Source organism: Clostridium gelidum (assembly GCF_019977655.1).
GTDB classification, from domain to species: domain Bacteria; phylum Bacillota; class Clostridia; order Clostridiales; family Clostridiaceae; genus Clostridium; species Clostridium gelidum.
This window is the reverse complement of sequence record NZ_AP024849.1, coordinates 1450344-1508014: the sequence shown is the minus strand read 5'-3', so window position 1 is coordinate 1508014 and position 57671 is coordinate 1450344. Positions and strand designations below refer to the sequence as shown.

The window sequence follows — 57671 nt, the reverse complement described above, 5'->3', positions numbered from 1 at the left end:
AACTAAAACTAATCCATCTTTTAATTCTGTAAAAGCTTTTAAAGCAGGAGCAGTTGATAAATCTTTAAGTTTTGGTATTCCTTCTTTAATTACCCTCATACATATAGAATAACTTTCTCTACATTTATAAGCATTAACTCTAAAATTACAAATTCCTTTTCTATTATACTTAAAATCTATCTCCCCTTTTTCTAAGAATTCTTCAAACTTTTCTGGTACTAAGTCCTTAATGTATTCCCCAACTACTTCATGATCAATAACATCATCGTTTGCTCTTATTAGTCTTCCATCAATTCTTACCATTGGAGTTAGTCCTGAAGTTATGTGAATATCTGATGCACGTTGTATATCCATATTATCTAATAATTTATCTATCTTTGCCATAATTTCTCCCCTTTTAATTTCTAAAAATAATTGAAAGTATATTTCATGAAAATATGCAATCTATATTTAAAGTATCACCCATTTTCTAAATATGTCAATATTATTTAATTCTACGTTTAAATTTTTATTTATTAAAACCTTAAAAATCGCCTTATCTAGTGGTATCACACATATACCTATGAATTTAATAAGATATATTAAAAATTAAAAGTTAATTCACTAGCACTTCTAAACACTAGTAATAGAGCTACTTGAGAAGATTTTAGTTGTTTCTGAATTACACTTTCTTTTTATATTAATTTATTAAACTTTTTAGAGCATTCATGAATATTTTATGCTTATAAGCCATTATTATAAGTATTTTCTTAGTGCGAAATTAGTTTTATTGGGTTCAATTTATTATCTGATTTTTTCAAACCTAGTAAATAAGCCATTTTATGAAATTCTAATCCTTTTTATTTCTATTAATTTATTAAAAAGCGAAAAAAATAGGATAGGAGTTTTTATTTTGCTCCCTAGCCTAACTAAATTATTTATAATTTCTTAAGATTAAGTTAATAAATTTGCCACAACACTGACATACTATAATCTTATAATAGTAATTGTAAAGTAGTTAAACATTATTATTTCCCCTAATAATAATAAAATATTAACCAGTATTCAGGATAACTTGTTACATTGTAATGAGTTATCCTTTTTTATGCTATTAAAAAATATAATCCACGGAATCTGTGTCAGTAATCAACATTACTTGCAATATTATGTCACCAAACAATACTATTTGTATTACGATTCATTTTGCTAAATACTACTTGTATGTATTATAATTTGCTTACATATAATCATAATTAAGTAAAAAAGAGGTGCTATTATAAATAATTTCAAATTATTAAGACTAAAACGTAAAATATTTCTAAGAAAATCTTTATTAAATCTCTTATTATTTAGTTTTTGTCCTACTAATAAGTTCATAGTTGCCTTATCTCAAAATTTGGACAACCATATTGTCATTTATCAAAAAGAATTATTTATATAATATTGTTTAAAAACACTTAACAACATATCTTCAAATAGTGATTTTATTTTTAATTATTTTATATAACATAAAAGAAGACTAAGTTCCTAATACTTAGTCTTCTTTCGTTATTTATAAAACCATCTCCTATCTTTTAAGATAGAAAATGGTTCTCAAAATATTACATACATCAATCTATTTTACTAAAATGACGCATATCATAATCAATATTCATTTTTACAATTATCCCCATCAAATTAAATCCAGTTATATCAACGGTTCCAGTCCTATTCATACCATCCTTCAGGAAATTCAGCATTATGATAAACGTCTTGAACATCATCATCATCCTCAAGTAAATCTAGCATCTTTTGGAATTTCTTAGCATCATCTTGACCAATTTCAGTATATGTATCTGGAATCATTTTTACAGATGCTTCTAAAAATTCAATTCCTGCTGCTTCCAACGCTTCTCTCACCTGTCCGAAGTCTTCTGGAGTTGTAGTTACTACAAATACTTCTTCTTCATCTGATGAGAAATCTTCTGCACCAGCATCTAAGGCTATCATCATTATTTCGTCTTCATCTTTATCTTCTTTTAAAATGATGATTTCTCCTTTTTCTTGGAACATGAATCCTACACATCCGGCAGTTCCCATATTCCCTCCACCTTTAGTAAAGGCACTTCTTACATTTCCTGCTGATCTATTTTTATTATCAGTAAGAGTATCAACTATTACAGCCACTCCACTAGGACCATAACCTTCATAAACTATATTTTCATAATTAACTGATGATAACTCACCAGAAGCTTTTTTAATTGCTTTTGCTATAGTATCATTCGGCATATTTTCAGCCTTTGCTTTAGCGATTGCATCTCTAAGTCTTGCATTTGTATCGGGGCTAGGTCCACCATTTTTAGCAGCTACAATGATTTCTTTACCTAGTTTAGTAAAAATTTTACCTCTTTTTGCATCTGTCTTACCTTTTTTTGCTTGAATGTTATGCCATTTTGAGTGTCCTGACATTTGTTTTTCCTCCTTACTTTAATTTAAAATTCATAATTTTGTAATAATAAATCCGCTTGAGTATAAATTAAAGAATATGTATTTATGCAGATTTTTATTACAACATATATTTTATTTGATTTATTTTAAATACAAAATTCAACAAAAATTATACCATACTTTGCATAAATTCACAATTATTAATAAAACTCCTTTATACTATTAATTCCTATGTTAACTGTTGATAAAGTCTATTTCCTTCTTTAAAGTAAATTCCCTCTTCACTTTTACGAACTATTACTTTACCACTAGTCGCCTCTACAATTTCATTTTCTATGTTTTCTGCAATTGCTTTTTCTGATAATATATGGACTATTACCTTATCACTATATTCTGAGTCTTCTATATGATAAAAATTTTGACCACATATATATTGAATCTTTCCAAGTAAATCATATTCTATTTCAAAGCTTAATTTTAATCCCTCAACTTTTTCTATAATCCCAGCAGCTTTTATAGCAATACTTGCCCCTTTTGTATATGCTCTAGTTAATCCCCCAGTCCCTAAAAGTATTCCACCAAAATATCTAGTAACAACAACTGCACAATCTGTTATTCTACTTTTTTTCATTACTTCAAGAATAGGAATTCCTGCTGTTCCTTGTGGCTCACCATCATCAGAATATCTTTGAATATTCATATTACTTCCGATAATATAAGCTGAGCAATTATGTCTAGCTTGTTTATGCATGCTTTTTATTTCAGTTATAAAAGCTTTAGCTTCATCTTCATTTTCAACTCTTTTTGCATATCCAATAAATTCTGATTTTTTTTCTTCAAATCTATCTTCACCAAAATTTCTTATTGTAATGTAAGACATATATATCTAACCCCTTTCCAATTTGCAATGTACAGTCACAATACAAAATTTTAAGTTCTTGGTTGTGCTTAATAAGTTCCTAATTGTGCTTCGCACTCTTTTTATATGTGAAATGATCTTGGTTGTGCTTCGCACCTTTTATATATGTGTGTATATTAAATAATATTGGATTAACCATCAGTTTATTCATTAATTATCTAATTTAGATTCATTATAAAGCTTTGCAGAAATTAGTTCTTCTTTAAGTATTTTCATGCCCTTTTTAATTTTTTTCTTATCTGTTTGATAAAAAGCTAGTCTAAATGAATCTTGTCCATCGTTTTGTGATGTGAAAAACATAGCACCAGGAGTAATATATACATCTTTTTTCCTAAGTCGTATAAAAAGCTCCCTTGTATTAACCCTAAAATCTTCGTTTAAAGTCAAATAAAAATTTAACCCTCCCTTTGGATCTATATATGTTAATATATCTTTAAATTCTTTGTCTAACAGGCTTTTCATAAGTGTATATCTTTTTATATATTCATCATTCAAATTTTTTATATTTTTCTTCCACTTATTATCTGAAATATATAATTCCAGTGCTCTTTGCATTAAACTAGAAGTTGTTATGTCTGTGTTATGTTTTGAATTTTGAAGTGTTTCTCTAAATATTGTTGGAGCTATTAAATATCCCAATCTTATTCCTGGAAGAAATATTTTCGAGAAACTTTTTATATAAATAACTCTATCATTTTTATCAAGCAATTTAAATGGTATATATTCTAAGGAACTTTCGTATATAAGTTCTGATAAATAATCATCTTCAATTATGTAAAAATCATAAATTTCTGCAAGGTCTAAAATTCTTTTTTTCTTTTCTAGACTATAGCTTATTCCTGTTGGATTTTGAAAATAGCTCATTGTATAAAAGCATTTTATTTCATTTTTTTGAAGTATTTTTTCAAATTTATCTAAATTTATTCCATCGTCTTCAATTGGCATTTCAAATAAATTAACCTTCCTCCATTTAAAAACTGATAATGCTCCAACATAAGTTGGCTTTTCAACTATTATATTATCATTTATATTTAATATCCCCTTTGAAACTATGTCAATTCCTTGTTGAGCTCCTGATACAATTAGTATATCTTCATTATTTAATTTATAATCCCAAAATGCTTTGTTTATTGTATCTATGAGATTTGTGTATCCATTCCTATTATCCGAAAACAATGCATTGGCACCATCTCTTTCTAAAACTTCATTTATTATATGTTTTAAATCATTTATAGGAAATAATACTTCTTTAGAAGTCTCTCCTGTAAAATCCACTACATCTGTTAAATCTTCCATAGACAATTTCTTTAAAGTATTTGAATATTCTCGCCTAAAGTTTGAGGCCACCTCTTTTCTCTTAGCATAACTTCCGCTTCCAACCTTTTGATATGCATATCCTTCTGCTTTAAGCTTATTATAAGCACTAACTATTGTAACATTATTTACCCCTAATTTTTTCGACAATTCTCTTATGGTTTCAAGCTTATCGCCCTCTTTTATTTTTCTTTTATCAATTAAATCTTTTATAAAATTAGCTATTTGAACATACTTTGGTGTTTCATCATCTTTGAATTTAAAATCTTTGTAGATATCCATAAGCCCCCTATCCTCTCACACGGCACAGTTAATAATATGATTTTTACGAATTTTTTATTTATATTAATTTATGAGTAAGTATAAATTTATTAAATTGAAAATGCTTTTCTTCTAATATGGTGAAATTCTAAACCCTATATTTTCTAAAGAATATTACCATATATATTCTTCAGAATATGCTTATAAAATGCGGGTTAAGATATCATTGTATAAAAAAAATTACTTTCCAACAATCTATAATATATTCCCAGTTTTTAAATTATACTTGATATTATTTTCAACATTTACTCTACTTATGCATATATCCAAACTTAGAAATTGGATATATATTTGTAACCACAAGGGTCATAATATGGAATAGGCATTGAAAATGAGCTGTCGATGTTTCTTAATGGCAGGTTGTTCCATTTTTGCTTGTCCTGAGCTTGCCTCAGGAGCATGCAGAAATGGGTGCAACCTGCCATTTAGAAACTTCCAGCGAAATTTTCTTAGTCCTATGGAATATTATGCCCCCTGAGGGTACAAATATGTATTCAATTTCGGCTGGTTCTACGTATAAGTATTGTTCATAATATTATGCATTACTTATAAACCTTATATGAGTATACATTCTCACTTATAAAGTCCTCATTAAATGGTAAATCTAACTTTTTAGTGTCTTTTATTATTAATTTTCTTTTATATAATTCTTTTAATATATCCTCTATTTTTATATTAAATTCCTTAAATAATTCACCATTTCTTATTTCATATGAACTTAAAAAATTGCTTTCTTCGTATAAATAATCTAATAGCAATTTAGATGCTTCATTTATGTTCTCATCTAAAATGTTTTCTATATAGTCTACAGTATTTTGAATATTTTCTTTTGTACATTTATTATTAAATAAATTTTCAACTACTGCATTAAACTTATTATTTAAATTAGTAACCATTTTTATAGCATCTTTGTTTACCGTATATCCATTTAAATTTAAATATAGCTTAGCAAAACTATCCAATGCTCTGATTAACACTTCATATGATGTAAATTCACTATAATTTTGTATATATTTTTTAGTTATTCTAATATCCTTTATAAGGTCACCTAAATATACCAAATTCCATGTTTCTCTATATTTATCTAAACTATATTTAGCTTTATTAAAAATTCTTTCTATTTCATCATCTCTTGAAAATATTATCTTTGAAGATATGAGTAAATTTCTTATACTCCCCTTCTTTCCATCACTTTCATACAATTCTAAAAATTTTTCTTTATTTAATACTTTCATATGTACTGGTATATCTAATATTTCTGAATATATATCTCTAACATCCTCAAACACATCTTTATATATAACAAATAAGTCTATGTCAGATTCTTCCCAAAGATCTCCACTAACTATACTTCCAAATGCAAATATAGCTAATACTTTTTTATTAACCTTTAATATATTAATTAGCTTCTCAGAGGACTTTTGATAATCCACTATAGATTTTGACACCGTATATTCCACCTTCTTTTGTCTAAATAAAACTCATTAACATTATAACTGAAAGAAGTCTTTATTTAAAGGGAATGCATTTTTTAATTCTTATTAAATTTTATATTATCTTCTAATTTTACATTTTAAAATATATAAAAAAGATTCTTAAATAATTAAATCTAAGAATCTTTTCCCGAATCAAATGGTGGACAGTTTTTATCCATACAATCTATTTGCTTAAGAAAAATTGTTAATCTTCTTCCTAAGGCAGTTATAATATCATCAACTTCATTATTCATTTTATAACTTAATTTTAATGCATCCTTAATTTCTTTTCTATCTCCAAATGCATTTAATTGAAATGCTGTTGCAGTACTAGACATATTATAAGATGAAAAAGCAATAATATTTAATGCATCTAAAAGTGGTCTTACTTGCCTTGTAAAATAAAGTTCAGTTAATGTATCAACTCTAATAGAATTAACGTTATCTCTTATTAATGTTATATCAGTAAATGCTTCACTTATATTTTTTAATTTATCAAAAAGTTCTTGTTGTTTTGCTTTTATTTCCTCACAAGAATCATTTATATCAGTAGTAGTAGTTGGTGGTGGCGGCGACGGAGTTTCTGAGCCAGTATCTAGTGAAGTTTTAGATGCACTTGAATCATTTTGTATTTCATTACCATCCTCTACACTATCTTGTGATGTAGTTTCATAAATACCTTCATATTTTAGCTGTTCTGGATTTTCTTCTTTACTTTGTGATGGGTTAACTTGACTACTATTATCTCTAGATTTATTTTTTTTAGAATGCCTCTTAGAATTTCGTTTTCCCATAATTATACAGTCCTTAATTAGTGCTCATATCTAGTATATTAACTAAAATTTTTAATTATTCTTTTATAACATAATCTTGAGTTTTGTTATATACCTCATCATCTACTTCAACCAACATATACGTGCCATTATCTTTATAATCTTCTTCAATTATTCTAGCATTTCTATGTAAAAATGATTGAATATCACCTTTTTCATAAGGTATCAAGTACTCTACTGTTCTATAATTATAAGGTATCTTTTCTTCTATTAAATTTAAAAATTCTTCTAAATTAGTTCCTTCTTTAGCTGAAACTTCTATTACTTGCGTTTCATCTATAGCTTCTTTTATTATTGCTATTTGCTCTTCACTTGCTTTATCTATTTTATTTAAAACTAATATCATTTCTTTATTTACTACACCAAGCTCATTTAAAACTTCATTTACAGCTGTATACTGTTCCACTGCAGTATCTGAAGATGTATCTATTACATGGCATAAAAGATCTGAAAATATCACTTCTTCTAATGTTGATTTAAATGCTTCTACTAGCTCATGAGGTAATTTTCTTACAAATCCAACTGTATCTGTAAGAGTTATTAACCCCTTCTTCCTTAAAGTTATTGCTCTTGTTGTTGTATCTAATGTTGCAAAAAGCATATCTGCTTCAAATACTTTTTCCTTTATTTTATTTTCTTTTTTTGCAGCCAAATCACAAAGTGCATTTCTCAAAGTAGATTTTCCTGCATTGGTATATCCAACTAAAGATACTTGTGGAATATTTTCTTTATTTCTTTTTTCTCTTTGAACTTCTCTGGTCTTTTTAATTTTTTTAAGTTCATCTTTTAAATCATATACAGTCTCCATTATATGTCTTCTATCTGTTTCAAGTTTCTTTTCTCCAGGACCTCTAGTTCCTATTCCGCCACCAGTTCTAGATAATACTGTCCCCAGTCCTTTTAATCTACTTAATCTATATTTAAGTTGAGCTAGTTCTACTTGTATTTTAGCTTCCTTTGTCTTAGCTCTAGTTGCGAATATTTCTAGTATTAAAGTAGTTCTATCAATTACTTTTGCACCTATTGCTGCTTCTAAATTTCTAACTTGAGATCCTGAAAGCTCATCATCAAATATTATTACATTTGCTCTTTCTGTTTGTCTCATAGCTGCAATTTCTAGAACCTTACCTTTACCTATAAAAAATGCCGCATCAATTTTATGTCTACTTTGAAATACTGTTCTTAAAACAGGCACATTACATGCTTCTGAAAGTTCTTGTAATTCCTCTAAACTTTCTTTTGTATCAGAACCAACTAATATTGCTTTTTCTTCTGTTTCCTCTATAACATCATTGTTTTTAATTAAATTTTCTATAAATCTTATTTTATCTAATATATTTATAGAACTTATTTCTTCTAATGAAAGATTGCTTTTTTCCTCAGATTCTAATTTGTTATTATATAAAGTAAGTATTCCTAAAGAAAAATCTATTATTTTTCCTTCTATTATCGCTACCGACACAATTGCATCTAATTTTAGTTTTAAAAGTGCTGTTAAGTCTAATGCAGAAAGATTACAATAGCCATTTGGATGAGTATGAATTACTCTAATTCCTGATAATCTTTTTTCCGCTATCTCTATTATTGGAACTTCAACTGATGTAGAATCCCCAATTGCAACAGAAGTAACATTACCCTTTCTATTTATTCCTACACTCACTTCTCTTTCAATAAAACTTGAAACTCTAGAAATTATATTTAAAATTTCTACGTCACATACTTCATCTTTTAAATTTTTAATAGCATAAATACTTTCTAATTCATCTATTATAGATTTTCTTATTCCTTCAATATTTCCATATATCATATAAACACCTCACATAAGTTATCTTGACAACTTTCATATAATTTTATACTATTAATTCATTAATTACAACTTTATCAATTAACATTGCACAATTAACAATATCCAATGAAGGATGAAATTCCACTAGAGTTCTATCCTTCATTGTAAATTATTCATCGTACATTTTTAATTGTTCAAATAAAAATAAAAGGAGTTTTATAAACAATGGAAGATAAAAAACGTAACATTCTTTTTTCTAAAGAACAAATCAATTCTAGAATAGAGGAACTTGGAAAAACTATTACTGAAGATTACAAAGGCAAAAATCTCTATGTATTATCTCTGCTTCGCGGAAGTTTTGTATATGCTGCTGATTTAGTTAGATGTATCGATTTAAATGTAAAGATAGGATTTATGACTACATCAAGTTATGATAATTGTGAAATATCTTCTGGATGCGTTAAAGTAGTTAATGATATTTCTGATGATATTGAAGGATGGGATGTTCTTATAGTTGATGATATTGTTGATACTGGATTCACCATGAATTTTGTTGTTAATCATGTAAAAAAAGCAAATCCAGCGTCTGTTAAGTCTTGCGTTCTTCTTGACAAACCCTCACGAAGAAAAATTGAGATAAATCCAGATTATTGTTGCTTTGAAATTGAAGATTTATTTGTAGTTGGATACGGATTAAATTATGGTGATTTTTATAGAAATGTGCCTTATGTATTTAATTGGGAGTAGAAAAGAAACCTTTTAGCTAAAAATATATATCGAGACTTTTATCCTACTTAAAGCAAAGCCTATATCTTAAATTACTATGTAAAATAAGATATAGGCTAATTATATTTTTCACGTTATGAATAACTTGTTGATAGCATTTTTTATAATTTTTTGTTCACAAAATAAGAAATATACTTATTAATTGTTTATTTTTCAACTAATCTCTTGGATAATTCATTAGCATTAGTAATATTTTTCAGTTTTTCAGTTGCCTCATCAGAAGTTATCCTTATATTTTATATTCACTATTTACTACATTTAGCCATATATATAAACAAAGAAATTGGATACATATTTGTGGAATAGGCATTGAAAATGAACTGTTGATGTTTCTTAATGGTAGGTTGTTCCATTTCTGCTTGTCCTGAGCTTGCCTCAGGAACATGCAGGAATGGGTGCAACCTACCATTTAGAAACTTCCAGCGAAATTTTCTTAGTCCTATGGAACAAATATGTATTCAATTTCGGTAGGATATCACATAAGTTTAGTTTCCACTTTTGTTATCTACATTTTGATTATTTGTTGGAAATCCAAAGGTTGTATTTGGTATTTTCCCAACTATAATTGTATCTGAAACTGGCATTTGTGTGTTAACTTCGATATCTTGATTTTTCAGTGGTAGTTTCAATCTTATTTTAGCATTAACATTTAGATATATTTTATGTCTAGTTTGATTAATTCCAGCACTTTCAAATTTCGATTCATAATTTGTACTAATATTCCCCATAGGCTCTATCTGCATAGTTATTGTAGGTCCTAAATTATAAAAAGCACTTTTATCGCCCAACCATCCAAAAGGAACTTTTATGGTAGTATTATTCATATCACTTAATTCTTTATTACATTCTGTAGATAATTTAGCCGCTATATAATTTAATTTTATAGTATCTGATTGAACTAAAATTATATTTCCTTCCTTATCTTTTTCTATTTTTATCATTTCATCATATTTAAATTCCTGTGATAAAATCTCTACACTTTTTTTGTTTATTATATCTAATGTTTGAGATTTTGCCATCATTATTGCTATTTCTGTTATTGGCGGCATGACTCTTTTATCAAAAAATCCTATCATTATATTAAAAATGACAATTATAAAAATAATAGCAACTATAAATGATATATATTTATGGGGTTTTCGTTTGGTATAATATTGCATTATCAACACCTTTATATTGTGTTATTTATTTACTCATATTATAATTATGCTATAATGGTATAAAATATTATTAAATTAAACCTTATAATTTTAGGAGGATAAAATGGCAGTTGATAATAAAGCTAAAAGAACAAGTAGTATTCCACAAAAGAAAAAGCCAACCAAACAAAAAAAAGTCAGAAAAATATTTAAAGGCATAACTTTTGGTTTACTATTTTGTTTTCTAGCAATTTTTGTAATAGGTGCAGGTTATGCTTTTGCTATTATAAAAACTACACCTCCTCTAAATGTTGATGCAGTATTATCATTAAATCAACCTTCAAGCTTATATGATAGCAATAAGGAATTTATGGATAATCTTCATACAGATGAGGAACGTTATGTTATAGATTCAAAAAAAATACCTACAAACTTAAAAAATGCTTTTGTATCCATTGAAGATGAAAGATTCTATTCACACAAAGGAGTAGATATTCAAAGAATTTTAGGTGCAGCATTTCTAGATGCAAAAAAAATAGCAACAGGGCAAAAGGGGTTACACGGAGCTTCTACATTAACCCAACAATTACTTAAAAACACAATTTTAACTAATGATTTTTCTATGGAAAGAAAAATTAAAGAAGCGTATTTAGCAATTAATTTAGAAGACAGATTAACTAAAGATCAAATTTTAACAGCATATTTAAATACAATTCCTTTAGGTGGGCATGCATATGGAGTAGAAGCTGCTTCTTTATTATACTTCAGTAAAAGTACTTCTGATTTATCTTTAATTGAGTGCGCATATCTTGCAGGTATAACTCAAGCTCCAACTACCTACAGTGCTTATAATAAAGATAATTTAAAAGATCCAACGCCATATATTAATAGAACTATTACAGTTTTAAGCCAAATGCACAAACTTCAATATATTGATGATGTTACATACGATAAAGCTGTTAGTGATGTAAAAAATGGTGCATTAGTATTTAAATCAAGTAAAAAAGATTATAGATTGAACTATGAATGGTTTGTATACCCTGCTGTATCTGCTGTAAAAGAAGATTTAAAAGAAAAATATAAATATACTGATGAAGAAGTATCACAATTAATAGTAAATGGTGGTCTTAAGATTTACACAACAATGAACAGATCTCTACAAGATTTTACTCAAACTACTTTAGATAATTACAGTAATCTAGGAATTGGCAATAAAGAAACCTATGATAAGGATGGTGTTCCTTTATTACAAGCATCTGCTACTATTATGGATTACAGAACTGGTAATGTTCTTGCAATGGTTGGAGGACGCGGAAAACAGCAGCCACAATCAACCAATAGAGCTTATAACGATTTAAGACCTATTGGTTCTTCAACTAAGCCCTTAACAGTATATGGTCCTGGAATTGATCAAAAGATTATAACAGCTGCTACACCTATAGATGATGCTCCATTACTTGAAAACAAATTAGATAATGGTAACTCTTATAATCCTTCAAATTCTCCAAATGAATATTTAGGACTCATTAGTTCAAGAGATGCTCTTACTCATTCTAAAAATGTTGGTGCCGTTATAACTGAATCTAAAATTGGATTAAAAACCGGTATCTCTTATGGAGAAAAATTAGGTCTAAAATATAATGCTGCATCTAAATCGTCAATTGCGTCTCTTGCTTTAGGTCAATTTAATAATGATCCTAACGATAGAGATGGTGGTAATTCTTATATTTTAGCTGGAGCTTTTGGTGCTTTTGGTAACAATGGTATATATACAAAACCTGTATTATATACAAGAGTTGTTGATTCAACAGGAAAAACTATACTTGATAATACTAAAACTAAGCAAACTCAAGTATTTTCACCTCAAGCTGCCTATATCCTATACGATATGTTAAAAGGACCAGTAAATGAGTATAATGCCACTGGTGCCAAATGGGGAGATATGCCCGTTGCTGGTAAAACTGGTACTACTACTAATTCTACTGATTTATGGTTTGCAGGGCTTTCACCATACCTTTCTGCCTCTGTTTGGGTTGGTTATGATAAACCCGAAAAACTTATTGGTAGTTCAAGTGGATGTGCTAGTATTTGGGGAATATTAATGGCTAAAGCACATGAAGGTCTTGCCATTAAAGATATAGAAGAACCAAGTGGTATAGCAAAAGTTAGTGTTTGTAAAGATTCTGGTTTACTTCCTAGTTCTATATGTAGTCAAGATCCTAGAGGAAATAGAGTATCTGAAGAATTATTTATTGAAGGAACAGAACCGACAACAACATGCACTACTCACGTTGTTGCTAATGTAAATAGATTTACTAACAAACTTGCATCACCGATGACTCCTTCTTTATTGAGCAAAAGTGCAGTCTTTATAATAAAGGATAAGCCTAATCCTATTACAGCGGATTATTCTATGATTTTGCCATCAACTTATGACCCTGCAACTGAAAGTCCTGTGACGAATGCAACAAATGATGCATCTTCACCGACTGTTAATCTTAGTCCTCCTATTGTAACTAATTCTAATACACCTAACACTAGTAATAATGCTAATGATAATAAAAATAAAAGTAATAATAGCACACATAATCAATTAGGTCCTGGTGATACTAATCCTGGAAGTCCAGGGCAAACTCCAAATACAAATTAATTGTAGTAATCTACTTATTCATAAAATAAGGGATGTGAAAGAAAATAACAAGTCAAAGATGCGATGTATATTTTGTGTCAGACAAGGAGCAAAGGTTTGCTCATAGTTGGCTATTAGCGATCCTTTGCGACAAAGTATGACGCAAAATAGACTAGCATACTGACTTGTTATTAGATGCGATGTATATTTTGTGTCAGACAAGGAGCAAAGGTTTGCTCATAGTTGGCTATTAGCGATCCTTTGCGACAAAGTATGACGCAAAATAGACTAGCATACTGACTTGTTATTTCTTTGAACATCCCTAAATAAGAAAGAGATGATAATCTAAAACTAAATTATCATCTCTTTTTCTAATTTATTATTGCTTCTTTTTCGGCTCCATCTTTTAATATATTCTGTATATTTCCATTTTCAGAACTTATAAATATTTTCCAACTAATATTTACGTCTTTATCATTTTTACCATCTATATTTACAATATAACACACTTCATATATTTTGCTTGCTTTAGTATCTATCTTATTATCTGCATAAACTAGCTTTGTTTCATTTTTAACGCTTCCTTCTTTGTTAAACTTTTGAAACTCTTCTAATGCTATAGTTTTAGCTTCTTGCTCTGAAATATTTATTACAGATTCTTTATATTCTCTTTGCATTGTTGAATTGGAATATCCATCTAAAAAACCGTTTTCTTTATCAATGTTTAATTTTATTTCATCAAAATAAAATGGATATCCATTTTTCTGTTTAGTATATATAAATGAATAGTATGGTAAATATTTTGAGTCCTCATTGCTATTAATTGTTTTTAGCACTACTTCCCCATCATAGATGTTCTTCAAATATCCTTCTGCCAAAATTCTAGCTTCTTTCAAATTTAATTTAGTTGTATTATTAGGTATTTCCTTTTTAGTAAAACCAATTACATTATTGTTTTTATCTAAATCTATACCAAAACCTTTCGTTGCTATACTTCTATGAACTAAATCATTTTTACTATTTAATATTTTAATTCTCTCATATTTTATAGCATCTAAATTTTGTTCATTACTTATTGCATTAATTGAATATAGCTTAGTTATAAAGTTTTTAGATGCTTTAATATCCACTGCACCTGGTCCAATAAAATTATATAGTATTATAGCTATAATTATAATAAGAAATACTAAAGTAATACCTCCTATAATAGTAGCTTTTTTAAATTTCATTAATAACCTCCTCTACTAAGTTCATATTTTATTTTTATTATATCATATTTCTTATGCACATGAAAATAAATAACAAGTCCAAAACTGCCATGAATATTTTTCACCAGGCAAGGAAGTAAAGTGCCATCATAGCGGGCCTATTATGGCATTTTGCTGAAGCAGGGTGATTGAAAATAGACTGACAGATGGACTTGTTATTTTTTTATGTAACTTATTCAAAAAACATAAAAATGCCTGTTCTTTAGAATTAAATTATTCTTAGAACAAACATTTTTAATACCACACTATATATTCTAATCAACAATTTAATATAAAATCTTTGTTAGATTTTTCAACACTTTATTTTTACTTATTATTTTCTACTTCTGGAAACCATAATTCAATTTCTTCTTTTGCACTTTCTACAGTATCAGATGCATGAACACAATTTTCTGTTTTACTTCTAGCATATCTATGCCTTATAGTTCCTTCTGCCGCATCAGTTGGACTAGTCGCACCATTTATACTTCTTATTCTTGCAACTGCATCCTCACCCTTTAGAATTATTGCACATAATGGACTTCTTGTTATAAATGTTATAAGTTCTTCGTAAAAATCTTTTCCTTTATGTTGACAGTAATGCTTTTCTGCAATTTCTCTCGTAGCTTTCATAAGCTTTAACTCTACTATCTTAAGTCCATTAGCTTCATAACAACTTATAATGTTTCCTATTATATTCCTTTCAACTCCATCCGGTTTAATTAATACTACACTTCTTTCAATCATTTTAAGTCCTCCCTATCATGTAAATTATTTGATATTATTACCCACCATAAGAATATTATACTAATAATTCAGAAAATTTTAAATACTTTTATGATTTTATTCCATATTTATTATATTATGATATAATTTTTTTATAAATAAAACTAAAGTTTTGTAATTTTAAATAATCTGGAGGATAAAAAATGAATAGATATTCTATAGTCATAGATGGTAAAGTGCAAGGCGTTGGCTTTCGATATTTTACACAAATTACTGCTCTTACATTAAACTTAACCGGCTTTTGTGAAAATCTTATGAATGGTAACGTAAAAATTGAAGTTCAAGGATTAGAAGAAGACATTCATTCATTTATATCTAAAATTAAAACTGGAAATAATTTTTGTAGAGTTGATAACATAGATTTAATTAATATTCCACTAATAAATGATGAACATAAGTATAAAATTAAATATTAGTTTAGATATAGATAACCACAGTGGAACTCATACTTATGCGTATAACTCACCGAAATTGAATAAATGTTTATTCCAGCGGACTAAGAAAATTTCGCTGGAAGCCACTAAATGGAAGGTTGCACCCATTACAGTTTGCTCCAAATATAAAAGCACTGTGTGAAAGTTCTGCTGACCAAATATAAAATTTGGAGCATCACTTTTTGGACAAACTATAATGGAACAACCTGCCATTAAGTGGCTTCAACAGCTTATTTTGTAATGCCGCTTTCACAAACATTTATCCAATTTCTCTGTTTTTGTATACTCCTAAGTATAGTAAGTATTGAATATAATACCATGTATAAATACAACTTATGATGTGTTTATCTATATCAAAAAAATAACAAGTCTATTTTCCATCATAAATGAAGCTCGATTCGCTACGCTCACTGAGTAAGTGATTCACACCAAATCATAGATTTGAGTTCACTACTCACGTTGACAAATAGGCCAGCTATGAGGATAATTCATCTCCTTACCTGACGAAAAATATTCATGGTAACTTTGGACTTGTTATTTATTTTCATGTGCCTAATACGAACTAAAAGAGACATTTGCTTTGAATTAATAAAAATTCTGCAAATGTCTCTTCTCATATATTATCTTGTTCTACTTTTAAATTTTATTATATGTTTTCTATACAATCAATTGATTCTTCTTCATTTTTCTTTTTTGATTTAAGCATCTTGTAAATCAATCCAAGCATTATAAACCATACAGGTGTTACAAATAGGGCTACACGAGTTTCATTATTAAGTGCTAATGTAACTATAACAAAAGCAAAAAATGCTAGAATTATATAGTTTATGATTGGATAAAGTGGCATCTTGAATTTGCTCGAAGACGCAAGCTCAGGATTAGTTTTGTGATATTTTAGATGGCAGATAACTATAATTGCCCAAATAAATATAAAACAGAATGTTGATATACTTGTAATAAGTACAAATACCCCTTCTGGCATAATATAGTTCAAAATAACTGAAATCAAGATGACAATTGCAGAGAACATTGTAGCATTAGCAGGTACTTGATTAGACGTTAATTTTTTCATTGACACAGGTGCATTATTTTCTTTAGCAAGAGAATAAACCATACGACTTGTACTGAATATACCACTGTTACAAGCAGATGCAGCTGATGTTAGTACAACGAAATTTACTATACTTGCTGCTGCTGCAATTCCCACTGCCGCAAATACTTGCACAAATGGGCTTTTTTCTGGATTAATTGAATTCCATGGGTATATACTCATAATAACAATAAGTGCTCCAACATAGAAAATAATAATTCTAATTGGAATATTGTTAATAGCCTTTGGAATAACCTTTTCTGGATTTTCAGTTTCACCAGCTGTTAAACCAACTAATTCGATTCCAGTAAAAGCAAATACAACCATTTGGAATGAGAGGATAAAACCACTTGCCCCATTTGGGAACCAACCACCATTGTTCCAAAGGTTTGTAAAGCTAGATGCACCAGCATCTGTAGAAAATCCTTTAATAATCATAAATGTACCAATTATAATTAGTGCGAGTATTGCAACAACTTTAATTAATGCAAACCAAAATTCCATTTCACCAAAATGCTTTACTGCAGTAAGGTTCATAATTAGTAAAACTACAAGAACTACAAGGCTTGGAACCCACCTGGCTATATTAGGGAACCAATATTGCATATAAAGTCCTGTAGCCGTTACATCAGCCATAGCAAGAGAAATCCAGCAAAACCAATAGGTCCATCCCGTAATAAATGCTGCTCCGTTTCCTAGATAATCCTGTACAAAGTCTACAAAAGAATGGTAGTTTAAATTAGAAAGCAATAATTCCCCAAGGGCACGCATAACAAAAAAAAGAATTACGCCTGTTATCATGTACGCAAATAAAATAGATGGACCAGCCGAGTGAATGGACCTGCCTGCACCAAGAAATAATCCAGTACCAATTGCACCTCCAATTGCAAGTAATTGAACATGACGATTTTTTAGTCCTCTTGATAAATTTTTATTTTCTGACATATGTATTCCGCCTTTCTAAATCTGTATTACTGTTATTACAATTTTCTAGAGTTATTATTCGGTCATTGATACATAACTTACCATTTCAATGATTTCCAAATAATACTGTCGATTTTATCAATAAAACTTTAAATTCCTGATGCAATAAATTTGATAATAACATAAAAAAATCCCCCTAATTTTTATTAAGGAGGAGAATGAAAATTATTCAATTTACAATTTACAATTAATGACTTCAGGGTACCCTGTAAGCAATTTACAATTAAGAATAAAATCACTCCGTGATTTTTTATTATACATTTTTAGAAACCCTGCAAAAAAGTAAAAATCTTTGATTTGATTATTTTACCTTCCTACTTGAAATTTACCTACTTAATTGTTATCTATTAAATGTTCATTGTTAATTAATATATTCCTTCCCCTGTCCTTTTACCTGAGAGTTTCAGCAAGCTAATTAACAATTTGTAACTCACACTTCAAAATTGAGGATGAAATTTGATAGAAATTTATTAAGTATTCTACTTTCAAATCTTATAATGAAAAGTAAAAATAAAAATCTATGATTTTATTCCTTAATTGTTCATTGTTAATTGTTAATTGTTAATTGTTATAGCCTTGCTCCTTCGGTGCTCACTAAAAATGAGTCTCTCCAGAGGCTCGTCCAGCAACGGTCCTTATACCTGAAATATTTCGCTCTTCGGTGTGTTATTATCAATTATAATAACAACTCTCCCATTGCCTTCATCCGAACGTTTTATTAAATTGTATCTTTATTTTATGTATTAAATTATATAAGGATTTTCTTATTAATGCAAGTAATTTTAATTTTTTAATCATAATTATTAAACTTTTGTGAAATAATCATCCTTTATATTATGAATTTTTATAATTTATTCCAATTTATTTGTATATTTTAATAAAAATATTATATATTTTATTTTTTATTAAAGTTACTTAAAAAAAGGTAGAAAATATATTTTCTACCTTTAAACACGAACATATTAAATTTATAGTGATTGTATAATCAAATCTTCTAACTTACCTTTTTTCTTTAATTTTAATAACAATTCATTTGGGTCGTTATTTATTATAAGTTCTTCTGGAAAATCTATTGATTCTAACATATTAATTGCTTCTGTAAATTCTCCTATTAAAGTACAAAAATGTGCATCACTATTTATTATTAATTTAGCATTATACTTTTTACATAATAAAGCTATTTCCGTGCAATTACTAAAACTTCCCACTCTAGATGTTCTAAATGAACTATTATTAATTTCTATTAAAACATCATTTTCAATAGCACATTTTATTACTTTTTCAAAGTCAACTGGAACTCCTGGATTTCCAAGATGACCTATAATATCAACTTTTCCACCTTTTATCACATTAATGAAAGCTCTTGTGTTTTCTTCAATATTACCAACTTTATAAACCTCATCATGTATACTTCCAATTACAATATCCAATTTACCTAATGTAATATCATCCATATCTAAATTTCCATCATAATCGATTATGTTAGCTTCTGTTCCATAAAGCATAGTAACTCCATACATTTCCCTTGGTAGAACCTTGTAATTATTAAAATACCAAATGTGTGGAGAATGAGGCATACTAATTCCATGCTCTGTAGTTCCAAGTACTTTTATGCCCTTTTCTGAAGCAGCCTTTGCATTTTCCATTAATGTTGAATAAGCATGCCCACTAGCTATAGTGTGAGTATGTACATCTAATGCATATTTCATTAAATCACCCTTTTCATTATTTTTATTTGATTGTGCCTTATACTCTCTTTTAACTATTATATTATCATACTTCAATTAGCAATTAAACCATTCAACTTTACCGAAAACATTTACTTTTAAAATAAGGCACATGAAAATAAATAACAATTCCAAAGTTGCCATGAGTATTTTTCATCAGGCAAGAAGACGAATTGCCCTCATAGCGGGCCTATTAGGGCAATTTGCCGACGTGAGCAGTGAACCCAAATCTATGATTTGGTGTAAATCGCTTACTCAAGAAGAGCGAATGCGAATCGAGCTTCCATTATGATGGAAAATAGTCTGCCAAATGGACTTGTTATTTTTTTGACTGTGCCTAATACTACATATATATAGATAAACTTATTTTTCAAAAGTTCTGTAATCTTTCTTAGATTACAAATATGTGATATTATTAAAAATGTATATATCTTAAACTTGAAAGAAATGAAAGGAGTTTTTATGATTAAATTAATTGCAACAGATATGGATGGAACACTATTAGATGAAAATGGGAATTTGCCAAATGGATTTACTGACATTTTAGATCGCGTAAGAGCAAAAAATATTAAACTAGTTGTTGCTAGTGGTAGACCTTACTACACATTACAAACTAACTTCGGACCTATAGGCAGATATTTATCTTTCATATGTGAAAATGGAGCTTTAGTTGTCGATAATAATAAAATAATATATGAAAGCGTCATTGATAATGATATTGTTACTGAGTTAATTAAATCTTCAAAGGAAACAGATGGAAATGTAACAATTTTATGTTCAGCAAAATGTGCTTATGTTGAAGAATGTTCTGATGAACATTTGACTGAAATAAAAAAATATTATACAACTTTAGAAATTGTGGCTGATTTAAATAACATTACTGATGATATAGTTAAGGTTACTTTTTGTAACTTAGAAAATTCTTCTGAAAATTTGAATACTATATTCAAGCCTAAATTTGAAGATAAATTAAATGTAGTAGGTTCTGGTGAAATATGGATTGATATTTCAAATAAAGGCGTTAACAAAGGGCTTGCTTTAAAAAGTTTAATGGAAACTGATAATATATCTAAAGAAGAAACTATGGTTCTTGGAGATTATTATAATGATATAGAAATGCTTCAGCAAGGTGAATACAGTTTTGTAATGGAGAATTCTCCAGAAGACATGAAACAATATGGAAAATACATAGCTGCAAGTAATGTAGAACATGGTGTTTTAAGAGCTATACTTGAATATGCCCTTTAGATAATTGACAATGGACAGTGTACAATTGACAATTGATTATGGAATTACTCGTAATTTCTTTAACTTTATATTTTACTGAAAAGCTATAAGCTTTTCTTCCTTAATTGTCAATCGTCCATTGTTAATTGTTAATTACATTTCGTTTAACATCCAAATAAAGAAGTTTAAGACTCCAGCATATATAATCCAAATTAAATATGGAAATAATAATATTGCTGCTTTCTTCCCAGCCTTTTTGTAGAATCTCTTTATTGTTAACATCACAAACAAAAATAGCACGACAAGCTCCAAAAATGCCAATCCATATAATTTAAATCCAAAGAAAATAAATGTCCATAAGAAATTCAGCAATAATTGTATAGCGTAAACAAACAGAGCAGAGCTTACATCAATATTATCATATTTTAGCACGTATACCTTATATGACGCTATCCCCATAAGTATATAAAGAATTGTCCAAGCAATTGGGAACACTATTGATGGAGGCGAAAAACTGGGTTTAACTAAATCCCCATATATTGAACTAATATTTGGAATAAGTACTGACGTAATTCCACCAATTAAGAATGGTATTCCTATAGATATAATTAGGGGCATAATTTTAATTTTCTTCTTTTCCCTTGATTTACTTATCATATATTCCCACCTTAAATTTTAATTAATTTCACATAAGGCACATGAAAATAAATAACAAGTCCAAAGTTGCCATGAATATTTTTCATCAGTCAAGGAGACGAATTGCCCTTATAGTGGCCCTATCAGGTCAATTTGCCTACGTAGCATGATGGAAAATAAGCTGGCAAATGGACTTGTTATTTTTTTGATTGTGCCTAACTAATCTAATATATGTAACTTCGCTTAAAACTATGTATCTATATTATTCAATATAGATGTCTGAAAACTCTACATCTATCTTTTCTTCTAATGGATTTGTCTCCCAATTTTCATGAATAAATTCACAATCAGATTGTATCATCACTCTAGGCATAGTAATTATAAATTCATTTCCGCTATTATTTGATATGATATTTATATTTCCACCTTGAAGTTCAATTAATGCTTTAGTTAAAAATAATCCTAGTCCGCTACCCTCTTTAAGTCTATTAAAAGCTTTATTTAGTTTGGTAAATTTATCAAAAATATATGGTATAGTCTTTTTATCAATTTTCAAGCCATCATTTTTAACTTTTATAATTACATGATTATCCGCATCTGTACCTACGTTAACATCTATATTTCCACCCTTTTTACCGTATTTAACAGAGTTTGAAAGTATGTTTAATATAATTCTTGTAATCATTTCTTTGTCACATTTAACATAAATTTCTTCTTCATCTGCATCAAAAGTTAATGTGTTCTCAATTAATTGTATATATTTATTTGATGCAGTGGATATATTCTCCACGAGTTCAACTATATTATGTATTTTATAATCTGGAATCATATATCCTTCTGAAACTTTGTTAGCATCTATAAAATTGTTTATTGTTCTAATTAGTCTTAAACAATTTTGCTTTATTATCTTTCTATTTCTATTGATGCCCTCTATATTACTTTCATCCACATAAATTTGATTAACCTGTAATGCAGCAAATATTAGATTTATAGGTGTTTTTAATTCATGGGAAATATTGGAGAAAAATTCTTTTTTTATTTCTTCTTCTTGTAAATACTCTTCAAGAACTTTTTTTATCTTTATGTTTTCATTTATTTCACTTATATCATGAACATAAAGGATTTTACTTTTTTCATCTATATAAGATAAAAATATTTCAACATCTAATTTTGTATGTTTCATTTTTGCAAAAGGAATATAATTTCCGGAATCTTTTATCTCTTCTAAAGTAATATCAAAATACTTTCCAATAAATTCATTTAACTCCATTCCGAAAGCTTCATCACTTTCGATATCCAAAGTTACTAATGTTTTTTTATTAATATATTGAAGCTTGTCGTTGTAAAATAAAAATACACCACCATAAATTGAATCTATTAATTGATTATTTTTATCTTGGCTTTTTTTTAGCACTACATTAACTTCATTTAATATGGAATTTCTCTTTTTCAAAATTGAATTAAGTTCTCTCTTTGTTTTTGTTGCTATTTCTATATTATCATTAATTTTTATTAATGAATTATCTAATACTTTACTTATTATATAATTGTAAAATTTGTAAAACGTAATACATTTTATAAATACTATAATTTCAGCAATTTCCTTATATCCGCTAATTAAGCATAATAATCCAAAGTAATACAATAATATAGAAAACATATAAAATATTATTTTTCTAAATTCATCAATAGGAAATTTTTTTCTATTTCTTACCATATTTTCTAAAGTAGATATACATGTTCCTATACTTATTATTACACTTAATGCAACAGTTCCAATGAAAAATGATGATCTATAAAGCGTATAATTCACCTTAAATACATAAAACAACATTACCAATAATATAGAATAACTAATACAAATTATTATGCTTTTAAAAGAACTCTTTTTAAACTTAAAAAAATTTTCTATCTCACAGGACTCAAACGTAGATTGTATACTAAATAGAAAAATAAAATAAATTTTAGAAGTATGTTGAAACAAATATACAAATCCAATTATATTTAAAATAATTATTATAATTGACACTAAATATGCTAATTCAAAACTTTTCATAAATGTTTTATCAATATATTTTGTTCTTATTATATTTACGTAAATGAAAACTACAATCATAGCAATTGTTATTATACTATTTAATAGCAAATAAATATTAAAATCTTTAGTAAGAATAGAATATATAATTAATAATACAGCTGCAATAATGATATTTATTCTACTATCATTTTTATTAATTTTAATTTTATACATGTCTACTCTCCTTTTTTAAATTCCATACATATAGTTGTTCCCACATCTTCATTTCTTTTTATTTCTATATTTCCACCTTGCAATTCTACTAGCTGCTTCACTACACTAAGTCCTATTCCCGTACCACTTTTAGAATCTGTTTTAATATCTTCACCAACAGAATATCTATTAAATGCTTGATATATAAATTCTTGTTCAATTCCACTTCCACTATCTTTTACAGATACATTAACCTTATCATTATTATCACATATTATTACATATATCTTGCCACCATCTGGAGTGAATTTCACAGCATTGGAAACTAAATTTAAAATTATTCTATCCATAAATTCATGATCTATATCTAAATAACATTCTTCCGTATTAGTATCAAAAATCAAATCTATATTATTCCATTTTACATAATCAATTAATGACATTACATTTTCTTCAATAACAGCTACTATATTAATATTCTTTAACCTTGGAACTAAATAATGAGAATTTATTTTTGAATTATCTATTAAATTATTAGTTAACTTAATTAATGAAATACAATTTTGTTTACATATATTATTATATTTATTCAATACTTCTAAATCTTTCTTTTTAATATATATCTTTTCAACCTGCATTGCTGAATAAATCACATTTATTGGCGTTTTTAAATCGTGACTTATACTCGAAAGAAATTCAGTTCTAATACTCTCTTCAATTTTTTTATTTTCAACTTCTTTTCTTATTTCTTTTATTTGTACTTTTGAAGTATTATCTTTAATTAGTATCAATTTCTTTGTGGAATCTGAATAAGTTTTTAAAAATTTTGCTTCAATGTATTTTCTTGTATCTCCTATGTAAAAAATTGCATTATAATCTTTATTTTTCATATTATCTGGCATAAATTCTATATATTTCTTTACTTTTTTATTTATTATGTCTCTTGTTTTAGAAATACCAGCAAATTTTAAAAATTGTTTATTTACAAATAAAATTCTATCATTATCTACATTTAAAATTATAATTGGATGAGGCATAAATCTAAAAAATGTAGAATATAAATATTCTTTGCTTTTCAAAAGACTTATTGACTTTTCTAATTGATTATTTCCAACTGCTATTTTATGATTTAATTTATCTAATTCTTTATTTTTTTCAATTAATGAGTTTGATAAAGTTTTATATGGTTCCCTAATTACTTTAATAATTATGAAATTCCAAATTATCCTGAAGTTTATTAAATATATGATCTCAATTAATATATTTACTGTCTCCTGACTGTTATTATAAAATCCGTATATATTGGCTATTAATATTATTATTGTAGAAAATATATAACTATTTAAAATATTATTTTCTTGTTTTTGGGGAATTATTGATTTTTTCATATTTAAAATTATTTTTACAATTAACGGTATTTCTACAATTAAATATACAATTTTTATGTAATTTATAATCATTTCAAAATAATAAATTATTCCTAGACTTGTAATGATTAAAATAAATATCCAGTAAGATTGATTTTTCAGTTCTTTATTTTTAAAATAGTATTCACTTAATGCATAACAACAAAAAGTTTCTATTAATAAAATGCTTTCTTTACTCACAGCTATGTATATCATCGTAAATTGACTCAAAAAATCTTTTTCGTTAATGTTTATTATAAATCCAACTGCTGATATAAAAATCATTAGTGAAAAGAATACAATTACAATCTTTGAAATATATTGCTTATAAAATTTTCTAACTTGCTCTATTAATACAAATAAAACTATACTTAGAATTATGTAGTACCCTCTAAACATTAGAGGTATATTTATCTTGCAATTATTAGTTATAAAATTTAATATAATATATGTAAATATACTAGTTGCAAAAATATATATATCTGTATATTTATTAACAAAGAATTTATTTAATACTTTCCTATTTTCTTTCATCGTTCCCCCTATGATATGAAAATCATATCAAAATTACAACTTTATCATATTATTTCATCTTATATATTACGCCATTTCCATTTAAATGTATATATAGTAATTTTTATTTTAATCATATAACATAAGGCGCAATTAAAAAAATAGCCTCAATAAAAATATTGGGCTATTGATCCTAATTATATTGCACTTTAATGACGCACTATTCCACTCTGAGTTAACTTGTCTACAAACATTTTTATTAGTTTGCTCAATACTCCCTTTAATAATATACCCGTTATTAATGAAGCAAACATATATATTATTAAAATTACTATATCCTTTAATAATATTGAATATACTATGCCTGCCATTACTTGTCTCGTTGCATTTATAGCATATGTAAAAGGTAAAAATGGAAATAGTTTTTGAAATAGTATTGGCGTAACTTCAATCGGGAAATTTCCACTTGATCCAGCCATTTGCAATACTAGTAATACTACAATTATTGCTTTTCCAACATCATGTAATATGCTAGCTGCAGTATATATGATAATCACAAATACAATACTAATAAATACACTTATACAAACAAACATTATTGGGTGAACAGCATAACTTTTCAAAATAGCTAAAGCTCCTACACTTGCAACTATTGCTTGACATATTCCAAGTGAAATAAATAATAGTAATTTTCCTAAATACATTTCATAAGGCCTAATGTTTGTCCCATCTTCAAATTCAGGTGCTCCCTGTGATAATAATGCAGAAGCAAGTAACCCCCCAACCCATAGGCAAAGTACTGTATAAAACGGAGTGGCTGTCGAACCATAATTCGGAAATGAAAACAATCTATTGTCTTCTATTTCAACTGGGCTGTCCATGAAATCACTTTGATTTTCCCAACTACTTGTCATCATATCTAATAATTTATCTATTTTATCGTCCTCATCCATATCTTTAAGTTTATCCGATAATTCATGAATTTTATCTTTAGCATCAGGAATTTTTTCTTTTAAGTTATTTAACTCCTGATTAGATAAGTTTGTTGCGTCCTTAGAAACACTTAATAACTTTTCTACTTCCGGTAATGTATCCCGTCCTTCTTGTACTAATACTAATCCGTTATCTAAAATACCTCTAATTGAATCAAACCCATTTGTAACTGCGGGTACAATTTCAGAATCATAGCTATCTGTAATGTCTGCAACTAAAGTATGAACCTCATCTATTACTTTTATCATATCCCGAAGTGTTTGGGTGTCTAATTTTTCACCATTTTCTAATTTTGTGAGTTCATCATCTGTCCTATTAATTAATATATCAAGCTTTTCATCAATAATATCTAATTTATCTATAGTCTTAGAAATTATTTTACTCACATCTTTTAAGTTTTCTTGCATGCTTTCCAATGATTTTTCTTGCTTTTTCAGATTTTCTTGTATTGATTTTATATTGTCAGGTGTTTCAATATTGTCACCAACTGAAGGTAATTCAACTTTTATCTTACTCACATTGTCTATAAATTTTTTTAAACTCTTAAGTTTAGACTTAGTTGAACTGACTGTTTCTTGTGTTGCTTTAGCCGAATCCGATACTGCTGTCAAAGTTTTTTTAGCCATTTCCGGCAATATTTTTTGATCTAGATTTTTAAGTTCTATACTTGAATTATCAAGTATGTTTTCAGACATAACTAGATCTTTTTTTATTATTGGGGATATATCAGATAATTCACCTTGTGTTTCATCCAAAACTGATTGACTGTTATCTAAAAAGTCATTAGTTAAATCAAGAGTATCTGATACAGTGGGAATCATATCATTACTCTTATCCAACACTTTTGAAAGATCTTCTGTTCCACCAATAGCTTCATCCACTAATGCTTCAAGTTCTGGCATATTTTCATCCAATTCATGGATATTATCAACTATTTTCCTTATTTTTTCTCTATTATTTTGTATATCTATTCCTTTTTCATTACAAACTTTAAATAATATTCCTGAAACAGATTTTACTATATTATCATCTATTTGACTCTTTACAGTTTTTACTCCTGCATCTGTCATTTTAGGCGCTACTGCATTTTTCTTCTCATTTACAGTATATATTAACTTAGGTTTTACAACATCTTTCTCAGCCAATGTCGTAGAATCTTTAGAAAAATCCTCTGGTATTTCAATTGTTGCATAATATTTTTCTAATAACAACCCTTGTTTAGCAGTTTCTATATTATCTATAAAAACCCAACCTAATTTATCATTGTCCTTAAGCTTGTTAACTAATTCTTCACCTAAATTTATATCCTGTTCTTTAAAAACAGTTCCTTTATCCTCATTTATTACCGCAACCTTTATACCATTTGTATTAGAATATGGATCCCATGAGGCATCTATATTTATTAGCGAATATAAGGATGGAATAATTATAAGTATTATCATCATAACTATTGCTACCCAATTAGTAAATATTTTAGTCATATCTCTTTTGTAAATTCTAAATGCATTCTTCATAATTTAATCCCTCTAATATATATTTATATACATTTTAATTAATATGATCATATTAGCTGATCATTATTGAACTTTCTTTTAGTTTTTCAACAATTTTCCTTCTCTTTTTATTTGTAACTTTTTTAAACAAAATTCCAATAATAATAGATATCATCATAAATGCACACAGTATAGCACTGTCTCTAATTAATATTGAATATACTATTCCAGCCATTACTTGTCTCATTCCACTTATTGCATAATTAAAAGGAAGTATTGGAAATATTTTTTGAAAAATTGATGGATTAACTTCTATTGGAAAATTACCACTAGTTCCAGCTACTTGTATTACTAATAATACTACACCTATTATTATTCCTGTATGTCCCCAAATACTAACAGCAGTATAAATTATAATCATAAAAACAACACTCACAAATATGGAATAAAATACAAACATTATTGGATGAACTGCATAAACCTTTAATAGAAATAATGCTCCCGTACTAGCTACTATTGCTTGTCCTATGCCTATTGCTAAAAACAATAACATCCTACCAAAATATAACTCATTATGTGTTAATTTTTTCCCTTCCTCTAATGAATGTGCATCTGTGCCAAGTATAATTGAAAGCATATATCCACCAATCCATAAACAGAGAACTGTATAAAATGGAGTAACTGCTGATCCATAATTAGGCCATGAAAATAACCTATTGTCTTGAATTTCAACTGGACTTGCTAAAAAATCACTTTGATCTTCCCAGTTATTTGTTATCATATCCAATAATTCATCAATATCACCTTTGTTATCTATCTTTTTAAGCCTTCCTGCTAATTCATGAACATTATCTTTAATATCAGGAAACTTTTCTTTTAATTTATTTAATTGATCATTAGATAAATTTGATACATTTTGGAATGTATTTATTAATTCTTGAACATCTGGCAATATATTTTTCCCTTGAGCAGTTAAAATTGATCCTGCATCAGAAATCTCTCTCATTGAATCAATTCCGTTATTAACAGTTGGTACAATTTCTGAATCATACTTATCTAACGTATCTGAAATTAAAGTGTGTACATCATCTAATACTTTTCTTGTATCCGTAAGATTTTGAGTATTTAATTTTTCACCATTATTTAATTTCTGAATTTCTTCATTAGCTCTATTTATTGATTTATCAAGTTGCTCGTCAACAGTTTCCAACCTATCTATTACCTTTGAAATTGTTTTACTTTCCTCTTTTAATGCATCTTGTGCATTTTTCAAAGCATTTGCTTGCTTATCAATGCTTTGTTGCACTTTTGCTATTTGTTCAGAACTTTGAAGTGATTTATCAATTGATGGACTCGGAATTTCCATATTACTAAATTTATCAATTGATTTCTTTATCTTCTTAAGTTTTGATTTGGCATCATTAACACTTTCTTGTGTTGCCTTAGCAGTATCAGATACTGTTAATAATGTCTTTTTTGCTACTTCTGGTAATATCTTATCATCAATATTACCAAGAACTACACTTGAAGTATCAAGTAAATTTTCTGACTTAATTAATTCTTCTTTGATTCTTGGCGTATCATAATCTAAATCACCTTGAGTTTCATCTAAATAATCCTGAGTTTTATCTATAAATTCATTGGTAGCATCAAGTGTATCAGATGCTACTGGTATAATTTCATTTCCCTTCTCTAACAATTCAGAAGTACTTATTGTTCCATTGATAGCTTCATCCAATAGTACCTCTAGTTCTGGCATATTTTCATCTAATTTATAAACTGAATCTATTATATTTCTAAGCTCAGGTCTATTATTTTTTATATCCACTCCAACTTCATCACATATTCTAAATAATATTCCTGAAATACTCTTTACTATATTATCATCTAATTGACTTTTAACAGATTTTACACCTGAATCTGTTATTTTAGCTGCTATACCATTTTTCTTTTCATTTACTGTATATATTAACTTGGGTTTTACAACATCTTTTTTAGTTATTGTAGTAGCATCTTCTGAGAAACTTTCTGGTATTTCAATTGTTGCATAATACTTTTCTAATAATAAACCTTCCTTAGCAGTTTTCTTATCTACAAACACCCATCCCAATTTATCATTATCTTTTAATTTATCAACTAATTCATTACCTAAGTTTATGTCTTTTTCTTCAAAAACTGTACCCTTATCTTCATTAATTACGGCAACCTTTAACCCTTTAGTATTTTCATATGGATCCCAAGATGCTGATATATTTATTAAAGAATATAATGATGGTATTATTATTAATGCTATCACTACAATTGTTGCTGCCCAATTAGTAAATATATTCTTTATATCTCTTTTAAAAATATTTATTATATTCTTCATATTTTATTACCTCTGCTAGAAATTTATTTATGTTGCAATTAACAATGTACAATTTACAATTGTGGATGAAGCTCAAAGAGAAAGTTCTGCTAACCAAATATAAAATTTGGAGCATCACTTTTGGGACATTCACTTTTGGGACTCTCACTTTTTCTTACAGAATTTCTTAAATTTAAAATGAAGAATCATTTTTGCAACATATATATTTATTTATAGATTATATCACATAAAATGACTACAAGTCATTTTTATATTAATTATTAATATAAATTTAAAATATTATGTTAATGTAATTGATTTCTTAAGTTTTATCCACAAATTTAAAATATTCTGATATCTTACGCACTAAAAAACTATCAAACATTCCATCCATTTAAATTAGGTAGAATGTCTGATAGTTTTTCATCAATGGCTAATGTAGCCTTGATTAATAAATATAAATTGGTGCAGGTAACGGGACTTGAACCCGTACGCTATAAAACACACGCACCTCAAGCGTGCCTGTCTGCCATTCCAGCATACCTGCAAAATTATTAGTTAACTATTTAATAATAATTCATTTTTCTCAATAATTCAAGTAAGTTTTATAAAATCATTAAGTTAATTCTTAGTTTTATAACTAAGAATTAACTTAATAAATGCATATTTGAAAGGCCTTTAATCAATTTCAGTATTTTATCTTTGTTAAAATAACTTTCTGTTTCACCATAAATATATTCATATACATGATAATAAACATCTACTTTATCAACATATTTCTTTGTTTCTCCAAATGGTATATAATCTATACTTTTGCCATCTGACGAATATTTCTCATTTTTAAGCCATGTCTGTACGTTAGTTGGACCTGCATTGTAAGCGGCAATTGTTAGGTCTAAATCTCCATCAAAGGTATCATTTAACCGTCGTAGATACCAGCATCCCATTCTAATATTATATTCTTCGTCATATAAATCATCTTTAGAAAATGTAGTAAACCCCATTTCCTTAGCAGCCCATTCTCCTGTTTCAACAGTTATTTGCATAAGTCCTACAGCATTTTTATGTGAATGTGCATCATCATCAAATTTACTTTCAGTTTTTATTACTGCTAATACAAATAACGGGTCTAATTGGTATTTACTGCTATATTTATCTACATATTCTTTATACTTATAAGGAAAAAATTTCTCTTTTATAACATAGTTAGAACCTACTCCAATTGCTATTATAATTACAACTAAAACCACTAGTGTAGAAAAGATTTTTTTTATAAATTTCATTATTTTCTCCTTAAACCTAGCATATTAGTTTCATAAAATCAATTAAATCATAAACTTGCTTTTGAGTATCAATTAAATCAGTATTATTATCAATAATAATATTTGCATATTCCTTTTTTTCTTCCATAGGCATTTGAGAATTTATTCTGCTAACAGCTTCAACTTTAGTTAACTTATCCCTGTTCATAACCCTTTGAATTTGAACAGAATTATCAGCAAATACAAGAATAATATAATCCATTTCAACATGTAGATTATTTTCAATCAAAGTTGGGGCATCTATTATTACTATTTTTTCACCTTTTTTTTCATATGCCTTTATACTTTCTTCTATGCTTTGTTTAATATAAGGCATAATAATATCTTCATATTTTATTCTTTGTTTTGGGAATCTAAAGATATGATTTCCAAATTCTTTTCTTCTAAATTCGCCTCTCCAATCAAAAAATCCTGTTCCAAATTGCGTTCTAACCATTTCTAGTATTGGAGGATTCTTTTCCAATACTTCTTTAGCTATAAAATCTGCATCGATAATTTTAAATTTTTCTCGTCTTAAAATATCGCATACAGTACTTTTACCAGTACCAATTCCACCTGTTAAACCAACCTTAATCATTTTATTTATAACCACCCTTTTTTCAGTTAACAGTTAATGTAAAAACTCAAAGATTTTTATTTTGCTTCATACCACGTATGCCCTGAATTTACATCTACATCAAGTGCTACTTTTAATTCAATAGCCTTTTCCATTTCATGCTCAACTAAGTTTTTAACCTCTTCAAATTCTTCCTTCTTAACATTTAATATAAGTTCATCATGAACTTGAAGAATTAATTCACTTTTCAATTTATTTTCATTTAATTTATTATAAACATTAACCATAGCAATTTTTATTATATCAGCTGCGCTCCCTTGAATTGGAGCATTCATAGCTAATCTATCACCTAAAGCTTTTACTATTTTATTAGAAGCTTTTATTTCCGGTATAAATCTTCTTCTATTTAATATAGTTAGTACATATCCAGTTTCTTCAGCATCTTTAACTATGTTTTCTAAGTATTTTTTTATCTTAGGATATCTTTCAAAATAAATAGCCATATATTCTTCCGCTTCTTTTTTGGTAATCTTTAAATCTTGAGCTAAACTAAATGCTCCTATACCATATACGATTCCAAAGTTTACAGCCTTTGCTCTACTTCTCATAAGAGAAGTCACTTCATCTAATGGCACTTTAAAAACTTCTGAAGCTGTTTTTGTATGAATATCACTATGATGCTTAAATGCATCTATCATATTTTCATCATCTGCAATATGAGCTAAAATTCTTAATTCTATTTGAGAATAATCGCAAGAAACAAGGATATCATTTTCTTCCATAGGAATAAATACTTTTCTTATTTCCCTTCCTAGCTCATGCCTAATTGGAATGTTTTGCAAATTAGGTTCTGTACTTGATAATCTTCCTGTTGTAGTAACAGTTTGATTGAAATTTGAATGAATACGTCCATCCGTGTCAATTACATTTTTTAATCCCTCTATATATGTAGAATAAATTTTTGTGACTTGTCTATAATACATTATCTTAGGAATTATTTCATGCTTATCTATTAATTTTTCTAAAACTTCTTGATTCGTTGAATACCCAGTTTTTGTTTTCTTAATAACTGGTAAATCTAATTTTTCAAATAATATCTTACTTAATTGCTTAGGTGAACTTATATTAAATTCTTCTTCAGATAGCTTATATATTGCTTCTTGAGTCTCATCAATTTCTTTTTTGAATTTTATTTTGAGTTCATCGAGCATTCCTTCATTTATATTAAATCCAATGCTTTCCATTGATGAAAGTACATATATTAATGGATGCTCAACTTCATAATATAGTTTATCCATATTTTCTTTATGAAGTTTTTCTTTTAATTTTTCATAAATAACTGGTAAATAGCTTGAAAGAATTACTTTAAGATTATTTCCTTCTTCGCTTGGGTTTTCTCCAATATAATTATTAACAAGCTCTATAATTTCATATTTACTCTTTGAAGAATCAATCAAATAAGCTGCTATTGCAGTATCAAAATCAAATCCTTTAATTTTAATTTTATTTTTATTTAGAAAAGTAACAAAGTTTTTTCCATCATGAATTACCTTCTTAATATTTTCATCTTCCATTAGGAGTTTTAAAGCTTCTATGGATTCTTCTTTACCCTTAAAACTTATGTCTTTAAAATTTATAATAGTACCTGTATTTTCTTCGCCTAAAATTAAATATTCAAGTTCTAATTTAGAATATATAGATGAATCTGTTAGGGTATAATCTATGTAAATTATATCTTTTTTATTTGAAAATAAATCTTTCATAGCTTCAATTGTATCTATAGTATTAACTTCAACTTTAGACTCCTCTGAAAATGTTTCATCTTTAAATTTCGCTAAAATAGATTTCATTTCAAGTCTAATAAGCATTTTCTTAATTTCTAATACATTTTCTTTTTCACTACAATTAATATCATCTAAAGTTATCTCAATTGGAACTTCTCTCATAATAGTAGCAAGCCTTTTAGAGAATATTGCTTGTTCTACATTGTTTTCTAAATTTTCCTTAAGCTTCTTTCCTGGGATGTTATCAATATTTTTTAGTACTTCTTCAATTGATCCATATTCTTTTATAAGCTTAAATGCAGTTTTTTCTCCAACACCTGGAACACCTGGAATGTTATCAGACTTATCTCCCATAAGGCCTTTAACATCTATAAATTGATTTGGCGTTACTTCAAATTCATCTATAAAGGTTTTTCTATCATATACTGCGGTTTCGCTAACACCCTTTTTAGTAATTATAATTTCAGTAGTGTCAGATGCTAATTGAAGTGCATCTTTATCTCCTGTAACTACAAATACTTTAGTATCATTGTTTTCAGCAAATTTAGAAACTGTACCAATTAAGTCATCAGCTTCAAAACCTTCTATTTCAAAAATCTTTATGCCCATAAACATTAACAATTCTTTGATTATTGGAAATTGCTCTGCAAGTTCTGGTGGCATTTTATTTCTTCCTGCCTTATATTCTGCATATTCCTTATGTCTAAAAGTTGGTGCTTTTAAGTCAAAGGTAGCAATTATACTATCTGGATTAATTTCATCCTTCATCTTAAATAACATATTCATAAATCCATAAATGGCATTAGTATTTGTTCCATCACTATTGTTCATCGGAGGCAATGCATAAAAAGCCCTATTCATAAGTGAATTTGAGTCTAAAATTAATAATTTCTTCATTAAAACCTCCTACGTTTATCTAAAAATTTTTATTAAGTAGTAAGACTAATCCCCCTACCAATAAATTCTATTTGGATTACTTAAATTATTATACTATATTATTTCCCTTAAAGTATAGATTTATAAACTAAATATGCTATTTCCTAGCTATTATATCCTAAATAATTATCTTTTTGTTCCATTCTAAAAACATTTTGTTTATATATAATATTGTTTTTTGCCTAATAAATATTTTAGACTATTTCTCCAAAAAATTTGATAATCATCTCAAATAATGTAATAATAATAGCAGTCATTTTATTATTATGATAACATAAAATTCAGATAATAAATGACTGTAGTTTATTAATTATGAGGTGATATAATTGTTTAATGATTTATTATTAAAATATGCAAAACTTGCCGTTATTAAAGGTATAAATTTGCAAAAAGATGGTCTCTTAGTCATAAATAGTCCTATTGAATGTAGTGACTTTGCAAAAATGATTGCAGAAGAAGCTTATACCGTTGGTGCTTCTGATGTTGTTATAAATTATAATGATGAGAAATTCAATAAAATTAGATTTAATAATTCTAGTAAAGAGGTTCTTTCTTTCACTCCAGATTTTGAGCGTGATAGATATAATTATTATGTAGAAAAAAATGCTGCTTTTTTAAGTATCTCTGCATCTGATCCTGATATTTTTAAAGATGTTGATTCAGATAAAATATCTGCATCTCAAAAAAGTAAACGTGTTGCTTTGGAAAAGTATCATGATGCTTGTAATTCTAATAAAAATTCATGGTGCATAATTTCAATACCAACAGAAAATTGGGCTAAAAAAGTTTTTAGTGAAGCTTCCTCTAAAATCGCCGTAGAAAAATTATGGAATGCTATTTTTAATGTTATGAGACTTAATGAAGATGATCCTATTAAAGCTTGGAATACCCATGTTGATCTTCTTCATAAAAAAGTATCAGAATTAAATTCTCACGAATTTGAATATTTACATTTTACTAATTCCCTTGGAACAGATTTAAAAGTTGGATTAGTTAAAAATCATATTTGGTGTGGTGGAGAAGACACTAAACAAGATGGTCTTAAATTTATTGCAAATATGCCAACAGAAGAAGTTTATACTACACCAAAATTAGATGAAGTAAATGGAATTGTATTTAGTTCAAAGCCTTTAAGCTACTGTGGAAATTTAATAAATAATTTTTCATTAACCTTTAAGGACGGTAAAGTTATAGATTGCAAAGCTGAAACTGGACTAGATATTTTAAAAGAATTAATAAATACTGATGAAGGTTCAAATCGTTTAGGCGAAGTTGCTTTAGTACCTTTTAATTCTCCAATTTCAAATTCAAATATAATTTTCTACAATACATTATATGATGAAAATGCTTCTTGTCATTTAGCTCTTGGCTCCTCATATCCATGTTGCATAAAAAATGGAGAAAAAATGACTAAAGATGAGAAAAAAATAGCATGTGCCAATGTTTCATTAGAACATGTTGATTTCATGATAGGAACAAAAGATACAAATATACTTGGTGTAAAAGCTAATGGTGAAGAAATTCAAATATTTAAAGATGGTAATTGGGCATAATTATAAAAAAATGGGTTGTTTCAAAATATAAAATATTTCGAAACAACCCAAATGCTTTTTAGGCACATGAAAATAAATAACAAGTCCAAAGTTGCCATGAATATTTTTCATCAGGCAAGGAGACTAATTGCCCTCATAGCAGGCCTATTAGGTCAATTTGCCGACGTGAGCAGTGAACCCAAATCTATGATTTGGTGTGAATCGCTTACTCAGTGAGCGAATGCGAATCGAGCTTCCATTATGATGGAAAATAGACTGGCAAATGGACTTGTTATTTTTTTGATTGTGCCTTAATCTTATTCAGTTACTTCCTTATTTTTAGGTTTACTTCTCTCAATATTACTAAAATACGTTTTTAATTCATTGTTAAGACATTCTACAGTATGGTTAAACTTTGCTTTAAATGTACGTCTAGCCATAAGTCTTTGAATCCATATTGTTGTATATGATACAAACTTTTCATAGGGTTGATTTTCTTCAAATATCAATTTAGTTGTACCATCTTTTTGACCCTTAAACATATATGTAGATACACATTTTGTAAAGCTTGTTGAAGTTGTAATTTCATATTTTTCATTTTTTATATATTCAGTTATTTCAATTGTACATTCTACTGGCTTTGGAGCTCCAGTTTGTATATTTTTCATGAAATTACATCCTTTTGGATTTTCTTCATTAAATTCTGGAAAATCCTTTTTTGCATTTTTCATAAAAATACGAAATGCATCGTCTAGCTCATAGTTTACTATACCCGTAGCTTTCATTTCAGCTTTCCCCCCATAGTGGCTTTTATTTATTCATCTATTTTTTTGTAAAATACTCTATGCCTATTGCGGTCCGGACTTCTCTTAAAGTATTTGCTGCTACTGCTCTAGCTTTATCACTACCATCTTTTAGCATATCATATATAGCATCAATATCTTTTTCAAATTCTATTCTTCTGTTTCTTATTGGTTCAAGTTCGGCTTGCATTACTTCATTCAAGTATTTTTTAACCTTCATATCACCAAGCCCACCACGTTTGTAGTGTTCTTTCATCTCTTCTACTGCATCTTTATCAGTTGCAAAAACGTCTAAATAAGTAAATACAGTATTTCCTTCTATTTGTCCTGGATCTTCTACTTTAATATGACTCGGATCTGTATACATTGACATAACTTTCTTTTTAATTGTATCTGCATCGTCAGATAAATATATACAATTTCCTATTGATTTGCTCATTTTAGCTTTCCCATCAGTACCAGGTAATCTTCCACAAGTATCTTCTTTAGGTATTATTGCTTCTGGCTCTACTAAAACTTCTCCATATATAGAATTAAAGCTTCTAACAATTTCTCTAGTTTGTTCAATCATTGGTAATTGATCTTCTCCAACTGGAACTGTAGTTGCTTTAAATGCTGTTATATCTGCTGCTTGGCTAACTGGATAAATAAGGAATCCAGCTGGAATGCTATTTTCAAAATTCTTCTGTTTTATTTCTGCTTTAACTGTTGGATTTCTTTCTAATCTTGATAATGTAACAATATTTAAATAATGCATAGTAAGTTCATTTAATTCTGGTATTTGTGATTGTATAAATATGGTAGATTTGCTCGGATCAATTCCAACTGCTAAATAATCTAATGCAACTTCTATCAAGCTATTTTTTATCTTTTCAGGATCTCTTGCATTATCAGTTAAAGCTTGTTGGTCTGCTATCATTATAAAACTTTCATACAATCCAGAGTTTTGAAATTCTACTCTATTTTTTAAAGAACCTATATAGTGACCTATATGTAACTTTCCAGTCGGTCTATCTCCTGTTAATATTATTTTCTTATCCATTAAAAATTCACTCCTAAACTATAAAAGTAACTAAGCCTCTGGTTTCATTTTACTTTGTACTACTTTATTGATAATTTCTTCTCTTTTATTCCCTAGAATGTTAGATATCTTTACAGACATGTTCTTTTCTTTATAAATAGCTTCCTTATTTGCCTCAACAAGTTTCATGATTCTGTCTTCCATTTTTTCATATGAAATTAAATCATCATCATGTGCATCTACAATATCCTTTAAACATGTTGCTAATTCTTTTGGGTTTCTATAAACTGCTCTCATTTCTTTCTCCTTAACATTTAAAAATAATTTTTTTAAAGATTTCTTATTATTATATTATTACCTATTAACTGCAATTTAGTAAATAAGTTCGTCTAATTATATCATTATATACTGGAAAATTCTATATTCCAATATAAAGCACATAAAAAATAGCAAGTCAATATTCTAATATAATTGACTTGTTATTTTATATGACTAAATACGATCCTAAAATATAATCTTTTTAAGATAGTATTTCTTAAAATCTGCCTTTATGAATTCTTTTACAATTATTTTATACTAATTGTAAAATCATTTGGAACTATCATCACAATGCATTTAGCACGTTTCACAACATTTGTTGTAACTGAACCTATCATTCTAGTTAAACCTCTTTTTGTTGATTTTGTCATAACTATTATACCTATATTTTCTTCATTTGCTTTCTTTATAATTTCATCTCCTGGATATCCAAAAGTGAAAAATGTTTCAGTTGTATAACCTTTCATCTTTTCTTTAGCTGCTTCCAATATTTCAGATCCCAATTCTTGAGCAAATTGTATTTCATCAGCAACTATCATTTCATTTATTAATACCAATTCTTTTACATTCATTATTATGATTTCCACCGAGTCTTTGGGAAATATCTCTTTTACGAACTCTAAAGAATGCATACTTCTTTCAGTTCCATCTATTGGTATTAACACTTTCCTCTTATTCATATATACTCCCCCTTGTATAATCTAGTTACTTTATAGTATTCTACACAATATCCATAATATCCTCTATTTTTATATAATGAATATTTTTTTCTATTCATGTACAAACAACTATAGAGTATACTTCTATCTTAAAAATTTACGATAGAAGTATACTCTATTTTTTTATTTCATTTATAGTTTGTTCTTACTCAATAATTTCCCCATTAGTTGAAATAGTTACTATTTGCCAAGGAATCATCTTTTCACTTGCCTTAAGTGCATTCTTAACTGCATTTACGATGCCTCCGCAGCAAGGTACTTCCATTCTTACTACTGTAAGACTCTTAATATCATTCATTTTTAAAATTGCTGTAAGTTTTTCTGCGTAATCTCCTTCATCAAGCTTTGGACACCCTATAAGTGTAATTTTGTTTTTCATAAATTTATTATGAAAATCACCATATGCATAAGCAGTGCAGTCTGCTGCTATAAGTAAATTAGCATTGTTTAAATACCCAGCATTTTGTGGTACAAGTTTAATTTGTACAGGCCATTGATTCAATTGTGATCCTACATCGCTAGTACTAGGAGCACTTTTAATTTCTACTTTATTATGATTTATTGCTTTTGCTTGTGATCCTGGACAACCAAATGATATTTTTTCATTTTTATTTACCTCTATATTTTTTTGTTCCATTTTTCTTTTTTCCATATGAATTTGTACAGCTTCTTCATCATACTCATCTGCTTCACGTTCTTCAAAAGTAATTGCACCAGTTGCACATGAAGGAAGACAATCTCCAAGTCCATCACAATAATCATCACGTAATAACTTTGCTTTCCCATTCACCATTCCAATTGCACCTTCATGACAAGCACTTGCACAAAGTCCACACCCATTACACTTTTCTTCATCAATTTTAATAACTCTTCTTATCATAAAATCCACCATCCTATATTATTTTTTTACGTTCATTTAAATTTATATTAAAACATTCTCTCTTGCTGTTATTTACATTAAATTATTTACTCTATGATGTTATTATACTAGAATAACACCATGATTTCCGTTTCATTTGCAACAAACAAAATAATAATCTGTAATATTTTTTTCATTTTAGAATTTTTTTGTTATAATTTAATATAGTAAAAAAATCAAGGGGGATTTATTTTGACGGAAAATATTAACTGCAATATTAATAAAAATCATCATATTGCTTTTTTAGATGAATTTAAAGATGGGCTTAAGAAAGGATTACCTATAGGACTTGGATATATATCCGTATCTTTAACTTTTGGTATGATGGCTGTAAGCGGAGGCGTTAGTCCTTTAATGGCAGTTTTTATTTCATTTACTAATGTAACATCTGCCGGACAATTTGCAGGTATTCAATTAATTTTTCAAACAGCTTCTTATTTTGAAATAGCTCTAACAGTCTTTGTGATCAATATTAGGTACATGCTCATGTCTTTATCTTTATCACAAAAGCTCGCCAGAACCACGACGTTACTTGAAAAGTTAATATTAGCATTTGGAGTAACTGACGAAACCTTTGCTGTAGCTTCATTAGAAGAAAAACCACTAACTGCACCTTATATGTTTGGATTAATAACTCTTCCAATTATAGGCTGGACATTTGGAACTTTCCTTGGTGCTGTCACTAGTACCATTTTACCAATTAAGCTTCAAGATGCTTTAGGAATCGCATTATATGCTATGTTTATAGCTTTAATAATACCAGAAGCAAAAAAATCAAAGCCCATTTTACTAGTAATTTTTATAGCTGTTTTCTTTAGCTTATTATTTAGATATGTTCCATTTTTACATCAAATATCATCTGGCTTTGCTATAATAATTTCATCACTTTTAGCCTCTGCAATTGTGGCATATTTTTGTCCAATAAAAAAATCAAAGGAGGATGTTTAAATAATGTATGTATTTATATGCGTATTAGTTATGGCACTAGTAAGTTATTTGCCACGAGTAATTCCCTTTACCATATTTAAAAAAAGAATAAAATCAATTTACATACAATCAATCTTGAGTTACATGCCATATGCAGTTTTAGGAGCAATGACCTTCCCTGCTATATTTTATAGTACAAGTAATATGATATTTTCAGCATTCGGCACTGGAGTTGCATTATTGTTAGCTTATAAAGGACAAAAACTCTTACTGGTTGCAGTAATTTCTGTCGGAGTTATCTATTTGTTAAATGTATTCTACATATAATTTTAGGCATATTCAAGAAAACAATAGATACTCATAATGGTCTATTATTTTCTTGAATATGCCTTATAGTTCAAAATAATTACTATTTTAACTTTTCTAAATTTATAACTAATTCCCCGATAGCATCAACATATTTATTCATTATTCTACTTGCAATTTCATCTGCCAAATTTTCATTATAAATATGTGATGTGGAATTTCTATCCTCCAATAAACTTATCCAAACTAACTCATCTGAAATAATATTATTTACATAAGCTTTTTTAAATATTGTGCGCGGAAATGAATTTTCAAGGGTTACCCCTAGATACTTCATAAATTCTTGAAGGGTTTTATGAGTAAGCTCATAAGTGAATTCAAATCTTTGTATAAGACTATCTCTTATAATATCATTTTTACCATCATACAAATCACTTACTTCTACAAGTCTATCATAAGCTTTTTTTAGATTCATATATTTAAAGTCAACACTTCTCATAAATTACTATCCCTTCTTTTTTAATCTGCTCTATAAAAACTTTATCACATGCAACATTCATATCTGAAAAATCAAATTCTAATAAAGTATTTGTATTCATTTCAATATCTTCAATAAATTCTACTATAGAGCTATCTGCATATATTGCTAAATCAATATCACTTTTAATTGAATTATCTCCTCTTGCTCGTGACCCAAAAAGAATAACTTTATTAATATATTTATGTTTGCTTGCTATATCTTTTATTTCATCAACTATTCTCTTTTCTAAATTCAAGTTATCCTCTCCCTATAAAAATGGATTTATATATCTATTAATTTTTTATTCTTCTTCTATTAGTTCAACATCTGATAAATCTATTTCTAACTCATCAAATCTTATAGATTTAAATCTATCATTTAAAGAGCAGTTATGCTTTAATTCATACCTAGCATCTACTAATGAATAAATCCATACCTTTTTACTCATAGGTGAAATAATCCAATATTCAGGTACACCATATTCTTCATATAAATTTTTCTTAGCAATAGTATCATCATCTGAATTTGATGGACTTAAAACTTCTATAACTAATTGTGGAATTCCAATATAACCTCTATAGAAGATTTGATTTTTATCACAATATACTGCAACATCTGGAGCCACTTCTGCTTTTTTTGATTTTATTAATTCATTAAGCTTATTTTTATCTTCTTTAATATCAATAGGATTATCTTTTGTTAAAAATAATGCTCCTTCATTTGCGACACTACACTTCTTTTTAAAATATGTTCTTATTTGAAAATATAATTCTCCCTGTAATTCTATATGATTGTATCTTGGTCTTGATGTCATGTATTTTATATTATCAATCCATTCTTCCTTTAGCTCGTGCATGTTACCTGCATTTAATTCCATAATATACACTCCTCATAATATCTCATGTAACTAGTCTTACACTGATACATTTTCAATATATAATCTTCATTTTTAATCCTGGCCTAAACTTATATTTATTATAACATCATTATATAAGAAAACAAATTTCACATTTCCACATCTATATCTTTAATATGAATTTTAGTCCTTCAATATCAATGGTTTTATGATTTAGAAGCTAAATTGATGGCTTAAGGTCTCTATAAATCATTAAGTCAAAAAAATCACTTAGGCTAATTGAATCCCAAGTGATTTTTGTAAAATATATTGCTCTTTCAATTCAATTTATTTTTAACATTTCTATGTCCTTTATGCTTAATCCAGTACCCTTTGCTATCGTTTCTATATCAACTCCTAATAACAAAAAGTTTTTAGCATTTTCTATTTTTTCTTTTTTTATTCCTTTTTCTATTCCTCTTTCTTCCGCAGTTTTTTCTCTAGTCATTTGATCCATTATTTCTGCTTGTCTTGCTTCGTATGCCCTTCTAGCTTCCTTGCTTTTACTCACTACTTTTAAAATCTTGTAAGTAGTTTTTATATTATCATTATTTTCAGCTAACACTTCTATCTCCTCCTTTGACTGAGCATTTATAAATTCAAGCCCCTCTAAAGTTGGATCATCTACATCACTAAGATTTTCTATTTCAAATAGCTTAGGTAGTTCTAAAAAATGTACTTCCAAGAGATTTCTACTAATTTAACTCTTTCTTAATTTTCTGAACTTCCTCAACACTTAATCCAGTTCCTTTAGCAACCATATCAACATCTAATCCCATAATCAAAAAGTTCTTAGCATTTTTTATTGTTGCTTCTTTAATTCCTTCTTCCTTTGCACTTTTCAATCTTGTCATTTGATCATGAAGCTCTGCTTCTCTTGATTCATAAGCAGCTCTTGCCTTATCATCTTTACTTATAACCTCAAGAATATTATAGGCTTTTCTTATTTTATCATTTTTTTCTGCTAACATCTCAAATGCCTCCTTATTTCTTGCTTGTAAAAACATCATCCATTGAACAATTGGTTCATCTTCATCTTTAGGAACACTATCATCAAATAACTTTGGTAGTTCTAAATAATGAATTTCTAACACATCAGTTAATTTTTGATTAGTTTCATCCTCTGTTATATGAAAACTTGTATGAAGTTTATTTATTTCTATACATTTAAAATCAACTATATTTATTGTTATACATTTTTCAAGTTTATCATAAGTATCTCCTGATTTTATCTGTCCATTATACATCTTGCTCCAGTAAAACAAAGTTCTCTCTGCCATATACTGTGTATATAAAACTTGAATTTCTATATCTATATGTTCACCATTTTTTGTTTTAGCTCTAACATCTAATATTCCTTTTCGGTCTTCTGAAAACTCTCTTAATAATTCTGTATTAATTAGTTCTATCTCTTCTAATTCATCATGTGGCATTTTAAGTATTGCATTTAATAATTCTATCAATAAATCCTTATTCTTTTCATCACCAAATAATAATTTAAAAACAAAATCATTCTTAGGTGACATTATAAATCCATCATCTAAAACTTTTTTTCTTACCACTTTAATCACCACACCTTAAATATATTTATACTTTTATTATATATCATATAATGCTTTTCTTAAACTAAAAACTAGTTTCTTTTTTGAATGTAAAATTGAATCCTTTTATACAAAATCTTGTCCGCGCCTATAATTTTCAAAATCAATAACTAGTTTTGATCCATCTCCCACTATGAAAACAATGAGCTTTATTTCTTAAACATTCCGGACAACTTTTCTTATTACTCCCGAAGAATTTTGTTCCATCTATAGCAACCACAGTATATCCAGTAATCTAGCCTTTGCTTCAATTATACATAACTTTATTAATTTTTTCCATTATTCCCATAAACATTGTGGTTAATAACAACCAATCTTCCGAAAATAGATAGAATTCCCCCTACCCCAAAATTACTTATTACTTATTCTGTTTTTTATCCTTTAAGTACTATTAAAAACCAATTCAAATTTATACTTCATTATATATAGTCCCTTTAATAAAAGCCTTACAATTTCTCGCTGCGTTGAAAATTGTTTTCTCAGCCTTCTAAATAAAAATAACTGCATTATGTTTGATGCAATAAATATCAAATAAAGCACTGCTTCAACTGCGTTACCACCATGGACAAAGCAATGTTCTAAGCCACATTCTTTTTTCAAATTATTAAAAATTGAATTTTCAATATCCCAGCGTCCTCTTATTATTTTAAATAAAGTCTTAAGTTTCATATTCATACACGTCGTTACAATCATGATTTGTGACCTCTTTTTATTTGGGTATTTCATTGCATATTTCACAAAACGCAATGGCTCTAATACCTTGTCCATAGTAAATACCGACTCATATACTTCAATTTTTTCAAAGCCTTTTTCATCTGTCCAAGCTTCAACCAGCTCTGACTTATTTACTCTCTTTTTCACTTCCCTAATGCTGTTATTATTGTTATTCTTCGCTCTAACAATTACTTCAACATCATGTTTTACACAATGATTGATCCAAACTGAATTACAGGCAAGAGCATCGTAAACCACAACATCAATTAATTTTTTATGAACACTTATTGCATTTGTAAGTAGCCTCTTTGCTACATTTTGCTCTCCTTCATCCTTTGATACTGAATCTTGTCCAGGCCTATAATTTTCAAAGTCAATAACAAGCTTTGGTCCAACTCCAACTATTGACATGACGGCTCCACTGTGAAAACAATGAGCTTTATTCCTCAAGCATTCCGGACAGCTTTTCTTATTACTTCCAAAGAATTTTGTTCCATCTATAGCAACCACCGTATATCCGTCAATTGTTCCATCTTCAAAAACCTTATTTTCTATTGCCTTTTTTATTATATATTCATTTATTTGTTTTAAGCCTTTAATATCAATGACCTTGAGCGTATCTCTAATAGCATCAACCAGTGGCAACTGTGTACCACTACGAAATAATTCTTTAAATTCATTATTTTTGATCATCAAATTTAATTCATTGAAACTTTTTACTCTAAGCAAAAAGCCTAAAAGGACAAGTGTTATAACTTGCGCTGTCTTATATGTAGGATTAACTCTTCCATCTGATAATTTATTTAGTCCATTTTCAATATGATAAACATTCTTCATGTATTTCACCAATTTAACAAAGTAATTTTTTCTCAAGTATAAAACCCCATTTCGGTTAATAGTTTAACAAAAATGAGGCTTCATTTATAGTGAAAATTCTCCGAATTTGATACACTTTTAAAATTGCTGAAAACACTACTGATTTCAATGGTTCTGTGATTTTGAAGCTAAACTGCTGACCCATAATATGTTCTTATGCAATCTTTATAAGCAATTGCATAAATCTTTTTATTTCGTGAACATCCAACATACAAAGCTTCTTGTATAATATTGACTTGATTATCTTCTATTATGAATAATTTCCCTTTTTCAAATGCATCTCCAGCTTTAAATATTATTTTTCCATCACGTGTAATTAAAACAGATGTAATAGCTTGGCCTATTTTTTTCAAAAATATCCATTAATGGTACATGTGCTGGTGGAAAGTATGTGCGCAACCCCTCAATTTCATTTTCTCTATTAGCCTGTTTAATTATCTCAACTACTTTCTCTGCTATATCATACCTTGTTTCTTCTGGTTCATCACCAATATTATCCCACCCCTTTTTTGTTCCATCTTCTACAAATTTATTTGTTGCTTCTGCATATGATTTTCCTTCGTCACACCATCTTTTTGATAATTCATTATAATATTCCCAATTCATTTATACTTCTCCTTGTTTGGATATTTGGTTTAATAAAATTAGTAAGTATTAATGCTGCCTTTAACATTAATACTTACTAACAAAAAATTGCTAATCTAATTTATAGTCTTTTATATTTATAAAAGTTACATTCTTAATTTTGCTTTTTTCCAATATATCTTTTACTTTTTGAGTCACAATCGGCACCCCTTTAAAATTCTTGAACTGAAAAATATCAGATCCATCCCACTCATCTATACTAATTTTTAATCCAATAACGTCTTCTTTATCAACTGGCTTGACTCTCCCACATTTTTCACATTTTTCTATTAAATTTCCGTCAGTTTTCCTTAAGAATCCACAATTCCCCAAAATAATCATTTCTCTTAATCCATTAGTATCAAAATCTATTTTATTTCCTCTTGCATCATAACATCCTGTCACATGAATATCGCTAGTATCAAAACCAGTTATATTATTTTCCTTTAAAATATTGTACATATTTTCACTTATTATAGAATACTGTGTAACTGAGTAATAATCAGCCTTCTTTTTACCTTCAAAATATACCTGAAGATTTGAAGTAAGTGTAACTCGTCTTCCATTACACAATTCACATATTTCTATTTTAGGATTATTACTTTTATAAATTGCTTCTGCATAATGCTTTTCGCAATCTTCTTCTAAAATATAAAACTCCTCTTTCATTTATTTAAAATCCTCCTTGTACTTATAAATATAAACCTTACTAAAGCTTAAGTTTAGCCTTATATTTCTCTATTCCTGATTTCTTAGCCATTTTATTTAATTCAGCTATTATATCTTCTGGTTGAGCATCTCCATTCTTCTTTTATTGTATTTTCTTGCTTATCATATATAAACCAATTGAAAACTGTATTTAATTTTTTAAATCCAAATTACTTTGGGATTTAAAAAAGCCTAAAGCAATTTAGCTTCAGGCTTAAATACTATTAAATAAGTTTTGAAATATTAATCAAATAAACCTAATGTATTATAATCAATATATACTGGTTCTAAATATTCAAGAGGTAATAATTCATGTTTAACTTCTATATTTATTCCTCTTTCCTTAGCAATCATAGCTAAAGCTATGCTGTCATATGCAAAATCTTGTTCTAAAGTGTTCCCATTCTTCTTCATTCTAGATTTATGATTCTTCAACATGAACAATAAACCTTCATTAAATTCTTTTTCATCTCTGTCAATTAATCCTTTATATACTCTTTTATATCCACTACTATATTGTTTCATTCCTCGTTTATCTTTATTTTCTTCTAACTTATTTATATATTCATAAGCATTTTCTTTATCATCTAATATTATATATTTCAATCCATAACCAAGCAATATGTTTGCAAAGAAATCATCTTTTTCTTCTAGCCTTCCGCCAAAAAGATTAGCCATATGAGTTGCTCTTTCTTTACTTCCACTTAAGATAGAATAAAATAACGATTCATAAACATATGTTGTTACCTTGTTCTTACTAATCTCATATTTTCCACTCTTATATGAATCATAAGTCCATTCTCTTGCTAAAGTTGATTTATAAAAATTTTTCTTACTTGTTAAAACATCATTATTTAATAAATACACTACTATACCTAATATTTTTCGTTCAAATTCCAATCCATCATATGCTCGTGGAATATTACCCGAATTATTTTTTATTAATGCTGTTAACTTATTCACTCTTTCTACGCTATCAGAATATAATTCTGTTAAATATTCCTTTTTTTCACTTGTCATATTAATCCTCCTTTTAATAAAAACACCTATACATATTAGACTTTGATTGTATTTTAAAGGCTACTTCGCCTAAAATACCCACTAGGTTTTATTTTAAATAACTGTTTAGTATACGTACCTCCATTGTCCAAGAAATCTCTTAAAGCCTTTCCAGCTTCTCTAGTAGCTTTATCACTAGACAATCCCATTTTACCTATATTAGCATCAATCCAATCATCACTCATTTGTTTGCCCATTGATGTATTGCCTAATCTAGAATTTCCAAATTTAGCTTCCCCTATTACAACATCATTTATATTGCCATTTACATCATGTTTGACATATACTCCATCTATACCATGGTTTCCTTCAACTTTAGATGGTAACTTAGTATATTCATTTTTATTTACCACTATATCATCCATCAAGTCTTCACCTACAAGTCCTCTTTCAACAGTTCCTTGTGCATTTCTAGCTTCTTTCATATAATTATAAGCTTCTTGTGAGCTAAATCCTTCATCTCTTAATTTTTTATAATTATTAAATATCCTTTTCTTATTTCTACTACAAAGAGCACAGCCACTCGGATCATAATAACTAACAGGATTGTTAGCACAATAAGCATAAAGATTTAATCCATCGCCCCTATAAATATCCTCTTGAGTAAATCTTCCAATAACAGGATTATAAAATCTAGCTCTTAAATAATACTGGCCAGTGATACCATCATACTGTTGCCCAGCATAAGTTATTCTATTATGAACTTCTTCGGTACTATTTTGAACACCTCCAAAAGCATCATAATAATATTCATTTTTAACACTTTGATTTTTATCTGTAATATAAATTGTACTACCTTGCTCATCTTGAGTATAATAATATCTTTTTATCTCTGACTCAAATTCTCCATTTGAAATATCAGCTGCAACAACTTCATATCCTCTAGTAAATCTAGAGATTGAATTAAAATCCTTATCAGTTTCAACTAAAATATTATCCTTATGGAAAATAAATTTAGTTAACTTTTCATTTTCTTCAATTTCTGCTCTTAAACCTTCAGTATCATATCTACTAACTAAAGTATTTCCTTCTTTAGTTATAGCTTTAACTTGTTGATTTAAAGTATTATACTCAAAGATATTATTTCCAGTTGATGTCTCCTCTTTTATTGTATTTCCTTGTTTATCTAATGTAAAGTAATTTATCCCACTTTTATTATGAAGTTCTTTTAGTTGGTTCTTTACATTATAAACATATCTTTCAGTGATATCATTAGTTGTTTTAGTTAACCTATTACCAACTTTATCATAAGTAAAGCTTTCTTGTCTTCCATCATAGCTAGAATCCACCAAACGATTCATTGAATCATAACTATAAAAATTCTTATGCTTTGAGCTTACCTTTTGTAGTCTATTTCCATTTAAATCATAGGCATAATTATAATCTACTAAAACTTCTCCAGTTGAAGTTACCGTAACTAAACTTTGAACATTGCCATCACCATCATAAGTACAGGAATCTAGCCTTTGCTTCAATTATACATAACTTTATTAATTTTTTCCATTATTCCCATAAACATTGTGGTTAATAACAACCAATCTTCCGAAAATAGATAGAATTCCCCCTACCCCAAAATTACTTATTACTTATTCTGTTTTTTATCCTTTAAGTACTATTAAAAACCAATTCAAATTTATACTTCATTATATATAGTCCCTTTAATAAAAGCCTTACAATTTCTCGCTGCGTTGAAAATTGTTTTCTCAGCCTTCTAAATAAAAATAACTGCATTATGTTTGATGCAATAAATATCAAATAAAGCACTGCTTCAACTGCGTTACCACCATGGACAAAGCAATGTTCTAAGCCACATTCTTTTTTCAAATTATTAAAAATTGAATTTTCAATATCCCAGCGTCCTCTTATTATTTTAAATAAAGTCTTAAGTTTCATATTCATACACGTCGTTACAATCATGATTTGTGACCTCTTTTTATTTGGGTATTTCATTGCATATTTCACAAAACGCAATGGCTCTAATACCTTGTCCATAGTAAATACCGACTCATATACTTCAATTTTTTCAAAGCCTTTTTCATCTGTCCAAGCTTCAACCAGCTCTGACTTATTTACTCTCTTTTTCACTTCCCTAATGCTGTTATTATTGTTATTCTTCGCTCTAACAATTACTTCAACATCATGTTTTACACAATGATTGATCCAAACTGAATTACAGGCAAGAGCATCGTAAACCACAACATCAATTAATTTTTTATGAACACTTATTGCATTTGTAAGTAGCCTCTTTGCTACATTTTGCTCTCCTTCATCCTTTGATACTGAATCTTGTCCAGGCCTATAATTTTCAAAGTCAATAACAAGCTTTGGTCCAACTCCAACTATTGACATGACGGCTCCACTGTGAAAACAATGAGCTTTATTCCTCAAGCATTCCGGACAGCTTTTCTTATTACTTCCAAAGAATTTTGTTCCATCTATAGCAGCCACCGTATATCCGTCAATTGTTCCATCTTCAAAAACCTTATTTTCTATTGCCTTTTTTATTATATATTCATTTATTTGTTTTAAGCCTTTAATATTAATGACCTTGAGCGTATCTCTAATAGCATCAACCAGTGGCAACTGTGTACCACGACGAAATAATTCTTTAAATTCATTATTTTTAATCATCAAATTTAATTCATTGAAACTTTTTACTCTAAGCAAAAAGCCTAAAAGGACAAGTGTTATAACTTGCGCTGTCTTATATGTAGGATTAACTCTTCCATCTGATAATTTATTTAGTCCATTTTCAATATGATAAACATTCTTCATGTATCTCACCAATTTAACAAAGTAATTTTTTCTCAAGTATAAAACCCCATTTCGGTTAATAGTTTAACAAAAATGAGGCTTCATTTATAGTGAAAATTCTCCGAATTTGATACACTCTTTAAATTACTGAAAACACTACTGATTTCAAGGGTTCTATGATTTAGAAGCTAAACTGCTGGGTTTATCATTTTTATCTTCCTTTCATTTTTCACTTTTAGTTATAGCAAAAAGACCAGCAACAGAATCAACTTCTATTACTGGTCTATCTTATTTACTTTTAGGATGTCTCTAGGACACAATTAGGGTGTATTTGACTTGTTCAAAACTCTTGGTATTACTTAATTTGGGCACAAGGGCGTAATTTTAGTCAAATTATTTTATTACTATATAGAAAAATCCAATAGACACTATTTCAGCATCTATTGGATTATCCAATTGATTTTTACATTGAGTTAAGCTCACTACAGAATTATTATTATGCAGTATAAATTTTTATTACCTCTGTTAATTTTAATTATACTTCTACATGAATTTTGTTATGCATCTAAAAATTCTATCAATTAAGCATTTAGTTATTCAAAAGTTATTACTAAATGAGAATTTTTAGTTTCATCGGTAACTTTAATTATAATTTCTTGCTTTAATTTTTCATCTATTACTTCATTTTTAAAAGCAATAAATCCTCCTATTATCTTTTCCACTTCAATTTTAACTATTCTACCATTAATCTCAACCTTAATATATGACATTTTTTTGTTATCTTCATGATATATTATATTTAAAATACAACTTTTCCATTAGTGTTTCAGTGTCTATAATTGTTATTTTACTTACATTATGATTCTGTTTCAATCTTGGAACTTCAACATATATTATCTATTAATTATATTGTAGATTATTAATTCATAACAACTACAATACAATTAGTAAACTTGTGATTTACGAATTAATAGTTTTAAAGTATACACATAATTTAAATAATACTAAAATTATACTTATTTTTATAATACTTGCTAAAATTCTCAATATTCTTTAAAGGATTATTTTTTTTCATCCCATTTTCAAAGATTATACTTTGGGATAACTCATCTTTATTTTTATCTACTGCTTCTTTTATCTTTTGTCCTAGGATTTCTTTATTGATAAAAAATGTTGCCTTTCCTATTTCCTCCTGAAAAATACATGCATCAAAGTATAAAGCAGTAATATAAACATTACATGCATTCCCCTTTAACATCTGCTTCAAACTGTTTTCAAATAATGCATTTATTTTTTCTATATTTTTATACTGCTTGTAAAAACAATTTACTAAAACTGCATTGATATCTGTTGGAAATACATCTGATGTAAACTTAGATACTTCTACTTCATACGGCTTTTTACCACATAACAGATTTTGAATTTCATCATTTTTAATTGCTTTGTTTATCAAATCATCATAATTCATATTTTCTTTTCTCCTAATCTACATTAATTCTACTTATGCTTGTTTGGTCCAATGGTATTATGTCTGAGATTGCTTCTGGTACATTTCCTGATGTATATCCTCCAGGAAGCCATAATGAATTAGCACCTGTTTCATTTCCACTTGGAATCCTTAAGTTAACTCCAGTGACATCGTCACAATCAATTCTTACTAATCCACCGCCATCACTAAAATATCCATTTGGGAAACCCAGTTCCTTTTCAATAATTGATATATTACCATTTGCTCTAGAAACTACCCCATCACAGTATTTTTTAGGCAATACAAATAAAGTATTATCATCTGGAACTCCTATGAAACCATTTGTTTCTGAATATCTTCCATATGCCCACTCTGTCTGAATAACGGACAGGCCATCATCAAATTGAGACAAATGCGTATCAATATATTCCTTACTCAGATATGTGGTAGGGTCTGGTCTACTACCTTTAGGTATAGATACTATTTCATCCACCTTTAATTTATCTAGTCCAGCATTTTTTAATATATCAGCTTTACCTGCCCCCTTATTAAACTTATTTCTTAAATATTCCCCTCTATTACCCTTAAATTCACTTACTTCTTTATTGTATTGATTTATTTTAGTGCTGCATAAATATCCAGAAGGGTCGTAATAAGCAACAGGGTTATTCCCACAATATACATAAAGATTTAATCCATCACCTCTATAAGTATCCTCTTGAGTAAATCTACCAATAACAGGATTATAGAATCTAGCTCTCAAATAATACTGTTCTGTAATGCCATCAAACTGCTGACCAGTATAAGTTATCCTATTATGAACTTCTTCCTTGCTGTCTAAAATATTTCCGAAAGCATCATAATAATATTCATTTTTAACTTGCTGATTCTTATCAGTAATAAATGTAGTGCTACCTTGTTCATCAACAGTATAATAGTATCTATTTAAGTTATATTTTGATTCTTCACTTGCTTCTGCAATATCAGCAGCAACAACCTCATAACCTCTAGTAAATCTAGAAATTGAATTATAATCCTTATCAGTTTCAACTAAAAGATTACCCTTATGGAAAATAAACTTAGTTAACTTTTCATTTTCTTCAATTTCTGCTCTTAATCCTTCAGTATCATATCTACTAACTAAAGTATTTCCTTCCTTAGTTATAGCTTTAACTTGTTGATTTAAAGTATTGTACTCAAAGATATTATTTCCAGTTGTTGTTTCCTCTTTAATTGTATTTCCTTGCTTGTCATAAGTAAAGTAGTTTACTCCATTTTTATTATGAAGTTCCTTCAACTGATTCTTCACATTATAAAAATACTTTTCTGTAATATCATTTGTAGTCTTCGTTAATCTATTACCTACTTTATCATAAGTTAAGCTTTCGCATCGGTCATCGTAGCTAGAATCAACAAGTCTGTTCATTGAATCATAACTATAGAAATTCTTATGCTTTGAGCTTACCTTTTGTAGTCTATTTCCATTAAGGTCATAAGCATAATTGTAATCTACTAATACTTCACCGTTTTGTGATATTGTAACTAAGCTTTGTACATTGCCATCCCCATCATAACTGTAATCTGTCTTTAATCCATTTCCAACAGTCACAGATTTTATACTATCATTTTTATAATAATCGTAGGTTGCTAAAGTATTTTCTTTATCATCTTTTATTTCTTTAGTTCTATTAGTATCATCATAACTGTAAATACTGCTCTTTCCAGTTATATCTTTTATAGTTTTGATGTTACTATTTTTATCATAAGTATACTTTAAAAGAGTTCTTCCCGATGCACTCTTAGATTCCAACATTCCTTCAATATTATAATCGTACTCATATTGCATGTTCCCAGTATATGCATTTTTCAAAGTTCCATCTGGATTATATTTAAATCTTTGATCTATTACATTTAATTTATTTTTGTTTGGATCTTCTACTTTTTCTATTTTTTGATTTTGTTCTTCTAGCTTTTGTTTTTCTTGTCTGTCTTCTTTATCTTTTAATCGTTCTGTAAAGCTTCTTCTGCGAGGTACTTGGCTTAATGAGTTAGTTATAAAACCTTCTTCTGATTTATTTTCAGCCTCTTCCCTAGCTTTTGCTCTAGCTTCTTCAGCTTTCTTTGCTTCTAATGCTACAGCTTCTTCATCAATTTGATAAGCTTTTAGGTCAACTATATTTCTATCCACATTGTATTTTCTATCTACATGATTTTGCTTTCTATCAATATGCTTAGTTAAATTACCTTCACTGTCATAATAGAAATATTCGCTATTTCCTTCTTGATCTTTTATTTCGCACACTTGTCCTAAGCTATTATAGAAGTATTCTATAGTTCCACCATTTGCATCAGTAGTACTTGTTATATTTCCTGCAAAATCATAAGTATACTTTTCAGTTCCACCTTCTGGTGTAGTTATTTGAGTAATTCTTCCCCAATCATCTAAAAAGTATCCTGTTTCATTTCCATTACCATCAGTAATTCCAGTAATATTACCTCGAGCATCATACTTATAACTTTGAGCTGATCTATTTTCTTTTCTTGAGTTTGGAGTAATAACATCCTTAATTTGACCAAGTAATGTATAAGTGTACTCAACTTTATTATTTTCTCCATCAATTGAAGTTTTTATATTTCCCTTAGGATCGTAAGTATTTTTAGTTACAGTTTCACCTAAAGCATTTTTTACTTCAATAACTTGGCCTTTTAAGTTATAGGCGTAAGTTGTTCCTACTCCATCATCTCTAGTTTCATCATATTGTTCTGGAAGTACTTGTTTTATTATTCTATCATTTTTATCATAGAACAATCTTGTTGTATTTCCTGAAACATTAACAAAATGAGTAAGTCTATTTTGTGAATCATAGGTATAAGTCTTTTTCTTTTTATCTTCTTGAAATTTAAGTTCTTCAAATAACTTGTCATTTTCTTTTTTATTCTCATATCTTTGAGTCCAATGTATTTTATAATCATTTTCACTTACAAATTTATTACTTATAATCTTTGCTTCTTCACCAGAATATTCACTTAAACCTACAACATTATCAGCTTTATCATAGTTATAAACATAACTTCTAAATATTCCATTAACTTCATCTTTTTCATGCTGTTCTATAACTCTATCTGCTTTATCATAAACTCGTCCTATTTCATAGCCTTTTGGAGTTAGGATTTTTATTATATTACCATTTTTGTCATATTCATAATTTGTTATTGCCCAAACATTTTTTCCAGCAGTTTCTGGTGATACAAAGGCTCCGTTTATTTCTTCTTTCTTTTGTATTAAGTTTCCTACTTTATCATAAACATAATGAATTACCTTGTTAGTCGTATCATTAATCTTAAAGCTTTCGTAAGTCTTATTATTTAGGCAATCATATTTGTAAAATGCTTTTGCTCCATATTTATCTTTAACATTTACAATTCTATTTTCTTCATCATATTCAAAGTAGATTTCATGATAATAATTACAAACTTCATCTTCATCTACTAAGTCAATTCCATGTTTTTCTAAGATTTTATTCCCATTTTTATCGTAAGTGTAGCAAGTTAAATTATACTTAATCGCAACTTCGCTTTCGTCTCTTTCTGCTGGAACTCTCTTCTCAATTAAATTCCCAAGTAAGTCATATTTAAATAAAGTTGCATTTCCTTCATTATCTATTTCCTTTATAATATTTCCATGAAGATCATATTCAAAGGTCTTTTCTGTAATTCCTGCTTCATTTATTATAGAACTTAATTGGTTCATTGAATCATAACTGTAACTATACCCTAACCCATCATCAGTTTCTTTATTGTAGTACTCTGGGCTTATATGTCTTATAACATTTCCATTAGCATCATAGAAGAATCTTTCTATTCCTCCATCTGGATAAATAGTTTTTATTTTTCTATTATCTTTATCATAAACATACTCAATTCCAATACCATCATAAATTTCATTATTATAATAGTTAGGATTTATTTCTTTTATTATGTTTCCTTCGCTATCTCTTATGTTTTTTTCTATTATTCCAAGTGGATTTTTTATGCTTATAAGTCTATCAAAATGGTCATAAGTATATTTATAACCTTCATCAGAAATACTTCCTTTTATGCAAGCATTTGGAGTATAAAGACTTGTTAAATTACCCATGTTATCATAATTTTTTATTGTTACATTTCCATTACCATCTTTAATACTTGCAATAAAATTTAAGTTATTATAACCAAATTCTATTGTTCCATAATCAGTTTTTATTTCGGTATTTCTGCCTACTTTATCATAATCATATTCATACTCATATCCACTATTTGTGATTACTCTTACTGGGTCTTTTCCTTGTTTTCCTTCTATGAAATTTCCACGGTCATATTCATATTTTGAAGTATTTCCATTACCATCAGTTCTGCTTAGAATTCTTCCATAGGAGTCATATGTGTAACTTTCAGTATTCCAATTTCCAACTGAAATCTTTGTTTTCTTGCTCTTTAAATTACCTTGGCTGTCATAAGCATTGATAATTTCTTTTTCTTCATTATCTGTTTCTTTTATTAGGTTGTTATTTTCATCATAAGTGTATTCTGTTTTTAATCCATTTGGTAA

Annotated in this window: 47 protein-coding genes, 1 tRNA gene and 1 riboswitch (2 of these 49 cut by a window edge); of the genes, 7 read left to right on the top strand and 41 right to left on the bottom strand. The window is 27.9% G+C overall.

The features are described from left to right. The 7 genes from psyc5s11_RS06735 to hflX form a co-directional block, all read right to left on the bottom strand. Nucleotides 1-384 carry the start of a type IV pilus twitching motility protein PilT gene (locus tag psyc5s11_RS06735; RefSeq protein ID WP_224036849.1) on the bottom strand. Its footprint begins 654 nt before the window's first position, so 384 of the gene's 1038 nt are visible here — the first part of the coding sequence; the start codon lies at nucleotides 382-384; its stop codon lies beyond the left edge, outside the window. A gap of 1302 nt (nucleotides 385-1686) precedes the next feature. Continuing rightward, nucleotides 1687-2427, bottom strand: a complete 741-nt coding sequence (locus tag psyc5s11_RS06730) for a YebC/PmpR family DNA-binding transcriptional regulator (RefSeq protein WP_224036848.1) — start codon at nucleotides 2425-2427, stop codon at nucleotides 1687-1689. Nucleotides 2428-2635: 208 nt separating this feature from the next. After that, nucleotides 2636-3286, bottom strand: a complete 651-nt coding sequence (locus tag psyc5s11_RS06725) for a YigZ family protein (RefSeq protein WP_224036847.1) — start codon at nucleotides 3284-3286, stop codon at nucleotides 2636-2638. Between the two features lie 189 nt (nucleotides 3287-3475). Further along, nucleotides 3476-4921, bottom strand: a complete 1446-nt coding sequence (locus tag psyc5s11_RS06720) for an aminotransferase-like domain-containing protein (protein ID WP_224036846.1) — start codon at nucleotides 4919-4921, stop codon at nucleotides 3476-3478. A gap of 581 nt (nucleotides 4922-5502) precedes the next feature. Then, nucleotides 5503-6408 carry a nucleotidyltransferase domain-containing protein gene (locus psyc5s11_RS06715; RefSeq protein ID WP_224036845.1) on the bottom strand — a complete coding sequence of 302 codons (906 nt, stop codon included), beginning with the start codon at nucleotides 6406-6408 and terminating at the stop codon, nucleotides 5503-5505. 161 nt (nucleotides 6409-6569) lie between these two features. Then, nucleotides 6570-7229, bottom strand: coding sequence for a hypothetical protein (locus tag psyc5s11_RS06710; RefSeq protein WP_224036844.1), 660 nt, complete (start codon nucleotides 7227-7229; stop codon nucleotides 6570-6572). A 55-nt stretch (nucleotides 7230-7284) separates the two neighbouring features. Then, nucleotides 7285-9075 carry a GTPase HflX gene (gene hflX / locus psyc5s11_RS06705; protein ID WP_224036843.1) on the bottom strand — a complete coding sequence of 597 codons (1791 nt, stop codon included), beginning with the start codon at nucleotides 9073-9075 and terminating at the stop codon, nucleotides 7285-7287. Between the two features lie 204 nt (nucleotides 9076-9279). On the opposite strand from hflX, the gene hpt reads away from it, so the two are divergent. Continuing rightward, a complete protein-coding gene (gene hpt, locus psyc5s11_RS06700) occupies nucleotides 9280-9801 on the top strand; it encodes a hypoxanthine phosphoribosyltransferase (RefSeq protein ID WP_224036842.1) in 522 nt (173 codons plus the stop codon). A gap of 524 nt (nucleotides 9802-10325) precedes the next feature. Here hpt and yunB read toward each other — a convergent pair. After that, the gene (gene yunB, locus psyc5s11_RS06695) at nucleotides 10326-11000 is read right to left on the bottom strand and encodes a sporulation protein YunB (RefSeq protein WP_224036841.1); all 675 of its coding nucleotides are present in this window, start codon (nucleotides 10998-11000) and stop codon (nucleotides 10326-10328) included. A 103-nt stretch (nucleotides 11001-11103) separates the two neighbouring features. On the opposite strand from yunB, the gene psyc5s11_RS06690 reads away from it, so the two are divergent. Continuing rightward, nucleotides 11104-13629, top strand: a complete 2526-nt coding sequence (locus tag psyc5s11_RS06690; RefSeq protein ID WP_224036840.1) for a transglycosylase domain-containing protein — start codon at nucleotides 11104-11106, stop codon at nucleotides 13627-13629. 350 nt (nucleotides 13630-13979) lie between these two features. On the opposite strand, the gene psyc5s11_RS06685 is transcribed toward psyc5s11_RS06690, so the two are convergent. Together psyc5s11_RS06685 and ndk are read right to left on the bottom strand one after the other, a co-directional pair. After that, complete coding sequence (locus psyc5s11_RS06685) at nucleotides 13980-14837, bottom strand: YcdB/YcdC domain-containing protein (RefSeq protein WP_224036839.1); 858 nt, start codon at nucleotides 14835-14837, stop codon at nucleotides 13980-13982. 345 nt (nucleotides 14838-15182) lie between these two features. Beyond that, the gene (gene ndk, locus psyc5s11_RS06680; RefSeq protein WP_224036838.1) at nucleotides 15183-15602 is read right to left on the bottom strand and encodes a nucleoside-diphosphate kinase; all 420 of its coding nucleotides are present in this window, start codon (nucleotides 15600-15602) and stop codon (nucleotides 15183-15185) included. 182 nt (nucleotides 15603-15784) lie between these two features. Between ndk and psyc5s11_RS06675 the strand changes: the two genes are divergently transcribed. After that, nucleotides 15785-16057, top strand: a complete 273-nt coding sequence (locus psyc5s11_RS06675; RefSeq protein ID WP_224036837.1) for an acylphosphatase — start codon at nucleotides 15785-15787, stop codon at nucleotides 16055-16057. Nucleotides 16058-16721: 664 nt separating this feature from the next. On the opposite strand, the gene psyc5s11_RS06670 is transcribed toward psyc5s11_RS06675, so the two are convergent. After that, the gene (locus psyc5s11_RS06670; protein WP_224036836.1) at nucleotides 16722-18110 is read right to left on the bottom strand and encodes an amino acid permease; all 1389 of its coding nucleotides are present in this window, start codon (nucleotides 18108-18110) and stop codon (nucleotides 16722-16724) included. 658 nt (nucleotides 18111-18768) lie between these two features. Further along, nucleotides 18769-18855, bottom strand: a riboswitch (glycine riboswitch). 262 nt (nucleotides 18856-19117) lie between these two features. Beyond that, complete coding sequence (locus psyc5s11_RS06665; RefSeq protein WP_224038141.1) at nucleotides 19118-19858, bottom strand: phosphatase; 741 nt, start codon at nucleotides 19856-19858, stop codon at nucleotides 19118-19120. 480 nt (nucleotides 19859-20338) lie between these two features. Here psyc5s11_RS06665 and psyc5s11_RS06660 point away from each other — a divergent pair, with 480 nt between their 5' ends. Then, entirely contained in the window at nucleotides 20339-21124 is a 786-nt protein-coding gene (locus psyc5s11_RS06660; RefSeq protein ID WP_224036835.1) for an HAD family hydrolase, read from the top strand. A 132-nt stretch (nucleotides 21125-21256) separates the two neighbouring features. Here the strand turns inward: psyc5s11_RS06660 and psyc5s11_RS06655 are convergent, their stop codons facing one another. The 9 genes from psyc5s11_RS06655 to polA form a co-directional block, all read right to left on the bottom strand. Beyond that, on the bottom strand, nucleotides 21257-21760 hold the full coding sequence (locus psyc5s11_RS06655) for a TspO/MBR family protein (RefSeq protein ID WP_224036834.1): 504 nt from the start codon (nucleotides 21758-21760) through the stop codon (nucleotides 21257-21259). 241 nt (nucleotides 21761-22001) lie between these two features. Then, the gene (locus psyc5s11_RS06650) at nucleotides 22002-23990 is read right to left on the bottom strand and encodes a sensor histidine kinase (RefSeq protein ID WP_224036833.1); all 1989 of its coding nucleotides are present in this window, start codon (nucleotides 23988-23990) and stop codon (nucleotides 22002-22004) included. Between the two features lie 2 nt (nucleotides 23991-23992). Continuing rightward, entirely contained in the window at nucleotides 23993-25909 is a 1917-nt protein-coding gene (locus tag psyc5s11_RS06645) for a sensor histidine kinase (RefSeq protein ID WP_224036832.1), read from the bottom strand. 188 nt (nucleotides 25910-26097) lie between these two features. Further along, nucleotides 26098-28395 carry a YhgE/Pip domain-containing protein gene (locus tag psyc5s11_RS06640; RefSeq protein WP_224036831.1) on the bottom strand — a complete coding sequence of 766 codons (2298 nt, stop codon included), beginning with the start codon at nucleotides 28393-28395 and terminating at the stop codon, nucleotides 26098-26100. Between the two features lie 52 nt (nucleotides 28396-28447). Continuing rightward, on the bottom strand, nucleotides 28448-30742 hold the full coding sequence (locus psyc5s11_RS06635) for a YhgE/Pip domain-containing protein (protein WP_224036830.1): 2295 nt from the start codon (nucleotides 30740-30742) through the stop codon (nucleotides 28448-28450). A 442-nt stretch (nucleotides 30743-31184) separates the two neighbouring features. Next, nucleotides 31185-31268: transfer RNA gene (locus psyc5s11_RS06630), tRNA-Leu, on the bottom strand. A gap of 100 nt (nucleotides 31269-31368) precedes the next feature. Then, entirely contained in the window at nucleotides 31369-32004 is a 636-nt protein-coding gene (locus tag psyc5s11_RS06625; protein ID WP_224036829.1) for a lytic transglycosylase domain-containing protein, read from the bottom strand. A 16-nt stretch (nucleotides 32005-32020) separates the two neighbouring features. Beyond that, the gene (gene coaE, locus psyc5s11_RS06620) at nucleotides 32021-32620 is read right to left on the bottom strand and encodes a dephospho-CoA kinase (protein ID WP_224036828.1); all 600 of its coding nucleotides are present in this window, start codon (nucleotides 32618-32620) and stop codon (nucleotides 32021-32023) included. 56 nt (nucleotides 32621-32676) lie between these two features. After that, complete coding sequence (gene polA / locus psyc5s11_RS06615; RefSeq protein ID WP_224036827.1) at nucleotides 32677-35280, bottom strand: DNA polymerase I; 2604 nt, start codon at nucleotides 35278-35280, stop codon at nucleotides 32677-32679. 365 nt (nucleotides 35281-35645) lie between these two features. On the opposite strand from polA, the gene psyc5s11_RS06610 reads away from it, so the two are divergent. Continuing rightward, nucleotides 35646-36872, top strand: a complete 1227-nt coding sequence (locus psyc5s11_RS06610; protein WP_224036826.1) for an aminopeptidase — start codon at nucleotides 35646-35648, stop codon at nucleotides 36870-36872. A 296-nt stretch (nucleotides 36873-37168) separates the two neighbouring features. Here psyc5s11_RS06610 and psyc5s11_RS06605 read toward each other — a convergent pair whose 3' ends face one another. From psyc5s11_RS06605 to psyc5s11_RS06585, 5 genes are all read right to left on the bottom strand, one after another. Further along, on the bottom strand, nucleotides 37169-37636 hold the full coding sequence (locus psyc5s11_RS06605; RefSeq protein WP_224036825.1) for a DUF3284 domain-containing protein: 468 nt from the start codon (nucleotides 37634-37636) through the stop codon (nucleotides 37169-37171). A gap of 37 nt (nucleotides 37637-37673) precedes the next feature. Further along, the gene (gene trpS / locus psyc5s11_RS06600) at nucleotides 37674-38696 is read right to left on the bottom strand and encodes a tryptophan--tRNA ligase (RefSeq protein ID WP_224036824.1); all 1023 of its coding nucleotides are present in this window, start codon (nucleotides 38694-38696) and stop codon (nucleotides 37674-37676) included. A gap of 30 nt (nucleotides 38697-38726) precedes the next feature. Next, nucleotides 38727-38972, bottom strand: a complete 246-nt coding sequence (locus psyc5s11_RS06595) for a TIGR04540 family protein (protein ID WP_224036823.1) — start codon at nucleotides 38970-38972, stop codon at nucleotides 38727-38729. 269 nt (nucleotides 38973-39241) lie between these two features. Beyond that, nucleotides 39242-39673, bottom strand: coding sequence for a universal stress protein (locus tag psyc5s11_RS06590; RefSeq protein WP_224036822.1), 432 nt, complete (start codon nucleotides 39671-39673; stop codon nucleotides 39242-39244). Nucleotides 39674-39857: 184 nt separating this feature from the next. After that, nucleotides 39858-40592, bottom strand: coding sequence for an ATP-binding protein (locus psyc5s11_RS06585; protein ID WP_224036821.1), 735 nt, complete (start codon nucleotides 40590-40592; stop codon nucleotides 39858-39860). 231 nt (nucleotides 40593-40823) lie between these two features. On the opposite strand from psyc5s11_RS06585, the gene psyc5s11_RS06580 reads away from it, so the two are divergent. Together psyc5s11_RS06580 and psyc5s11_RS06575 are read left to right on the top strand one after the other, a co-directional pair. Further along, the gene (locus psyc5s11_RS06580) at nucleotides 40824-41579 is read left to right on the top strand and encodes an AzlC family ABC transporter permease (protein ID WP_375541988.1); all 756 of its coding nucleotides are present in this window, start codon (nucleotides 40824-40826) and stop codon (nucleotides 41577-41579) included. Between the two features lie 3 nt (nucleotides 41580-41582). Further along, nucleotides 41583-41885, top strand: coding sequence for an AzlD domain-containing protein (locus psyc5s11_RS06575; protein ID WP_224036820.1), 303 nt, complete (start codon nucleotides 41583-41585; stop codon nucleotides 41883-41885). Nucleotides 41886-41967: 82 nt separating this feature from the next. Here psyc5s11_RS06575 and psyc5s11_RS06570 read toward each other — a convergent pair whose 3' ends face one another. From psyc5s11_RS06570 to psyc5s11_RS06500, 15 genes are all read right to left on the bottom strand, one after another. Continuing rightward, nucleotides 41968-42339, bottom strand: a complete 372-nt coding sequence (locus tag psyc5s11_RS06570; RefSeq protein ID WP_224036819.1) for an HI0074 family nucleotidyltransferase substrate-binding subunit — start codon at nucleotides 42337-42339, stop codon at nucleotides 41968-41970. Nucleotides 42340-42349: 10 nt separating this feature from the next. Beyond that, nucleotides 42350-42640, bottom strand: coding sequence for a nucleotidyltransferase domain-containing protein (locus psyc5s11_RS06565; RefSeq protein WP_224036818.1), 291 nt, complete (start codon nucleotides 42638-42640; stop codon nucleotides 42350-42352). A 45-nt stretch (nucleotides 42641-42685) separates the two neighbouring features. Then, nucleotides 42686-43261, bottom strand: a complete 576-nt coding sequence (locus psyc5s11_RS06560) for a Uma2 family endonuclease (RefSeq protein WP_224036817.1) — start codon at nucleotides 43259-43261, stop codon at nucleotides 42686-42688. A 301-nt stretch (nucleotides 43262-43562) separates the two neighbouring features. Next, nucleotides 43563-43964, bottom strand: a complete 402-nt coding sequence (locus psyc5s11_RS06555) for an Rpn family recombination-promoting nuclease/putative transposase (RefSeq protein ID WP_224036816.1) — start codon at nucleotides 43962-43964, stop codon at nucleotides 43563-43565. Between the two features lie 10 nt (nucleotides 43965-43974). Further along, nucleotides 43975-44805 carry an Rpn family recombination-promoting nuclease/putative transposase gene (locus psyc5s11_RS06550; protein WP_375542005.1) on the bottom strand — a complete coding sequence of 277 codons (831 nt, stop codon included), beginning with the start codon at nucleotides 44803-44805 and terminating at the stop codon, nucleotides 43975-43977. A 456-nt stretch (nucleotides 44806-45261) separates the two neighbouring features. After that, nucleotides 45262-46431 (bottom strand): transposase, encoded by a 1170-nt coding sequence (locus psyc5s11_RS06545; RefSeq protein WP_224036815.1) that lies wholly within the window; start codon nucleotides 46429-46431, stop codon nucleotides 45262-45264. Between the two features lie 167 nt (nucleotides 46432-46598). Beyond that, nucleotides 46599-46823, bottom strand: a complete 225-nt coding sequence (locus psyc5s11_RS06540; RefSeq protein ID WP_224036814.1) for a hypothetical protein — start codon at nucleotides 46821-46823, stop codon at nucleotides 46599-46601. After that, nucleotides 46777-47076 (bottom strand): hypothetical protein, encoded by a 300-nt coding sequence (locus psyc5s11_RS06535; RefSeq protein WP_224036813.1) that lies wholly within the window; start codon nucleotides 47074-47076, stop codon nucleotides 46777-46779. Before psyc5s11_RS06535 ends, psyc5s11_RS06540 begins: the two co-directional genes overlap by 47 nt. Nucleotides 47077-47166: 90 nt before the next feature. After that, a complete protein-coding gene (locus psyc5s11_RS06530) occupies nucleotides 47167-47763 on the bottom strand; it encodes a hypothetical protein (RefSeq protein WP_224036812.1) in 597 nt (198 codons plus the stop codon). A gap of 282 nt (nucleotides 47764-48045) precedes the next feature. Beyond that, nucleotides 48046-48822 (bottom strand): Imm49 family immunity protein, encoded by a 777-nt coding sequence (locus psyc5s11_RS06525; RefSeq protein ID WP_224036811.1) that lies wholly within the window; start codon nucleotides 48820-48822, stop codon nucleotides 48046-48048. A gap of 53 nt (nucleotides 48823-48875) precedes the next feature. Next, complete coding sequence (locus psyc5s11_RS06520; protein WP_224036810.1) at nucleotides 48876-50336, bottom strand: RHS repeat-associated core domain-containing protein; 1461 nt, start codon at nucleotides 50334-50336, stop codon at nucleotides 48876-48878. 130 nt (nucleotides 50337-50466) lie between these two features. Then, nucleotides 50467-51636, bottom strand: a complete 1170-nt coding sequence (locus psyc5s11_RS06515) for a transposase (RefSeq protein ID WP_224036809.1) — start codon at nucleotides 51634-51636, stop codon at nucleotides 50467-50469. Nucleotides 51637-52208: 572 nt separating this feature from the next. Then, nucleotides 52209-52385 (bottom strand): hypothetical protein, encoded by a 177-nt coding sequence (locus psyc5s11_RS06510; protein ID WP_224036808.1) that lies wholly within the window; start codon nucleotides 52383-52385, stop codon nucleotides 52209-52211. Nucleotides 52386-52609: 224 nt separating this feature from the next. Continuing rightward, nucleotides 52610-53083 carry a hypothetical protein gene (locus psyc5s11_RS06505; RefSeq protein WP_224036807.1) on the bottom strand — a complete coding sequence of 158 codons (474 nt, stop codon included), beginning with the start codon at nucleotides 53081-53083 and terminating at the stop codon, nucleotides 52610-52612. A gap of 13 nt (nucleotides 53084-53096) precedes the next feature. Next, a protein-coding gene (locus tag psyc5s11_RS06500) for an RHS repeat-associated core domain-containing protein (RefSeq protein ID WP_224036806.1) crosses the window boundary here: on the bottom strand, nucleotides 53097-57671 show its 3' portion. The gene runs 3126 nt beyond the window's last position; only the last 4575 of its 7701 coding nucleotides appear in the window; its start codon lies off the right edge, out of view — the gene reads right to left on this strand; the stop codon is at nucleotides 53097-53099.

Excerpts from the sequence above, each read along its gene's own strand:
- psyc5s11_RS06730 (WP_224036848.1), bottom strand. The coding sequence starts at position 2,427 with ATGTCAGGACACTCAAAATGGCATAACATTCAAGCAAAAAAAGGTAAG.
- psyc5s11_RS06725 (WP_224036847.1), bottom strand. The coding sequence starts at position 3,286 with ATGTCTTACATTACAATAAGAAATTTTGGTGAAGATAGATTTGAAGAA.
- psyc5s11_RS06720 (WP_224036846.1), bottom strand. The coding sequence starts at position 4,921 with ATGGATATCTACAAAGATTTTAAATTCAAAGATGATGAAACACCAAAG.
- psyc5s11_RS06710 (WP_224036844.1), bottom strand. The coding sequence starts at position 7,229 with ATGGGAAAACGAAATTCTAAGAGGCATTCTAAAAAAAATAAATCTAGA.
- hflX (WP_224036843.1), bottom strand. The coding sequence starts at position 9,075 with ATGATATATGGAAATATTGAAGGAATAAGAAAATCTATAATAGATGAA.
- hpt (WP_224036842.1), top strand. The coding sequence starts at position 9,280 with ATGGAAGATAAAAAACGTAACATTCTTTTTTCTAAAGAACAAATCAAT.
- yunB (WP_224036841.1), bottom strand. The coding sequence starts at position 11,000 with ATGCAATATTATACCAAACGAAAACCCCATAAATATATATCATTTATA.
- psyc5s11_RS06690 (WP_224036840.1), top strand. The coding sequence starts at position 11,104 with ATGGCAGTTGATAATAAAGCTAAAAGAACAAGTAGTATTCCACAAAAG.
- psyc5s11_RS06685 (WP_224036839.1), bottom strand. The coding sequence starts at position 14,837 with ATGAAATTTAAAAAAGCTACTATTATAGGAGGTATTACTTTAGTATTT.
- ndk (WP_224036838.1), bottom strand. The coding sequence starts at position 15,602 with ATGATTGAAAGAAGTGTAGTATTAATTAAACCGGATGGAGTTGAAAGG.
- psyc5s11_RS06675 (WP_224036837.1), top strand. The coding sequence starts at position 15,785 with ATGAATAGATATTCTATAGTCATAGATGGTAAAGTGCAAGGCGTTGGC.
- psyc5s11_RS06670 (WP_224036836.1), bottom strand. The coding sequence starts at position 18,110 with ATGTCAGAAAATAAAAATTTATCAAGAGGACTAAAAAATCGTCATGTT.
- psyc5s11_RS06665 (WP_224038141.1), bottom strand. The coding sequence starts at position 19,858 with ATGAAATATGCATTAGATGTACATACTCACACTATAGCTAGTGGGCAT.
- psyc5s11_RS06660 (WP_224036835.1), top strand. The coding sequence starts at position 20,339 with ATGATTAAATTAATTGCAACAGATATGGATGGAACACTATTAGATGAA.
- psyc5s11_RS06655 (WP_224036834.1), bottom strand. The coding sequence starts at position 21,760 with ATGATAAGTAAATCAAGGGAAAAGAAGAAAATTAAAATTATGCCCCTA.
- psyc5s11_RS06650 (WP_224036833.1), bottom strand. The coding sequence starts at position 23,990 with ATGTATAAAATTAAAATTAATAAAAATGATAGTAGAATAAATATCATT.
- psyc5s11_RS06645 (WP_224036832.1), bottom strand. The coding sequence starts at position 25,909 with ATGAAAGAAAATAGGAAAGTATTAAATAAATTCTTTGTTAATAAATAT.
- psyc5s11_RS06640 (WP_224036831.1), bottom strand. The coding sequence starts at position 28,395 with ATGAAGAATGCATTTAGAATTTACAAAAGAGATATGACTAAAATATTT.
- psyc5s11_RS06635 (WP_224036830.1), bottom strand. The coding sequence starts at position 30,742 with ATGAAGAATATAATAAATATTTTTAAAAGAGATATAAAGAATATATTT.
- psyc5s11_RS06625 (WP_224036829.1), bottom strand. The coding sequence starts at position 32,004 with ATGAAATTTATAAAAAAAATCTTTTCTACACTAGTGGTTTTAGTTGTA.
- coaE (WP_224036828.1), bottom strand. The coding sequence starts at position 32,620 with ATGATTAAGGTTGGTTTAACAGGTGGAATTGGTACTGGTAAAAGTACT.
- polA (WP_224036827.1), bottom strand. The coding sequence starts at position 35,280 with ATGAAGAAATTATTAATTTTAGACTCAAATTCACTTATGAATAGGGCT.
- psyc5s11_RS06605 (WP_224036825.1), bottom strand. The coding sequence starts at position 37,636 with ATGAAAGCTACGGGTATAGTAAACTATGAGCTAGACGATGCATTTCGT.
- trpS (WP_224036824.1), bottom strand. The coding sequence starts at position 38,696 with ATGGATAAGAAAATAATATTAACAGGAGATAGACCGACTGGAAAGTTA.
- psyc5s11_RS06595 (WP_224036823.1), bottom strand. The coding sequence starts at position 38,972 with ATGAGAGCAGTTTATAGAAACCCAAAAGAATTAGCAACATGTTTAAAG.
- psyc5s11_RS06590 (WP_224036822.1), bottom strand. The coding sequence starts at position 39,673 with ATGAATAAGAGGAAAGTGTTAATACCAATAGATGGAACTGAAAGAAGT.
- psyc5s11_RS06585 (WP_224036821.1), bottom strand. The coding sequence starts at position 40,592 with ATGATAAGAAGAGTTATTAAAATTGATGAAGAAAAGTGTAATGGGTGT.
- psyc5s11_RS06575 (WP_224036820.1), top strand. The coding sequence starts at position 41,583 with ATGTATGTATTTATATGCGTATTAGTTATGGCACTAGTAAGTTATTTG.
- psyc5s11_RS06570 (WP_224036819.1), bottom strand. The coding sequence starts at position 42,339 with ATGAATCTAAAAAAAGCTTATGATAGACTTGTAGAAGTAAGTGATTTG.
- psyc5s11_RS06560 (WP_224036817.1), bottom strand. The coding sequence starts at position 43,261 with ATGGAATTAAATGCAGGTAACATGCACGAGCTAAAGGAAGAATGGATT.
- psyc5s11_RS06550 (WP_375542005.1), bottom strand. The coding sequence starts at position 44,805 with ATGTCACCTAAGAATGATTTTGTTTTTAAATTATTATTTGGTGATGAA.
- psyc5s11_RS06545 (WP_224036815.1), bottom strand. The coding sequence starts at position 46,431 with ATGAAGAATGTTTATCATATTGAAAATGGACTAAATAAATTATCAGAT.
- psyc5s11_RS06535 (WP_224036813.1), bottom strand. The coding sequence starts at position 47,076 with ATGAATTGGGAATATTATAATGAATTATCAAAAAGATGGTGTGACGAA.
- psyc5s11_RS06530 (WP_224036812.1), bottom strand. The coding sequence starts at position 47,763 with ATGAAAGAGGAGTTTTATATTTTAGAAGAAGATTGCGAAAAGCATTAT.
- psyc5s11_RS06525 (WP_224036811.1), bottom strand. The coding sequence starts at position 48,822 with ATGACAAGTGAAAAAAAGGAATATTTAACAGAATTATATTCTGATAGC.
- psyc5s11_RS06515 (WP_224036809.1), bottom strand. The coding sequence starts at position 51,636 with ATGAAGAATGTTTATCATATTGAAAATGGACTAAATAAATTATCAGAT.
- psyc5s11_RS06510 (WP_224036808.1), bottom strand. The coding sequence starts at position 52,385 with ATGTCATATATTAAGGTTGAGATTAATGGTAGAATAGTTAAAATTGAA.
- psyc5s11_RS06505 (WP_224036807.1), bottom strand. The coding sequence starts at position 53,083 with ATGAATTATGATGATTTGATAAACAAAGCAATTAAAAATGATGAAATT.